The 57,671-nt window shown below is 36.4% G+C and carries 40 protein-coding genes and 3 tRNA genes (2 of these 43 cut by a window edge); 19 read left to right on the forward strand and 24 right to left on the reverse strand.

All coding sequences use genetic code 11. The features are described 5' to 3' along the window. Positions 1-725: the 3' portion of a hypothetical protein gene (locus AC6QZF_RS09355; RefSeq protein WP_499799621.1), read on the forward strand. It extends 55 nt beyond the left edge of the window; only the last 725 of its 780 coding nucleotides appear in the window; its start codon lies beyond the left edge, outside the window; its stop codon occupies positions 723-725. Positions 726-805: 80 nt separating this feature from the next. Continuing rightward, positions 806-879 (forward strand) — tRNA-Ile (locus AC6QZF_RS09360). Positions 880-1,130: 251 nt separating this feature from the next. On the opposite strand, the gene pckA is transcribed toward AC6QZF_RS09360, so the two are convergent. The 4 genes from pckA to AC6QZF_RS09380 form a co-directional block, all read right to left on the reverse strand. Then, the gene (gene pckA / locus AC6QZF_RS09365) at positions 1,131-2,786 is read right to left on the reverse strand and encodes a phosphoenolpyruvate carboxykinase (ATP) (protein ID WP_499799622.1); all 1,656 of its coding nucleotides are present in this window, start codon (positions 2,784-2,786) and stop codon (positions 1,131-1,133) included. Then, entirely contained in the window at positions 2,783-4,000 is a 1,218-nt protein-coding gene (locus tag AC6QZF_RS09370) for a pyridoxal phosphate-dependent aminotransferase (protein WP_499799623.1), read from the reverse strand. Before AC6QZF_RS09370 ends, pckA begins: the two co-directional genes overlap by 4 nt. 272 nt (positions 4,001-4,272) lie before the next feature. Beyond that, complete coding sequence (locus tag AC6QZF_RS09375) at positions 4,273-6,297, reverse strand: beta-helix domain-containing protein (protein ID WP_499799624.1); 2,025 nt, start codon at positions 6,295-6,297, stop codon at positions 4,273-4,275. A 31-nt stretch (positions 6,298-6,328) separates the two neighbouring features. Further along, positions 6,329-9,214 (reverse strand): TonB-dependent receptor, encoded by a 2,886-nt coding sequence (locus AC6QZF_RS09380; protein ID WP_499799625.1) that lies wholly within the window; start codon positions 9,212-9,214, stop codon positions 6,329-6,331. A gap of 248 nt (positions 9,215-9,462) precedes the next feature. Between AC6QZF_RS09380 and mrdA the strand changes: the two genes are divergently transcribed. The 4 genes from mrdA to dapF are packed head-to-tail and all read left to right on the forward strand — an operon-like array spanning position 9,463 to position 14,995. Beyond that, the gene (gene mrdA / locus AC6QZF_RS09385; RefSeq protein WP_499799626.1) at positions 9,463-11,355 is read left to right on the forward strand and encodes a penicillin-binding protein 2; all 1,893 of its coding nucleotides are present in this window, start codon (positions 9,463-9,465) and stop codon (positions 11,353-11,355) included. A gap of 19 nt (positions 11,356-11,374) precedes the next feature. Continuing rightward, positions 11,375-13,327, forward strand: a complete 1,953-nt coding sequence (locus AC6QZF_RS09390; protein ID WP_499799627.1) for a T9SS type A sorting domain-containing protein — start codon at positions 11,375-11,377, stop codon at positions 13,325-13,327. 1 nt (position 13,328) lies between these two features. Next, a complete protein-coding gene (locus AC6QZF_RS09395; protein ID WP_499799628.1) occupies positions 13,329-14,132 on the forward strand; it encodes an inositol monophosphatase family protein in 804 nt (267 codons plus the stop codon). Continuing rightward, positions 14,129-14,995, forward strand: a complete 867-nt coding sequence (gene dapF / locus AC6QZF_RS09400) for a diaminopimelate epimerase (protein WP_499799629.1) — start codon at positions 14,129-14,131, stop codon at positions 14,993-14,995. The genes AC6QZF_RS09395 and dapF overlap by 4 nt, the downstream gene beginning before the upstream one ends. Here dapF and AC6QZF_RS09405 read toward each other — a convergent pair. Genes AC6QZF_RS09405 through AC6QZF_RS09415 form a run of 3 tightly spaced genes read right to left on the reverse strand, consistent with a single transcriptional unit; the run spans position 14,967 to position 17,302 of the window. Continuing rightward, the gene (locus tag AC6QZF_RS09405; protein ID WP_499799630.1) at positions 14,967-15,995 is read right to left on the reverse strand and encodes a threonine aldolase family protein; all 1,029 of its coding nucleotides are present in this window, start codon (positions 15,993-15,995) and stop codon (positions 14,967-14,969) included. The genes dapF and AC6QZF_RS09405 overlap by 29 nt on opposite strands. Position 15,996: 1 nt before the next feature. After that, on the reverse strand, positions 15,997-16,536 hold the full coding sequence (locus tag AC6QZF_RS09410; RefSeq protein WP_499799631.1) for a hypothetical protein: 540 nt from the start codon (positions 16,534-16,536) through the stop codon (positions 15,997-15,999). Between the two features lie 10 nt (positions 16,537-16,546). Continuing rightward, the gene (locus AC6QZF_RS09415) at positions 16,547-17,302 is read right to left on the reverse strand and encodes a diacylglycerol/polyprenol kinase family protein (protein WP_499799632.1); all 756 of its coding nucleotides are present in this window, start codon (positions 17,300-17,302) and stop codon (positions 16,547-16,549) included. Between the two features lie 39 nt (positions 17,303-17,341). On the opposite strand from AC6QZF_RS09415, the gene ispE reads away from it, so the two are divergent. Further along, positions 17,342-18,166 carry a 4-(cytidine 5'-diphospho)-2-C-methyl-D-erythritol kinase gene (ispE, locus tag AC6QZF_RS09420; RefSeq protein WP_499799633.1) on the forward strand — a complete coding sequence of 275 codons (825 nt, stop codon included), beginning with the start codon at positions 17,342-17,344 and terminating at the stop codon, positions 18,164-18,166. A gap of 6 nt (positions 18,167-18,172) precedes the next feature. Further along, positions 18,173-19,639: a glycogen synthase gene (locus tag AC6QZF_RS09425; protein ID WP_499799634.1), complete on the forward strand. Its 1,467-nt coding sequence runs from the start codon at positions 18,173-18,175 to the stop codon at positions 19,637-19,639. Between the two features lie 46 nt (positions 19,640-19,685). Here the strand turns inward: AC6QZF_RS09425 and AC6QZF_RS09430 are convergent, their stop codons facing one another. From AC6QZF_RS09430 to AC6QZF_RS09440, 3 genes are read right to left on the reverse strand one after another with little or no spacing between them, the layout of a single operon-like run. After that, positions 19,686-20,111: a hypothetical protein gene (locus AC6QZF_RS09430; protein WP_499799635.1), complete on the reverse strand. Its 426-nt coding sequence runs from the start codon at positions 20,109-20,111 to the stop codon at positions 19,686-19,688. A gap of 14 nt (positions 20,112-20,125) precedes the next feature. Then, on the reverse strand, positions 20,126-20,587 hold the full coding sequence (locus tag AC6QZF_RS09435; RefSeq protein WP_499799636.1) for a hypothetical protein: 462 nt from the start codon (positions 20,585-20,587) through the stop codon (positions 20,126-20,128). 18 nt (positions 20,588-20,605) lie between these two features. Next, the gene (locus AC6QZF_RS09440; RefSeq protein ID WP_499799637.1) at positions 20,606-21,511 is read right to left on the reverse strand and encodes a fibronectin type III domain-containing protein; all 906 of its coding nucleotides are present in this window, start codon (positions 21,509-21,511) and stop codon (positions 20,606-20,608) included. A 105-nt stretch (positions 21,512-21,616) separates the two neighbouring features. Between AC6QZF_RS09440 and AC6QZF_RS09445 the strand changes: the two genes are divergently transcribed. After that, complete coding sequence (locus tag AC6QZF_RS09445; RefSeq protein ID WP_499799638.1) at positions 21,617-23,026, forward strand: pyridoxal phosphate-dependent decarboxylase family protein; 1,410 nt, start codon at positions 21,617-21,619, stop codon at positions 23,024-23,026. Here AC6QZF_RS09445 and AC6QZF_RS09450 read toward each other — a convergent pair. After that, positions 23,018-23,239, reverse strand: coding sequence for an FmdB family zinc ribbon protein (locus tag AC6QZF_RS09450; protein WP_499799639.1), 222 nt, complete (start codon positions 23,237-23,239; stop codon positions 23,018-23,020). The genes AC6QZF_RS09445 and AC6QZF_RS09450 overlap by 9 nt on opposite strands. Before the next feature lie 123 nt (positions 23,240-23,362). Between AC6QZF_RS09450 and AC6QZF_RS09455 the strand changes: the two genes are divergently transcribed. Both AC6QZF_RS09455 and AC6QZF_RS09460 read left to right on the forward strand, forming a co-directional pair. Then, positions 23,363-25,660, forward strand: a complete 2,298-nt coding sequence (locus AC6QZF_RS09455; protein WP_499799640.1) for a hypothetical protein — start codon at positions 23,363-23,365, stop codon at positions 25,658-25,660. A gap of 87 nt (positions 25,661-25,747) precedes the next feature. Further along, entirely contained in the window at positions 25,748-27,871 is a 2,124-nt protein-coding gene (locus AC6QZF_RS09460; protein WP_499799641.1) for a cation:proton antiporter, read from the forward strand. Positions 27,872-27,880: 9 nt separating this feature from the next. Here AC6QZF_RS09460 and AC6QZF_RS09465 read toward each other — a convergent pair whose 3' ends face one another. After that, positions 27,881-32,506 carry a GNAT family N-acetyltransferase gene (locus tag AC6QZF_RS09465; protein ID WP_499799642.1) on the reverse strand — a complete coding sequence of 1,542 codons (4,626 nt, stop codon included), beginning with the start codon at positions 32,504-32,506 and terminating at the stop codon, positions 27,881-27,883. 131 nt (positions 32,507-32,637) lie between these two features. Beyond that, positions 32,638-35,877 carry a T9SS type A sorting domain-containing protein gene (locus tag AC6QZF_RS09470; protein WP_499799643.1) on the reverse strand — a complete coding sequence of 1,080 codons (3,240 nt, stop codon included), beginning with the start codon at positions 35,875-35,877 and terminating at the stop codon, positions 32,638-32,640. Between the two features lie 134 nt (positions 35,878-36,011). Between AC6QZF_RS09470 and AC6QZF_RS09475 the strand changes: the two genes are divergently transcribed. Both AC6QZF_RS09475 and AC6QZF_RS09480 read left to right on the forward strand, forming a co-directional pair. Then, a complete protein-coding gene (locus tag AC6QZF_RS09475) occupies positions 36,012-36,740 on the forward strand; it encodes a hypothetical protein (RefSeq protein ID WP_499799644.1) in 729 nt (242 codons plus the stop codon). 69 nt (positions 36,741-36,809) lie between these two features. Beyond that, positions 36,810-37,322 carry a DUF3575 domain-containing protein gene (locus tag AC6QZF_RS09480; protein ID WP_499799645.1) on the forward strand — a complete coding sequence of 171 codons (513 nt, stop codon included), beginning with the start codon at positions 36,810-36,812 and terminating at the stop codon, positions 37,320-37,322. Between the two features lie 158 nt (positions 37,323-37,480). Here the strand turns inward: AC6QZF_RS09480 and icd are convergent, their stop codons facing one another. Continuing rightward, positions 37,481-38,749: an NADP-dependent isocitrate dehydrogenase gene (gene icd / locus AC6QZF_RS09485; RefSeq protein ID WP_499799686.1), complete on the reverse strand. Its 1,269-nt coding sequence runs from the start codon at positions 38,747-38,749 to the stop codon at positions 37,481-37,483. Between the two features lie 199 nt (positions 38,750-38,948). Between icd and AC6QZF_RS09490 the strand changes: the two genes are divergently transcribed. Beyond that, positions 38,949-40,664 carry a 1,4-alpha-glucan branching protein domain-containing protein gene (locus AC6QZF_RS09490; protein ID WP_499799646.1) on the forward strand — a complete coding sequence of 572 codons (1,716 nt, stop codon included), beginning with the start codon at positions 38,949-38,951 and terminating at the stop codon, positions 40,662-40,664. A gap of 71 nt (positions 40,665-40,735) precedes the next feature. Here the strand turns inward: AC6QZF_RS09490 and AC6QZF_RS09495 are convergent. From AC6QZF_RS09495 to AC6QZF_RS09525, 7 genes are all read right to left on the reverse strand, one after another. Further along, positions 40,736-40,809, reverse strand: a tRNA-Pro gene (locus AC6QZF_RS09495). Positions 40,810-40,823: 14 nt separating this feature from the next. Continuing rightward, positions 40,824-40,898, reverse strand: a tRNA-Val gene (locus AC6QZF_RS09500). A 55-nt stretch (positions 40,899-40,953) separates the two neighbouring features. Next, positions 40,954-43,434 carry a sensor domain-containing diguanylate cyclase gene (locus AC6QZF_RS09505; protein WP_499799647.1) on the reverse strand — a complete coding sequence of 827 codons (2,481 nt, stop codon included), beginning with the start codon at positions 43,432-43,434 and terminating at the stop codon, positions 40,954-40,956. An 80-nt stretch (positions 43,435-43,514) separates the two neighbouring features. Then, positions 43,515-44,327 (reverse strand): nucleoside triphosphate pyrophosphohydrolase, encoded by an 813-nt coding sequence (mazG, locus tag AC6QZF_RS09510; RefSeq protein WP_499799648.1) that lies wholly within the window; start codon positions 44,325-44,327, stop codon positions 43,515-43,517. 29 nt (positions 44,328-44,356) lie between these two features. Beyond that, positions 44,357-45,634 (reverse strand): phosphoribosylamine--glycine ligase, encoded by a 1,278-nt coding sequence (gene purD, locus AC6QZF_RS09515; protein WP_499799649.1) that lies wholly within the window; start codon positions 45,632-45,634, stop codon positions 44,357-44,359. Positions 45,635-45,829: 195 nt separating this feature from the next. Beyond that, the gene (locus AC6QZF_RS09520; protein WP_499799650.1) at positions 45,830-47,323 is read right to left on the reverse strand and encodes an OmpP1/FadL family transporter; all 1,494 of its coding nucleotides are present in this window, start codon (positions 47,321-47,323) and stop codon (positions 45,830-45,832) included. Beyond that, positions 47,262-48,296, reverse strand: coding sequence for a hypothetical protein (locus tag AC6QZF_RS09525; protein ID WP_499799651.1), 1,035 nt, complete (start codon positions 48,294-48,296; stop codon positions 47,262-47,264). Before AC6QZF_RS09525 ends, AC6QZF_RS09520 begins: the two co-directional genes overlap by 62 nt. Positions 48,297-48,439: 143 nt before the next feature. Here AC6QZF_RS09525 and AC6QZF_RS09530 point away from each other — a divergent pair, with 143 nt between their 5' ends. Genes AC6QZF_RS09530 through AC6QZF_RS09540 form a run of 3 tightly spaced genes read left to right on the forward strand, consistent with a single transcriptional unit; the run spans position 48,440 to position 51,116 of the window. Continuing rightward, the gene (locus tag AC6QZF_RS09530; RefSeq protein ID WP_499799652.1) at positions 48,440-50,656 is read left to right on the forward strand and encodes an HD family phosphohydrolase; all 2,217 of its coding nucleotides are present in this window, start codon (positions 48,440-48,442) and stop codon (positions 50,654-50,656) included. Positions 50,657-50,689: 33 nt separating this feature from the next. Beyond that, positions 50,690-50,863, forward strand: a complete 174-nt coding sequence (locus tag AC6QZF_RS09535) for a hypothetical protein (protein ID WP_499799653.1) — start codon at positions 50,690-50,692, stop codon at positions 50,861-50,863. 13 nt (positions 50,864-50,876) lie between these two features. Further along, positions 50,877-51,116 (forward strand): NifU family protein, encoded by a 240-nt coding sequence (locus AC6QZF_RS09540; RefSeq protein WP_491815403.1) that lies wholly within the window; start codon positions 50,877-50,879, stop codon positions 51,114-51,116. A gap of 228 nt (positions 51,117-51,344) precedes the next feature. Here AC6QZF_RS09540 and mce read toward each other — a convergent pair whose 3' ends face one another. Together mce and AC6QZF_RS09550 are read right to left on the reverse strand one after the other, a co-directional pair. Beyond that, entirely contained in the window at positions 51,345-51,746 is a 402-nt protein-coding gene (mce, locus tag AC6QZF_RS09545; RefSeq protein WP_499799654.1) for a methylmalonyl-CoA epimerase, read from the reverse strand. Positions 51,747-51,821: 75 nt separating this feature from the next. After that, positions 51,822-52,430, reverse strand: coding sequence for a M15 family metallopeptidase (locus AC6QZF_RS09550; protein WP_499799655.1), 609 nt, complete (start codon positions 52,428-52,430; stop codon positions 51,822-51,824). A 59-nt stretch (positions 52,431-52,489) separates the two neighbouring features. Between AC6QZF_RS09550 and uvrB the strand changes: the two genes are divergently transcribed. Continuing rightward, a complete protein-coding gene (uvrB, locus tag AC6QZF_RS09555) occupies positions 52,490-54,532 on the forward strand; it encodes an excinuclease ABC subunit UvrB (protein WP_499799656.1) in 2,043 nt (680 codons plus the stop codon). A gap of 216 nt (positions 54,533-54,748) precedes the next feature. Continuing rightward, positions 54,749-57,559: an excinuclease ABC subunit UvrA gene (uvrA, locus tag AC6QZF_RS09560; protein ID WP_499799657.1), complete on the forward strand. Its 2,811-nt coding sequence runs from the start codon at positions 54,749-54,751 to the stop codon at positions 57,557-57,559. Here the strand turns inward: uvrA and AC6QZF_RS09565 are convergent. Then, positions 57,556-57,671: the end of a cupin domain-containing protein gene (locus tag AC6QZF_RS09565; protein ID WP_499799658.1), read on the reverse strand. The gene runs 325 nt beyond the window's last position; only the last 116 of its 441 coding nucleotides appear in the window; its start codon lies beyond the right edge, outside the window; its stop codon occupies positions 57,556-57,558. The two genes, uvrA and AC6QZF_RS09565, sit on opposite strands and share 4 nt — an antisense overlap.

Consider the following 57,671-nt stretch of genomic DNA (forward strand, 5'->3'; position numbering starts at 1 on the left):
TAGCACAAGATGACGAGCTGGATAATTTCTCATTTGAAACGGAACCATTGAAAAGCGAGAGCAATCCATATTTTTCAGTTGGGGCAGGTTATCAGCTTACTTTTTTGATGCTAAATTATGACGAACTCAATAAATATGTTGCTGATAAGCTTGGGTTAGACAAGTTTGAAGGTATTTTTACATTAGGTGGGGTTCATGGATTTACAGGACTTGTTGTAATTCCAAATACTCGTCTTGGCTTTTTCGGTATAAGCGGGAGTAAAATTTCAGAGAAAGAAAATTCTACAACAAATTTGAAACGAACTGCAGAATTAAAAGTTGCAATAAATGGATTTTCGATTGATTATGGAATAGTCCCAATAAAAAGTCTGGCAGTGCTTCCAGGGCTGAATTTTGGTTGGGGGAATTATATACTTGAAACAACAGAGACGCCAGCTTCAATTGATTGGACAGACGTTGATAATATAATTGTCGGGTCTGCTAAAATGAACAGGATTGAGAACAAATTTATGATGGTTCAGCCACAATTAAGCGTAGAATATGCTGTAACTAATTTTGCTATGATACGTGCCAACGTGCATTATAACTTGACTTTCGACAATCCACTTGTAGATAAAAAATGGACTTTCAATAAGGATGCGGAGCTGAAAAATACACCTAATAAGATGAATAGTAATGGGTTGGGATTGCAGATAGGTATATATTTAGGTTTGTTTAATTATTAATTTGTATTTTATCAATTTTTTCTTATTTTTGTAGTCTATAAAATATCTGATTATTTAGATATTAGTAGATAAGAATAAAGGGGCCTGTAGCTCAATTGGTTAGAGCGCCGGACTCATAATCCGTCGGTTGGGGGTTCAAGTCCCTCCAGGCCCACAAAAAGCTGCCACAAAAGGGCAGTTTTTTTGTTTATGCGTAAACAAAAATTAGTTTTAATAATTTTACTCGACTAAGTGTACTGGTAATAAAATGAATTGGTTGATATTTTGAATCTTACATTGTTCTAATTATTGTATAAATAATTGATTAATAATGTTTTAAAAATTAAGGTTAAAAAAATAAAAAGAATTATAAAAAAAGGCTGCCACAAAACTCAAGGACAGCCTTTTTTAATATATAACAGTGGATTAATAATTACGAACTAAACGCTGAGGACCTGCTTTTTTGACTTCATCTGGACAACCACTTTCGAACAATTTGAAGTTTTCGATGTAGCGAGCAGCGAGAGCATCGTATTTGCTCCAATATTCGTCTTTATTACCCCAAGCGTTAGATGGTTCGAGTACATCATCGGGGACACCCGGACAAGTAAGAGGAACTTGGAAGCCAAAAACTTTGTCAGTTCTGTATTCAACATTATCGAGCAGACCGTCCAAAGCAGCATTCAGCATATTGCGGGTATGGCGAATACTTATGCGCTTACCGACTCCAAATTTACCACCAACCCAACCGGTATTGACGAGCCAACAGCGAGTGCCGTGTTTTTCCATCTTGCTACGCAACAAATTAGCATAGTAAAAAGGATGATGAACCATAAAAGGCGCACCAAAGCAGGCACTGAAAGTAATTTCAGGTTCAATACCGAGGCCGATTTCTGTTCCAGCTATTTTTGAAGTATATCCGCTGATGAAATGATACATAGCTTGATTCATATCGAGACGTGCAATAGGAGGGAGCACGCCAGTTGCATCGCAAGTAAGGAAGATAACATCTTTTGGATGAGTGCGCGACATTTTTTCAGGAAGCGAGTTAGGGATAAAATCAAGCGGATACGAAGCACGTGTATTTTCGGTCAGCATATCATCGTCTAAATCAATTTTACGAGAAGCTGGATCGTAGATAACATTTTCCAGAATAGTACCAAAACGACGAGTACAGGAATAGATTTCAGGTTCGTGTTCAGCAGAAAGACGAATAACTTTGGCATAGCAACCACCTTCGAAGTTGAAAACACCTTCATCGCTCCAACCGTGTTCGTCGTCGCCAATTAATTTACGGCGTGGATCAGCAGAAAGAGTAGTCTTGCCAGTTCCGGAAAGTCCAAAGAAGAGAGCAACACTACCATCGTTGCCAACGTTAGCAGAGCAGTGCATTGCCATAACGTTTTCGAGTGGTTTCAGGAAATTCATAACAGTAAAGATAGTTTTCTTAATTTCGCCGCCATACATACTGCCGGCAACAATAGCCATACGTTTAGCAAAATTTATTACCATAGCGGTTTCAGTTCGAGTACCGTCAATTTTTGGGTCGGCTTTGAATGATGGAGCAGCGAGCAAAGTAAATTCAGGAACGTGATTTTTCAAAGTGTCGCGATTTTCAATTGGAATAAACATATTGCGAGCAAAAAGACTCTGCCAAGCATATTCAGTAACAATTCTAATAGGCATACGGTAATTTGGGTCGGCACCGACGTAACAATCTTGTACGAAAAGTTCTTCGCCCTGCCAATATGCAAGCAATCGAGTGAGCAAGGAATTGAAGTTCTCCTGGGTAACGGGACGGTTGTAAACACCCCACCAAATTTTATCCCGAGTAAGTTCTTCGTCGACAATAAATTTATCATTTGCAGCGCGAGCAGTCCATTTACCGGTATTTACAACGAGGGCGCCGCCAGTGGTAAGATGTCCTTCACCACGAAAGACAGCTTCTTCGATAAGAGCTGGAGTAGGCAAATTCCAATAAACCCTATCTAAATGTTGCAATCCGTGATTAGCGAGTTTGTAATCGCTTGCATATTCACGCGCATGCTTTGAGGCTGGGGTAGGAAATTCTAAATATTTCATAGCCAATCCCTCACTAATTTACGTTCACCGATATAAAGTTCGTTAGGTGAGTTCGGGTCCAAAGCCCATTTAATGCGTTCGATACCTTCAGTAATATCTTTAATAGAACCGCAAGTGGAGAGGCGCAAGAATCCTTCCATACCGAATTCAATACCTGGAACTGTAAGAACGCGAACCTTTTCGAGTAGGAACTCGCTTAGTTTGTGAGAATCTTTTTCGTAATGGCTAAAATCAACAAAGCAGTAGAATGTTCCATCTGGTTTGTAAGCGCGAACACCTTCGAAAGCATTAAGTCGCTCCATCATTACATTACGATTGTTTTCGAGAGTGCGACGTAGGTTCTCAACACCAGATTGAGTACCGTTCAAAGCACCGACCGCAGCTTTTTGAAGCACAACGCTTGGACCTGATGTCTGATGTCCCTGAATGTTAGTCATAACACGGATTAAATTTTTATTAGCAACAGCCCAACCGATACGGAAACCAGTCATTGAATATTGTTTACTAATACCATTGATAAGGATTAATTTGGAGTTTTCACCCAAATCATTGGCATATTCATAGCAATTGATAGGCTTGCGACCGTCGAATATAAGGCGATGATAAATATCATCCATAATTAAATAAAGGTTACGCTTTTCGCAAAATTCTACTATATCGCGAATAAAATCTTCCGAATACATTGCACCAGTTGGGTTATTCGGGCTGTTAATAATTACACATTTAGTGTAGGAAGTAACCACACGTTCGATATCCTGAATTCTTGGGTAAAAAGTTCCATCTTCTGGATAGACAGGTACAGGCACTGCACCGATTAGTTTGCACATTTCAGGATAAGAAACCCAGTAAGGGGCAGGGAAGATACATTCTTCCTGAGGATTAAGTATTGCCTGAAGAGCTACCATAATGGCTTGTTTAGCACCGCCGGAGATAATTACGTTTTCTGGCTCAACTTTTCTGTCGTAGAAATCCTGGGTATATCTAATGACAGCTTGTTTAAGTTCGGGAATCCCATCGGCAGGAGTGTAGCGAACTTCGGCACTATTGAGCAAAGAAACTGCTTGAAGAATGGCATCGAGAGGTGCTTTTGTTTTGGGTTCGCCACCGCCAAGATGAATAACAGGTTCGCCTTTTGCTCGAAGTACAGCGGCAATTTCATTAAGTCGAAGGGTGGCTGATTCTGAAATAGATTTTCCTATTAAACTAATACTCATAAAAAAATACTCCAATACTAAAAATTAAAAAATATAATAAAATTAAGTTTCTAAATTAAAATAAAGAAAATTAAGCAGAATCTGAGGAGCCAAATTTTAGTGGCAGTGAATATTTCAAGTAAAAATTACTCATATAAAATAACAGTAATGTAAGTAACACTCATTAAAAAGCAAATATTATAATTTTAATCGAAAAAAAAAAATAAAATTAAGAGTTATTAAACAAAAAAGCCCGATTTTTCAACCGGGCTTCTGAAAAAAGGTGTGAAACGTTATTTCACAACCGGAATATTTATAGTATAAACATTTTTAGCAGTAATAATTTGAAGGTAGTAAATACCAGTGGAAAGTTGAGAAGAATTAAGCATAAATTGGTGAGTACCGGCGTTTTGGAATTGATTTTCGAAAAAAATTGATTTAACAGAACCGGTAGCATCAACCAAGCGTATTGTAGCATTGCCGCTTTCTGGTAAAATATAAGTTACAACAGTGTATTCATTAGCTGGAAGAGGTGCAGCTTCGGCTTTGAATTGTGGCAACAGATTAGTGGAATAATCGTCGTTAACACTTGTATAGACTTTGTTTACAGGATTATATTCAGCCCAAGGCAAGTCCCAACGTTCAGTATGGAATGCGCCGCGATAGGGAACTTTATCAAAGTATGGATCGTTGAGAGTAACAGCTGCATTCGAAGCTGTCCAATTAGCTTTATTTAGATAGTCTGCATCACTTGCTGGGAGAGGGTTAAATACCCCAGTAGTTCCCGGAAAAGCACCGGGCACTTTTGCATAAACAGCAACTGGGCCAGCTTGATTAATAAATCTATTGCCAAATTCTTCTTTAGCAAGCCAATTAGCGTCAACATTACCTTGTTGAGTTGTTCCACTGCCAAAATAAAAGAATTTATTGTTTTTAATTCCGTAGAAATCATTGTAGCGAACCATAATGGAGTCGTTAGAAGCAGCAAGCACTGTATTATTATTAGTAAGTTCGAGACCAGCATTATAGCCCATAATTACAGAATTAACAAGGTTCATACGGCTATTACGGCGTATTTGAACAGCAGTAAGGTGCTTTGAATGGTATTTATTAGCACCTGTCCCGACAGTCCAGCTAGTATCAGCAAGGGGACCTACAACAGTAACATTTGAAAATATTGGATTTGTATATGGGGTATTATAGGAAGATTTTGAGTCGTTATCACTTTCGAATGATTCGGAATTAGATTGATCCGCTATATCTGGATAGCGAACAATGAGAACGTGTTGAACTTTGCCACGAAAACCATTATCAGTGTCCATATCGTCGTCAATAGTATTATATGAAATTAAATATTTAGCGTTAACAGTACCGCCGAACCATTCGTAAGCATCATCGCCAGCATATGAAACCATAACGTGACTGATAATCGTACGACGCCCTACACCACCCATAGTGAGCGAATTAAGCTCATTATCTGGAGATTCTGCAATACCTGCAAACTCGATACGAACATACTGAACAACACCGCTGGAATCATCATCGTCTGCAACACCACCAATAGGACCATATTTAACATCCAATCCGCCTTCGATAGCAGCTTCGCCGAGGTTGGTGGAAGCCTTACCAGCAATAATCAGCCCACCCCAATCACCACGATCTCGATTACCAGGAGCAAAGCCAGAGGTCATCACGATAGGTTTTTCAGGTGTTCCTTTAGCATAGATTTTACCACCGCGTTTTATAACGATTGCTGAAATATCATTTGGGTCGCCCAAAATGACAGTTCCTGGGTTTATTCTTAAAGTAGCGCCATCTTCAACGTATAATACTTTTTTCAACTGATAAATTTTGGATGCGCTCAAAGTAATTGTATTTGTTAAGTTACCTCCAATAAGTGAGTCAGCTGTTGCTGGAGGAGGAGTATATATATTTATTGGACCTTGAATTCCATAAAGGTCTTCATTATTAACTTCGTTCATTTTAATCCAGACCTGAGATCTTCTTGGTAAAGTAATAACAGTTCTACCGGAAGCAGCATTAGCGTTGCTACTTGAAACATCTTTATAGGACCTAGCATTTTTAGCAAGAGCAAGCAAAGACCACGGACCATCAGGACTTTCGGACCATTTAAATTCAAAAGTTTTACCCCAGGTACGATCGCCAGATTTTGTTAAAGTATCCCAAGAAATAGTAATAGTTTGACCGACACGATAAGTTGAATTTGCTTTTGGCTCTTTGATAGTCAAAGAGGGTTCAGCTGCATTCAACACATAAGCGAAAAGAAAAGCGATTGCAAGAAATAAAGCATTTTTCATTAGATTCCCCTTAGAAGTTAATAAAAATGTATTACATTTTATATCCGATGCCGAATGAGAAAGAGCGGCCTTTTTTAGTTTTGAGAACATCGTTACCCATTTGTTTCCAGGTTATTTGTTCGTTAAGAATATCTTTGGCAACTAATTTTATATCAAGCGTATTGAAAATAGTTTGCGAAATAGATAAGTCGATAACATTTCTTGGTATTTCATAAACATGAGGGTCGCTAACAGGGTAACGAGTAATATCAGCCACTTGAATAATTCTTTTACCAGCAACATTGTAGCTTGTATTGACAGAAGTTCCCCATTCAGGATGGAAATAGAACAAACCAATATTCAAAGAATATGGCGATTGGCCCCACATAGTACGGTAGTCTTCGGCGTTATTTTGTTTTACGGTAATATCAGAATTAATAAGAGCTAAATTGAAATTGAGTGAGAAATAACGAGTCCAATCGGAAATAAAGCCTAAATTTTTTCTAGCTTCAAATTCTGCACCATAGTTAGTTGCGTGACCGTTAGCATTTGCAAAAGTTCTCTTATAATTACTCGAAGTACCGATGACAGATTCTTCGATAGCATTTTTGAATGATTTATAGAAGAGCGAGACAGAAATCACTTCGCCAGGATTTGGGAACATTTCCCAGCGGAGGTCGAAATTTCTGATAAGCGAGCGTTTCAAATTTGGATTGCCAGCGACATCGCCTTGGAAGTAAAAGTCGTAGAAAATAAATGGAGCATATTCACGCAATGAAGGGCGAGTTAGAGTCTGACTTGCAGAAAAACGTAAATTCATTGTATTAGCAAGTTGATATATCAAATTAAAAGATGGAAGGATGTCTACATAACTTTCGTCAACAAAAGTTGAGTCGGTATTGTTCGAAGCTATTGGATATAAGCTCATAAGTTTTTGATTGCTACTTTCTATGCGTGCGCCTGTGATCACTCTAAATTTATTGCCAGCAAGTTCGAAAGGAATATCAACCATAAGATAACCAGCTACTAAATTCTCATTTGCTTTATATGAATCTGTTGGTTTTGTTTCTTCGCCAATACCAAGACGTGATGGCTGGAAGTTTTCTGGATTAGAGAAAATATCTTCTGGTTCAAGTAAGAAATCAGAATTATAGAAGTCTTCGTCACCCCAATTTGGAACTATATAATTAAAATCTTCATCGTAATAATATTTCATCATCAAAGTGCCTTTGTTAATCACGAGCGAGCGGACATTGAAATCACGTTTTTTCTTTTCGAAGAGCAATCCAGTTTTGAGTTTTAGTGAACTAATAGGCAATGAAAAATTCAAAGCACCGGAGTATGCATCTTCGTTGAGATAAGAGAAAAATCTACCAGCTTGGTAGCCATTACCATTGAGGTCGTAAATGTCAATATGCCAGGGATTATCTTCGTTAGCTTTAGAATAGCGAACGCGTTTAAAATCAGGTTCGTCGCGTTTTGAGTTGGAATAGCCAAATTTCCAGTCTAAAAATGAATTATTCAAGAATGGCAAGTTATGTTCGCCAGTTAATTGAGTAGCAAATAGAGTTTTCTGAACAAATTGGAAGCCATATTGGCGAGTAATAACCTGATCTTTTCTACCAAGCATAATAGTAGTTTCATTATCAGAAGAATTATTATAAGTATTTTTTATTGAAAACGTGTTGTTATCGTCGAGTTTGAAAGCAAAGTTGAACAATCCACCTAAATTTGTTGAAAAAGTGGAAACAGTGCCTTGATTGAAATTATAGACTTTGCCACTACTTTCCAGGGTAGCACGGAAAATTTCATCATAAGAATAGGAATTACCATAGAGTGCATTGGCTATAATACCGATTTCTGAATTACCTATGCGATAAATATCGGAGTAAGACATATTAATAGAACCGTTTAGCGGTGCTTTGATCGTGTCGCGTTTCCAAGTTTTACTGTTCAATGAACGACTGATCTCAACCCACTCGCTTTGAGCTTGTTTGAGAATATTTTCGTTGTCTGAACGCAAGCGAGTAAAGAGGTTTCTCATATCTTGAGGTGACTTAGGGAAATTATTGGGAAGCGATCTTGTTCCATCGTCGAAACCGAGCCAATCGGTTTTGCCACCGTTATAAGTAATGAATTTTCTATTAAAGGTAAGATTATCAGTCATTGAAGTTCCGAAGCTAACTTTAAAGCTACGTGAAGAAGGGAAATCGACTGTATTAAGCTGAACCAATCCGCCAGCGAAGTTGCCAGGCAAATCAGGCGTAAAGGATTTAGCAACATTCGCATTTTGGAGGAAATCAGCAGGGAACATATCGAAAGAAAATGCTTTTTTATCGGGTTCGGTAGTAGCCAGAGCAGTTCCGTTAAGAGTAGTATTATTATAACGTTCGCTTACACCACGAACATAGACAAATTTATCACCAACAAGAGTAACGCCTGACACACGTCGTAACGATTGTCCTGCGTCGTTATCGGGAGTTCTTTTTATTTCTTCAATACTAATTCCATCACTAACTTGAGATGCATTTTTACGTTGAGCAAGGATAGCAGATTCGTTGTTCAATTCGCGTCTAGCTTCGATAACAACTTCATCAGTTTTCTTAATAGTAGAAGAAAGAACAACATTCAATATATAATTTTGATTTTCTTTAAGTTCAATATTTTCGATTGTTTTTGTGTTATATCCGATATAGCTCACCTGAATTGAATAAACACCTGCTGGTAAGTTCAAAATTCGGTATTCACCTTTTGTATCAGTATAAGCACCAATTTTTTTACCTAAAATCAAAACAGAAGCTCTCCGCAAGACTTCTCCACTTTCCTCGTCTATAATTTTTCCTGAAATAGAAGCTTTTGATTGAGCTAAAAGAGCAGATGAAATACAAACATTCATCAGTAAGAAAAACAATAATATTTTTTTAATAAAATAATACATAACTTAATACTCCTCCGGTTGTAAATTTTTTTTCAATACCTTTTTTCAGATAGGCAAAATTGTCTTTTTAAAATGAAGTGATAATAAACTAACAGTTAATAATGAGTGAACTTATTGATAAGCTGGAATCACTTGAAACATAATCGGATTTATCAAAATGGTTAATTTTATGTTAATATTCCAAAAAGAACAATTTATAGTAAAATTTTAGTATTTTTGTAGTAGTATTAATAATAATGTAGTTAATGATGAAAAGTTCAATAAATATAACCGATAGTTTTGGCAGCAGTTCAATCAGAAAAACTTTTAAATTAGCGATAATTTTAGTTGCCGGAATATTTATTTTCAGGTTGGCGCAACTGCAATTGCTGCAAGGGAGTAAATATCTGGATGTAAGCCAAACACAAGCAATAAAGCAGATTAGAATAGCACCGTTCAGAGGAAATATGTTCGATAGGAATGGATTGTTGATAGTTCACAACGAACCTTCATTTTCAATCATTATCACACCGTATGAGTTCGATAGAGATATTATACCATATTTATCTAAACTAATTGGAATAAGTGAAGAAGAAATAATTAGCACACTTGAAAAAAATAAAAACTATTCACCGTTTGAACCGGTAAAAATAATGAAAGATGTGCCATTTGAGATAGTCAGCAAAATTGAGGAGAACAGCGATGAATTACCAGGAGTGGAAGTAATAATTGAGCCAAAACGACTTTATGAATTCGACGGTAATATGGCACACCTACTTGGATATACCCGCGAAGTAACCCGTGCACAATTAGAAAAGCACAGATATTTACGACCGGGTGATATTATTGGACAATCAGGCATTGAACAAACTTACGATGCATTTTTAAGAGGGAGACAAGGCATACAATTTGTTGCAGTCAATAAATTTGGACAGAGAGTTGCAAGTTTTGATAATGGGAAGCAAGATATTGCACCAAACAATGGATTTGATTTATACACTACATTAGATATAAAATTACAGGAACTCGCAGAGAAATTATTAGAAGGAAAGCGTGGAGCAGTGGTTGCATTAGACCCGCAGAACGGAGAAATATTAGCACTTGCAAGCAAGCCAGATTACGACCCAAGAGCATTCAGCGGAAGAGTTCCCGCTGATTTATATAAACAATTATCCGAAGACCCATGGAGCCCGCTTTTGCATAGAGCAATCCAGTCGCAATATCCACCTGGCTCGACCTGGAAAATGCTTGTAGCAATAGCAGCATTAAACGAAGGGATTATTGATGAAAATACAACCATATACTGCCCTGGAAGTTTTACTTTTGGGAATAGGTCTTTTAAATGCCACGGCGCTCACGGAGCGATCAATGTTCGAAGTGCAATAAAAAGCTCTTGCAATGTATATTTCTATCAGCTTGGTCTCAAAATTGGGATGGAAAATTTAGAAAAATATGGGAAAATGTTTGGCTTTGGGCAAAAGACATTTATTGATTTGCCAAATGAAAAGACGGGAAGACTACCGACTGTTGAGTGGTTAGAAAAAGTTTATGGGAAAGGAGGTGCCTCACGTGGCAGAATGGTGAATTACGGTATTGGTCAGGGGGAGATACTCGTTACACCTCTTCAAATGGCAGCGTATACAGCAGCAATAGCAAACGAGGGCACATATTATCAACCTCATCTTGTGCGTGCCATATCAAATAACATTTCAAATAAAGTTGAGCCAGTAGCTTTTTCTTCAAGGAAACTTCCTATTGACAAAGGAATCTTTAAAATTATCAAAGATGGGATGTTCGATGTAGTAAACGCACCTGGAGGGACTGCTTCGTATGCACGGATGACGTCGGTTGAAGTATGTGGCAAAACTGGCACAGCACAAAATCCACACGGGAAAGACCATGCCTGGTTTGTTTGCTTTGCACCGAAGGAAAATCCGCGAATTGTGCTTGCTGTGTTAGCTGAAAATTCAGGGTTTGGAGGAGCCGTTGCGGCACCAATAGCAAAGCAGCTGCTCGAAGCATTTTTCCATCCTGAAACATTTGACAGAAACAAAATTTACGTCCCGAAGGAGCCATCGCAGGAGGATACAACACCTGATGAAGAGAGTGAAGTTGAAAGTGAGTTTCGCCAGGCAGCTTTACGTGAAGAAATTAATTATTAACAGAATATTTGGTGTTCCTATGAGAAATCTTTATTTCTTTTCTTTGTTCATGTTGTTATTAACCTGTGGGAATGCACTTTCGCAAAAATATGCACAACCTGAAAGCGTTGTTTATGACCAGCACCGAGATTGCTATTATATTTCTAATGTTGGGGTTCAGGGTGTTTATGATGGTCAAATTATCAAACGCAATCCTAATGGAACGCTTGAATACCTAATTGCAGCAAATCAGTTGCAAGACCCAAAAGGAATGTATATAGTTGGGGATACACTCTTTGTTGCTGATAATTACAAGTTATATTACATTAATCTAACGTCTCGAGCTATTGTAGGTTCAACTATACTTGGGCTGACAAATCTATTTTTAAACGATATTGTAGCCGACGAACAAGGCTATATATACATTTCTGACACTTATCAAGCCAACATTTTTAGGGTAAAAGCAAGCAAACCTGATAAATTTGAGCAATTATCTTTTTTAGGAAGTATGTCCAATGCAAATGGGATGATATTCGACAAGGAAAATAACAGAATACTGATCGTTTCTTATCAACCAAATGCTTTGATTTATGCATTAAGTTTAGAAACGTTTCAAATTTCTGTAATTCGGAATTCGAGTTTGAGTTATTTAGATGGGATAGCGAGAGATAGAGAGGGGAATTACTATGTTTCTGCTTGGGGAAATAATAATATTGGTGGTATATATAAATACAACAAGCAACTAACAGAGCCTCCTACACTTGTTTATGGACCACTCAACGGACCCGCTGATATATTAATTGATACAACAAATAATATGCTTGTAATTCCCGAGATGGGAGCAAACAAAGTTCATTTCGTCAGTTTAAGCAATGAAATTCAGCCACCAAGCTTATTATTCCCACCGAATAATAGTAATGGTTTTGGTAGAAGTGTAGATTTAAGATTTTCAAAAGTATTCGAAGCGGTGCGCTATGAAGTGCAAGTAAGCAACGATGAAAGTTTTTCAAATATAGTATTATCAAAAGAAACATATGATACTTTATTATCAGTAGAGTTAGAGCAAGTTTCGACAAAATATTATTGGAGAATAAGGTCTTTTTCTCTTACTGAACAAAGTGAATGGAGCGAAGTTTGGACTTTCACGAGTGCTGCAAATTTTTACGAAAAGCCATTACTACTTCAGCCGTCGAATGGGAATTTAAAAACACCACGCCAGCCTACGTTTGTTTGGACGAAATCAAATCAGTCTTTGTATAAACTTCAAATTTGGACAAACGAGAAAGCACAAGGAAAACCAATTACTGAAATAAGCAATATTGCGGACACAACATATAAATTAAGTATAAATCTTGAACTGCAAAATACATATTATTGGAGAGTGATGGCATATTCAGGATATGTTAATAGCGGCTGGTCTGAGATGTCTATGTTTTATGTAAATGAAACAGCACCATCAGCACCATTATTATATAGTCCCGAAAATGAAGCGACAAATACTTCGCTTACACATAAATTCATTTGGCAGAAAACCGATGCAGAAAATTATCGCCTTCAAGTAAGCAAAACATCAAATTTCAACAATGTAGTAATTGATGTTACTGATCTTACAGATACAACTTTTACACCGACCGAACAATTGGAAGAAAATACACGCTATTGGTGGAGAGTGCGTGCATATACTGGCTCACAAGGTAGATGGTCACCGGTTTATTCATTCACGACGCTGAATTTAGCGTCGGTTAATGAAAGAGCCAATAATAGATTGCAGGTTTATCCAAATCCAGCAAATAGCTACATCAACACAAAGTCGGACGAGGAAATTTATCAGGTTATGATAATAAATAGCATTGGTCAATTGGTCGGTTATTACAACATAAATGGAGAAAAAACGTTTAGAATTGATATTGATAGAATTAATTCGGGAAATTATTACATATTGTTTAAATCGAAAAAAAATGATTATCTTGAAAAATTAATAATTAAAAAATAGTATGATTGAAAAAATAAGGTCTATTGCAATAGAAGCTGCTATCGAAGCAGGGAAAATACTCAAAGAAGGTTACGGCAAGAATATAAAAATAGGGTCTAAAAGCGGAGTAAATGATTTAGTAACTGAATATGATATAAAATCTGAAAAAAGGATAATAGAAATACTATCAGCGGAATTCCCAGAAAGTAATTTTCTTTGTGAGGAAAGCGGGAAATCGGATAAAACTGGCAATCCAATCAGGTGGATAATTGACCCATTGGACGGAACGGTCAATTACGCGCACAAAGTTCCAATTTTCAGCATAAGTATTGCAGCAGAAGTTGATGGGGAAATTGTTGCTGGCGTTGTCTATCAACCAATGGTGGAAGAACTGTTCGTTGCAGTGAAAGGACAAGGTGCATTTTTAAATGGAAAAAGGACTTTTGTAAGTGATTGTGAAGAAATAAATCGCTCTTATCTTGTTACAGGATTTCCATATAATGTAGGAGAAAATCCGGGGAATTGCATAGAAGTTTTTGTGGATATTGTTCAGCTTGGTATACCGGTAAGACGTCTTGGATCAGCGGCATTAGATTTAGCGTATGTAGCAGGAGGACGATTTGATGGGTTCTGGGAAATTGATTTAAATCCGTGGGATGTAGCTGCGGGAATATTATTGGTTGAAGAAGCTGGCGGAATGGTGTCGAATTTCGATAGAAGCCCATATAAATTAGGCGATAGAACAATATTGGCAACTAATGGATTAATTCACATAAAAGCAAGCGAACTCATAACTACTTGTTCACTCGAAAGGAGGAGAAGATGAATATTGCTGTAACTTATATGTCTGGCTCTGGAAATTTATTTACTGTGATAGATGGAAGAAATTATAATTTTTCCCCAAAAGAATTATCAAAACTGGCAAAGTTTCTATGTCATTCTAATCAATTTAACGGAGTGAGGACAGAAGGACTGATTGTAATTCAGGAGTCGAAAGATGAGAAAGTAGATTTTGATGTTGATTTCTTTAACCCCGATGGTTCGAGCGGAATGATGTGTGGTAATGGTGGCAGATGCGCTATTTTTTATACTAATAAGCACAAAATTACAAAAAACAAAGAACTAAAATTTAGATTTTCAGGGAAAATATATTCAGGAAGAATAACCGACAAAATTGAGATTGAATTCGAGCCACCCAAAGAAATACGTACTGTTAGTATTGATATTAATGGACGAAATTACAATGGAACCTTCGTAAATGTCGGGACCGAGCATTTTGTACTGGAAATAAAGGCGAACACACCAGATAGTTTTTATAAGCTGGATATATCAAATTTAGGTAAGTTAATCAGAAATCATAGTTATTTTGCACCGAAAGGGACAAATGCTAATTTTTATCTTGAATGGAATGGGAAAATCTTATTGAGAACGTATGAGCGAGGTGTCGAAGCAGAAACTGGGGCTTGCGGGACTGGTGCAATATCAACAATATTGGCATATCAGAAGAATAATACTACAAAAAGCATTACGGAAGTTATACCAACCTCTAAAATTCCTGTTTGGGTTGAAATAGTTCGCAGCGGAGAGCAAATAGAAAAAATAATATTATCAGGACCTGCTGAAATAATCGGTTCGCAGGAAGTAATATTACCTGACAATTTTATGGAGATTGAAGCACGTATTGGATAATTTCGGCAGCAGAGCGAACTTGATCGGAAGTTATTTCTAAATAAAAGACAGCACGAATAATTTGTCCATCGAAATGGCTTAGTAATAAGCCATTTTTTTTGCATTTTTTGATAAAATCAAGAGGATTGATGGAAGCGGTAAGCTCAAATCGAACAATATTAGTCTGGATGCGAGCCATATCCACGTTGATGTGTTCAATTTCCGAAATCAAGGAAGCGAACAAACGAGCATTTTCGTGGTCTATTTTCAGTCGTTGAAGATTATTTTCGAAAGCGTAAAGACCGGCTGCGGCAAGAATACCAACTTGCCGCATCCCACCACCCAGGATTTTCCTCCAATGACGAGCTTTTTCAATATATTCGTTAGATGATACCACAAGCGAACCAATTGGCGCACCGAGCCCTTTCGACAAACAAATTGAAATTGTATCGAAATATTTAGCGTATGAGGCGCCATCAATTCCCGTTTCAGCAATTGCATTCCAAATTCGGGCACCATCAAGATGGAGTTTGATCTTGTAAGAATCAGCTAAATCTCGCAATTTTTGTATGTATTCAATTGGAGCAATAGTTCCACCGTGACGGTTGTGTGTATTTTCAACACAAATGACAGATGTTTTTGGGAAATAATAAATGTTGGGTCTAATAGCTCGCTTTATATCATTCAAATCGGGAAATCCGAGTTTAGAACTTATTGTTTTAATCTGAACATTTGAAATAATTGCAGGTGCGGCGGTCTCGTAGTAAAAGATATGAGCATCGGCATCTGCAATAATTTCGTCGCCTGGTGAGGTGAGCACTTTAAGGCAAAGTTGATTGCTCATTGTTCCGGATGGTACAAACAATGCAGATTCTTTTCCAAAATAAGAAGCAATTTTTTCTTGAAGTAAGTTTGTGGTTGGGTCTTCGCCATAGACGTCGTCCCCAACTTCGGCAGAGGCAATAGCTTTGCGCATATCTTCGTCGGGACGGGTAAGAGTATCGCTTCGCAGATCAATCATTTTAGCTTTCTTTGAATTTTTTCATAATATCTTTTGCTTTAACGCCTTTTCTGGGGACAAGAAGAACAGTTTTTGGCGAGAGAGTATCGAGAGTTTGCTGCTTCATACTTGGGTAATAAACACCGGTATAAATATGACCTTCCGAGATATAAGCAAGATTTTCACTTAAAATTGGGCTATTGGAAAATCTTTTTTGTATCATTTCTTTCATTTGTTCAGGGATAGCAGTTGTATCACCAGGGTTATAAATATATGCGATCAGAACATCAGGGGACATATGTGAGTGAATTTCGTCTTTTGGGATTTTACTATCTTTATATTTATCAATAATTCTTTTTTGCATTAATTCTTTCGAAATTTGAACAATTTTAGTACTATCGAGTTTTGTAACAGCCACGAAAAGAAAAGTTGTGTTACCTCCTTCATTTTCGTCGTGTATTTCATCAATAATCTCATATTTGATAGATTTTTGGAAAAGTATGAAAGCAGCAATGATAATTATCACCACTGGGACAAGAAAGTATAATAATTTTTTTGGCATAAAGCACCATTTATAGAATATGAAGAAAATCTTGTAAGTAAGGAGTTGCAAAAGTGCTGAAAGCAAGCATAATAATACCAATACTCATTGGAACTACAAAATTATCGTCCATTTTAAGCTTTTTGGAGGAAACTTCGGCAAATCCACCCGCAATTGCACCAAGCGAACCTGCTATAAAATAAGACACAGGTGCATCAAATGAAAACCCAAGGACAAAGACCGCAGCGATAGCTGTTGTAATGAAGGCGATAGTTCCTTCCCAGGATTTATTGAAAAGCTTATGGCGACCGAATTTTCTACCGATAAGCGCTGCTGCAATATCTGATACAATTAAAATTGTAAAGGCAGTAACAGCAATAATTTTTGGAAAAATCAAGATTGTAATTACAGCAGAAATAAGCACCCACGAAGCACCGTTGAGCAATATCTTATTCTTTTTTCGTTCGTGCTTTCTTAAAATGCCTCCAAAAAGTTGCTTATAAATTTTACGCAAAAACTCATTTTTTTTAGTGGAAATATCAATTGTAACCATCAGTACAGCAAGAACAAACAAAATTACGATCGCTGTTTTTCTCTCGACAAATATATATCCAATTGGTATAGAAAGCGAACACAAATGAATTAACTTACGAACAACTTCCTGATGATAGGGTATTTGTTCCTTTTGTTTTTTCTTATTTTTCAATTCGACTCTATTCCCATTTTGGGAGTTTTCAACGAGTAGCTGATTATCCAAATTATTTTCAAGTTGTTTCGTTGTATTCATAATTGATATTTGCTTTTGTTAGATGTAAAATACAAAATTATGAAAACTTTAACAAAAAATGCTAACGCAAAAATAAACATTGGGCTACAAGTATTAAACAAACGAAGCGATAATTTTCATAATATTAACTCGATTTTTGTTCCGATAAGTCTTAGCGACGTAATCACAATAAGCGAAAACAATCAATTTGAGCTTCGAAGTAATGTTAAATTTAATATTACGGATGATGAAAATCTTGTTATAAAAGCTGCGAAAAAATTTAATGAATCGCTTGGAATAAGTAAAGCATATAGAATAAAATTGCAAAAAGAGATACCAATGCAAGCGGGACTTGGTGGTGGAAGTGCAGATGCAGCAGTTGTTTTGAAGATGCTCAACGAGATGAACGGCAACCCATTCAGTAATGAATACTTAGCAAAACTTGCTCTTGAACTCGGTTCAGATGTTCCTTTCTTCATTTACAATAAACCAGTAATAGCCCGAGGACGTGGTGAAATTCTTCAATTTATTAACTTTAGAAGAGATATTCATATATTAGTTGTTTTTCCGAATATTAATATTTCAACAAAAGAAGCATACGAAGCATTACATAGAACGAAAGAGCCATTGCAAGAAATTGACTTTTATTCTGCATTTCATACCGGCCAATATCATCTAATAAGAAATGATTTTGAGCAATATGCGATTGAAAAACATAAAGAAATTCGACAAATCAAGGATATTCTGTATGAAAATGGCTCATTTTTTGCTTTAATGAGTGGAAGTGGTTCTGCTGTATATGGGATGTTTAATAGTTTAGAAGAAATGGCAAAAACAGCAGAAAAATTAGATACCTATAAAACATATTTTTGCAAAACTATATAGAACAATATGAATATATTACTTGTATCGGCAGAAATTGAACCGTTTGCAAAAACAGGTGGATTAGCAGATGTATGTGCCACCTTACCTAGAGAATGGCAGCGACTTGGGCAGAACCCAATTATTGTAATGCCAAAATATGGATTTATTAATGTTGAAAAATGGGGATTTCGTCCTACATTTCTGACACTAATTGTTCCGATGGGTTATTGGACAGAATTCGCACACATTTGGGAAGGAACACTACCTAATAGTGATGTCCCTGTATATTTAATTGAGCACAATCAGTATTTCGATAGACCCGGCATATATGGCAATGCAAATGAATATATAGATAATAATAGAAGATTTATTTTCCTTGCAAGGGCAGCATTTGAAGTTGCAAAAGCATTAGATTTCACACCTGACATTATTCATGCACATGATTTTCACACAGCTTTTGCGATGCCATTTTTGAAAGCAATATATAGAAATGATTATAGATTTTCGAAAACAGCTGGAGTATTCACAATTCATAATCTGGCTTATCAAGGACGATATGAACCGCTCTCAACAATGGAATTCTCAACGTTCGGGATGAAGGAGTTTTATCCAGGTTCGTGGTTTGAATATTATGGAAGTGTTAATTTTATGAAAGTCGGAATAATGTTTGCCGACAAGATAACAACAGTTAGCCCGACTTATGCACGAGAAATACGTTATCCCTATTATGGTGAAGGGCTTCACGATGTTTTGAATTATAGAGGAGCAGATTTAATTGGTGTGTTGAATGGAGTTTATTATAATGATTGGGACCCAAATATTGACAAATTTATTTATAAAAATTACAATATAGATAGTTTGCATCTAAAAAATGATGTCAAGAAAAGTTTTTTATATGAAAATGGGTTAAATGATTATGACAATCTTGATAAACCTCTGATAGGAATGGTTAGCCGATTGACAGAGCAAAAAGGGATTGACTTAGTTCGTTACAAGATCGAGCAGTATTTAGCAGAGGGAGCTTTTAGGTTTGCTTTATTGGGTTCTGGAAATAAGAAAGACGAGGACTTTTTCGTATATCTCAAATGGAAATATCCGAAAGATGCATTAATACAAATAGGATATAGCGATTTGCTTTCACATCGAATAATAGCTGCATCAGACTTTTTCTTAATGCCATCGCGGTTTGAGCCTTGCGGGCTAACACAGATGTATTCAATGAAATATGGAACGATACCTATCGTTCGTCAAACGGGTGGGCTTGCGGATACTGTATTCGAGTATAATTACGCAACTGGCGAAGGCAACGGATTTAATTTTTACCAGTATAATGCGGATGATATGGCTTGGGCAATTCGGCGAGCATTGTCTATATACAACAATCAACCACACTGGGATATTATTCGGCAGAATATGATGAAAATGGATTTCTCTTCGAGCAAAACTGCAATGGAATACTTAAAAGTGTTTACGTGGGCACTCGAAAAAGTATAAAAAAGGAGGCAAGTTGATTACCTCCTTTTTTATGTATATCTAATGATTATTTAGCTTCTTCGGCTTTCTCTAATATAAAGAAATTAACTCCGGAAACTTGTTTAGCCATACCGTAGAGAGCAATTTTTTTGCCTACAAGTGGAACGATTTTTTCGACGGCATAGGTATTGTCGTTTTTATCAACGACTACATAGTAAGTTTCGGCAGATTTGAAGAGGAGAAACGCACCATCTTTTAGCATTTTTGTAGCAGCCTGGACATCAGTCAGAGGAGCATTGTTGCCTTGAGCAGCCAAATCAAGACTAATGAGTTCCCCGACTAAAGGAGTTTGAGTAAAGTCGTTAGGGTCCTGAGCTTGCTTGAGAGCTTCTTCCATAGTAGGAGTTTTTTCTAATTCTTCGGGTTTAGGTTGTTCTTTGCAAGCAGTAAAAACGACCATTAAAGCAGCAAGAATCAACAATAATTTTTTCATTTATTTACTCCTCCTTATTCCACAGGTTGCATTTGTTTAGCAAAAATTACAGCGAAGCCATTGATATAACGAATTTCACCGGCGATACCAAGATTTTGCACGCCAGCGAATTTAGCAAGGCTGCGACCGTCGAAAGCATTTTTAGTATTATATACTAAATAGATTTGGTCGGCTGCTTTAAGAGCAAGAGGCTGATTTTTTCTGACCATTTCATCAGCTTCGGCTTTTGTAACGACTGGGTCTGCACCCATAGCCAATTTTGTAAGGCTGATTACCTGTCCAGTAACATCAGCTTTAAACTGTTGAGTTTTTACAGCTTTTTGAGGTTGAGCAACGGGTTTAGTAGCTTCTTGAGTGAGAGTTTTTTTAGTTGCTTCGGCAGGCTCTTGTGGAAGAGTTTTTTTGACTGCTTCCTGAGCATTCACTACAACAAAAAGAAAAGCAAAAAGACTAAACAAACCAATAATTTTTTTCATAGTCAAACTCCATTAATATTAGTTAGAAGTTTTTGCGTAAGGGACACCAGCAACTTTTTGATAAGAGATTTTCATCTTAACGTACTTATCATTACCCGAACCCTGCAAGAAACCGCCACTACCACGTTCTACAAGAACTTTAGCATAATTATAATTGGTTTGTCCTTGACGTTGAATGCGAACAACAAAGACAAGACCAGTTTGACCATTGTCGAGTTGCAAAAGATTTAATCTTCTTTCAGCAAAATTTAAAGTATTGAGAGCAGCTTTTTCTAAAATATTATCAAGTGTATTAGTTTCCCAATAAGTATCAGCAATTTCAACTTTGTCGGTTGGAGTTCCAGTACCAATATTAATTTGGCTAGCAGAACCGAAGAATAGAGCACCAGTAGTTCGATTATCTAAACCAAGATGCCACTTGGTTTTTTCAGTAGCTTTTAAATTTTCAGGTTTGTTGTTTTGGCCATAAATAGTCAATCCAGAACCATATTGGGATTCGTAGACATACATTCTTATGTCGTCAGTTTCAAAACGGGATGCAGGGGACCAGGTTACGGAAGTTGAACCAGTACTAGTTTTGTTGTCAGAATTTACAGATTTTAAAGTGAAAGTATAAACAACACCTTCTTGCAAACCGGAGACTTTGTAATTATCAGTTTTGCCGATTTTAATAGGAGTCATGGGATTACCACCAGTAACAGTGAGTTCATAACCGGCGAACCAGCTTGAGTCGTAGCTTGCTGATTTGTCCCATTTAAGCAGAACTTCTGTAGCAGAAATAGATGTTGCCCGAAGATTAGTCGGAGCAGCAGGGATTGGCTTGTCGGCAGAGACAGGATCGTCTGTATCTTCTTCGCAAGCAGTAAAAATTAGAGCACTTAGCAAAAAAAAGGCAAACAAACTAAACAATTTTAATAATTTCATAAAAACCTCTGAATATTGTTGAAAAAATTAATTAAAGATTAATTACGTCATTTATTTGAATAATATAAACGATAGTACAATATTTTAAGTGTAATTATTATTATTATGGATAACGACACTTTCTTTAAGATGTTACAACAAATTTCTGAATGGATAATCAGATATTACGAAAATATCGAAAGTTATCCGGTAAAATCGCAAGTAGTGCCACGCGAAATTTATAAAAAAGTATCCGAACTTGACAATAAATCGCCCACGAATATTGAAAAAATATTATCAGATTTTGAAAAAATCATACTACCTGGAATAACACACTGGCAAAGTCCAAATTTTTTTGCATATTTTCCTGCTAACACCTCTCCCCCATCTATACTTGCGGAAATGCTAACATCAGCAATTGCTGCACAATGTATGGTATGGGAAACTTCACCAGCAGCCGCTGAATTAGAGGAATTTACACTAAAATTGTTACGTGAATATATTGGACTTCCGGAAAGCTTCAATGGAGTGATTCAAGATACAGCTTCGACGGCAACATTGGTTGCATTAATTGTTGCAAGAGAAAAAAAATCTTCTTTTTCAATTAATGAAAATGGGTTCGATGGGAAAATTTACAGAGTTTATTGCTCGGAGGAAGCACATTCATCTATTGAAAAAGCAGCAAAAATAGCTGGATATGGTAGAAAAAATGTTGTTAAAATACCCACTGATCAAAATTTTGCGATGAGAGTTAACTTGCTTGAAAAATCTATTTTAGAAGACATTGAAAAAGGATTTATACCTTGTGCGGTAGTATCTGCCTTTGGAACAACAAGTTCGACAGCGATAGACCCAATAGATGAAATTGCCGAAATAGCCTCAAAATATGGTCTATTTCATCATGTTGATGGAGCTTTGGCTGGTTCGGCATTGATTGTACCGGAAATGCGACAATTTGCTAAAGGCATAGAAAAAGCTAATTCGTTCGTATTTAACCCGCATAAATGGCTGCTCACAAACTTTGATTGTTCCGTGCATTTTGTGAAAGATAAGGAAATACTAATAAGAACTTTTTCGATAACACCTGAATATTTAAAAACGTCAGTTGATGATCAAGTAAATAATTACCGTGATTGGGGAATTCAGCTTGGGAGACGTTTTCGTGCCTTGAAATTGTGGTTCGTTATGAGATATTATGGATTGGAGGGATTGCAGAAATTTATTCGTGAGCATTTATCACTTGCGAAATACTTTGCAGAAAACATTGTAGCTGAAGGTGATTTTGAATTGCTTGCACCAGTGTATTTCAATACAGTTTGTTTTAGATATATAAGAAGTGATGGGAAGAGAAACGTAGACGAAATTAACGAAGAATTGCTGAAGACATTGAATAAAAGTGGGAGAATATATATAACTCACACTAAACTAAATGGAAAATACATAATTCGATTTGTAGTTGGGCAGACAAATACAAAAAAGCGGCACATAGATGCCGCTCTGGAACTAATTAAACAAACTGCAAGAAATTTAGTTTAGGCTGCAAGAGCCGCCACAACAACCACCAAAATCACAAGATGAGGTCATTTCTGAAGAACCGCCTTGTGAAATTAATCCAGTAGTGGACATTACTTTTCTGTAGGCAGTGGAACCGCAGCTGGGGCATACTATTGCACGTTCATCTTCGCGAACTTTGTGGAAAATTTCGTATTTTGCTCCACATTCTTCGCATTTGTAAGTGTAAATAGGCATTATACTACTTAATTATTGTTTTACATTACTCTTCGTTCATATAGACGACAGATTAACTTTTATATTATGAATTATTATTTTCTTTTTAAATTGCATTTTTGTGTAATTATTCAAAGAAATAAAATGAAAACAAAGCAAAACGAAAGGAATCAGACAAAAGAAATCAAATCAAGTTATTATTGGTATATAGCAATAGGGTTATTTGTAATAACGACAGCGATTTTCTTTTGGGATCATTTGTTTGGAAATTCGTTTTTGTGGGAAGACTTTGCGGAATATGTTTATCCGGTTCAGACATTTGCAGCAAGAGAGTCTGCAAATTGGAGGATACCGCTTTGGAATCCATTTTCATTTGCAGGAATGCCCTTTTTGGCTGATATACAAGTAGGATTTTTTTATCCATTGAATAGGATATTAACATTATTTGTTGGATCGGACGGCACTTTGCCCGTGAAAATGCTTGAATTATCGTTGATAATTCATTTTTTGATTGCACAGATTTCAATGTTTGCATTGATGAAGTATTTCAAAGTAAGTTTTTGGGCAGCAATAGTATCAGCAATCTCATATTCATTTTCATTTTTGCTTGTTTGCCATGCAATACACCCGATGATTGTGATCCACTTATCTTGGTTTCCATTAATATTTATGTACTATCATAAGGCAAATTCACTAAGTTCCATAAAATCGGGAGTGATTTCGGGACTATTATTGGGAATGATAATGCTATCTGGTCACCCACAAATGACGTTATACATTTCATTGTTTTTGGGAGTATATTTTATTTGGAGCTTAATTATCGATATAACCCAAAAAACAATAAACGCAAAGAATATTTTAAAGTATGTTACTGCTTCATTATTGCCATTTTTAATAGCTACCGGACTATTTCAAATACAATATTTGCCATCAAGCGAGTTAGCAGATCTATCGCGAAGGCAGGAAATGACATTTGAAGCAGCTTCGGAAGGTTCGCTTGAACCACCACAAGTAATTTCGTCGGTTGTGCCAAAATTTTTCGGTTATACAGATGCAACAGGAGAGTCGAAGGTCGCATTTCAATTAAAAAAGAAGAATAATAAAGGTAATTATGAACCATTTCAATACTATTATTACTGGGAAACAGCATATTATTTTGGAGTTGTCGCATTAATGCTTGGAATGCTTGGAATAATAGGATTGATGAAAACTAATAGGTTGGTAGCTTTTTTGGCTGTATTTTCTATATTTGCATTAATATTTGCAATGGGAAGCAATGGATTTTTATACTATTTCTTCTATAAACTTCCTTTCTTTGCAAAATTAAGAATTCCGGCAAGGATGGCATTTGCAATCGCTTTTGGCTTTTCGGTAATTGCAGGATTTGCAATTGATAAGCTCAGAGATTTCAGTCTAAAACAAATTTTGATGGCTACGGTATTTCCGTTGCTTGTGGCATTTCTAACAGCAATAGGTGCATTGCAGTCCTTTTTCAGTATAGATGAAAATTCCATTTCAATAATTCAAAACTACGGAGCAACTGCATTATTCTTTGTAGTATCTACGTTAATTATTATTTATTTGGGAAGTAAAAATAAATTATCTATATCATTTGCAGCAGTATTACTGGCATTACTCGCATTTATTGATTTATATATAGCTGGGGCTGATTTTAATCGCTCGAAAAACGATTACTCGAAGCAATATCAATTACCTGAACAGACGTTGGGCGCATTCAGATCGAAATACCCTAATGAAATTTTTAGAGTTAATTCGAGAATATATAATCCGCCGTTTATGGCAATGAAACGTAACCAAGGTATGGTTTCTGGGATTGAGCTTCTCGAAGGTTACAACCCATTAGTTCTCGAACGAAATGTTCCGCCACTAAGTCGTGATGAAATACACAAATTATTGAATGTCAAATACGAGATAGCGATTGATTCGGTCAGAATGTCTCCATATTTTGCTGAGCGAAAAGATCGTTTGCCAAGAGCTTGGCTTGTTGGCTCGGCTATTGTAATGAAAGAAGACAGTGTATCTGAATTTATGAAAGGTAAATCTGTTGATTACTCTCAGATTGCTGTAATTGAAAAACGACCAGAAATTAATTTACCAAGCGAAATTGACACAAATTTTACAGGAGCAGCAAAAATCACACACTATTCTCCCAATTTGATCAAAGTTGAAACAAGTGCAAATAAAGCGTCATTGCTTTGTTTAAGCGAAATATATTATCCATTGTGGATTGCCAAAGTTGACGAGAAAGAAGCCGAAATCATTCGTGCAAATTATTGTTTGCGAAGCATAGCTCTTCCATCAGGCACACACACAGTGGAACTTGTAGCATATTCAAATAAATTTGTTAGTGGGATATGGATTTCACTGATAACGCTTGCTCTATCAATAGTTTTAATTATTATCTATAGAAAGAAAGAGTAATCTCCCAAAATAAAGATTTGAAATATTTAATTTTTTTTCATTATTTTAATTTAGTGAATTTGTTTCACTAAATGTATATAATTGATAATGGAAATATTTCAACACGCTTTTCCGGTAAAAAATCCGATAGCAGAGTTCGCCATACTTATGCTAATTGTGTTGATATTTCCAATTCTATTCAAGAAGCTAAAAATTCCGAGCATAATAGGGTTAATTATAGCAGGGACAATAATTGGACCGCATAGCTTAAATATACTGGACAGGGACGAAAGTATAATAATGCTGGGTTCAATTGGGTTGCTTTACATTATGTTTTTAGCGGGGCTTGAACTTGATTTAAAGCAAGTCAAAACAAACAAAAGATATAGCATACTCTTTGGGATAGCAACGTTTGTTATTCCTCTATTGCTTGGCTATTTGCTATCTTATTTTGTGCTTGGATATAGTGAAATAGCGTCACTGATAATTGCTTTGATGTTCTCGACGCATACATTGGTTGCATATCCGATAGCATTGCGTCTTGGGCTTACCCAAACACGTAGCACAACAACAGTTGTTGGCGGGACAATAATTACCGACACGGCTGTGCTTATGGTATTTGGCTTGATAATGAATTATTATAATGGTTCATTAACATTTTGGTTCTGGGTAAAATTCATTGTTTTATTGGCATTTGTATCACTTTTTATCTTATTTGTAATTCCCAAGATAGCACTTTGGTTTTTTAAGAACATAGAGGAAGAGAATTACTCGCAGTTTATATTTGTTATAGCGATGTTTTTAATGTCAAGTGTATTAATGGAAGCAGCGGGGATTGAAGCAATAGTTGGAGCGTTTTTGGCAGGCTTAGCATTTAGTAAGCTCATACCGCATAATTCAGCTTTGATGCAGAAAATACATCTGGTTGGCAGCGGCTTGTTCATACCATTATTTTTAATTAATGTAGGAATGATAGTTGATATAAAGGTATTGGCAACAGGTTATTTTGCATTGTTTGTTGCCACAACATTAACTATGATGGCATTGTTAAGTAAGTATTTAGCAGCGCATTCAACTCGGCTATTATTCAAATTCAGTAAAAATGAGTCAGATTTCATCTTTGGATTAAGTGCTTCGCATGCCGCGGCAACAATTGCTGTAATAATGATTGCATACAAAGCAGGAATTTTAGACGAGAATGTGTTGAATGGGACAATATTATTGATATTAGTAACTTGCCTTTTTGCATCATTTGTTACTGAACGTGCTGGTAGAAAACTCGCTATAGAAGAACAAAAGAAGAGAGATGTGATCAAAACTGAACTGATGAGAATATTAGTTCCTTGCTCTAATCCAAATAGTATTGATAAATTGCTTGATTTAGCAATAGCGTGCCGTGGCGAAAATGAGGATGAGCAGCCAATTTTCCCATTATCTGTAATTATCGAGGACGATACAACGGAGAAAAGAATAGTACAAAGCACAAAAGCAATACAAACATTCGTCAAATTGGTTTATCCTGGCAAAAAATCTATAATGCCAACAACAAGGTTAGATACGAACGTATCAAATGGCATTATTCGAGCTATGAAAGAAATGATGATAAACTTAACAATACTTGGATGGACGGGAAAATCGAAGGCGTCGGAATTTTTCTTTGGTAGGAAAACGGATAATGTAATTGAAGCGACAAATCAAACGATAATGGTTGCGAAATTGCATCAATTAATCAATTTAACAAATAAAATATATGTATTGGTAAGTGAAAATGCACAATATGAAATAGGTTTCAAAAAGTGGTTGGAGGTCCTAAATAACATTAGCAAATATGCGGCAGCACAGATAAATTTCATATCTTTGCCATCAACCAAGTCAAGTATTATAAAGCAATGCAAAGCAAGCGGAATTCTTAGCGATGCAATATTTGAAGTTGTAAATTCAATAGAAGAATTCACAAGTTATTCGAATAAATTTACAGAAAACGATATAGTTATATTTGTCAAGGCACGTTCAAAGAGCATATCCTTTTCTTTAGATTTTATTCGAATAATAGATGAAATTACAGAAGTAGTGCCCCAAAGCAATTATATTATGCTTTACCCTGAAACTAATCCAATAGTTGAAATTGAAGAAATACCAAACATTGATGTATTAGATTCTTCATTTATTGAAGAAAACATTACATTAATACAAAAATTGAAAACAAAAATTTTTAGAAATAAATCAAATTAATATAAAAGTTTATCTCATATATTTGTCTTTGTTTAATATTCTAACAAGAAGTCCCCAACGTTTATCTACTTTAAATCCATATTTTGAGAAGAAAGCTTCGACATAGAAAGTAGTTTTAATAATATCAATTCCTTGACTATACATTCGATTGATAAAATCTTCCATCATAGCTCGACCAAGCCCACGCCCGCGATATTGCGTAGCCAGCACTATGCCATCGAGTGTGCAAGAATTATCTTCTTTAATTTGATAGATAATACCGCCGATAATTCTATCGTTGCTATCGAAAAGCACAAGGAATTGGTCTTGCTCAGAAATAACTTTAGTCAATTTTTCCTTATAGAACAAACGGTATAGAATACCAATTTCAGCAGGCTCGATAGGCTGACGAAAGATATAGACATCACCATAATTATCCTTGAAGGAAGTTTTAACAATTAGTGATAAATCCCTCTTTTCTTCAAATTTTGCAATGTCGTATTGTAAGGATTTAGTGTAGCCCGGGAATACCATTTTTGAGAAAATCTCTCTATCAATAGGGTCTTCGAGAGTGCTTTGTAATTCGGACAATTCGATAAGTTGAGTAGCGGGTACATTTTTCTCTTTGTTCATTTGAGCAAGGAGTTTGTCGAAAGCATTACGAACGTAAAAGCCTTTGTAGGCGAAATAAGTATGCCGATAAAGTTGATAGCGAGCAATTTCGGGGTATCTATCGAGACGGTATAAGTGGTAGAGTTCAATAATAGATTGTTCTTTTGCTTCGGGAATAGCATTAGGATTGGAATTTTGCCATTCGTAATATTTATCGATAGCGTAGATAAGCGGTAGCGGCATATAATAATTGTCTTTTATGAAAGCAATATATTTATTAATCTCTTGCCTTAAAGATTTACCAAGGAAGAAAATATCGTTTTGACAAAGTTCATCATATAGATTATTAAGAACAGTTACGGCTTCATCTTCGCCCAGAGCTTCCATAATTGCATTGAAAATCCAGTTAATATCTAAAAATTCTCTAATCCAAGAATAATGATGAATTGCTTTAAAATAGAAATTATCAAGCATAGGTTTGACTAAAGAGATATAGTTATCGAAATACTTCCAACCCGCAAGAGAAAGGATAGTAGCACCATCGCGAAAATCAATTTCGGGGACAACAACATTAGATGGATTGACATTTCCAGGAATAATTTTTTGTCCGCTATATCGCCAGGCACGAACAAATGCAGAAAGCCCTTCTGTATATAGACGTTTGAGAATATTAAGTTTAGGGAAGGGCTGACCGTACGTTTTAAGGGTAGAAATCTGACGCAATTTTTCCCAGACAGTTAAATCCCCTAAAAATTCCATACTGCGAGCTTGAAGTTCGGGGCGAGCACAACCAAGCGACGGCAGGACGCTTGGACCATCAGGATAGCCCGAAACTGCAACAAGCCAGAGTATTGTTTCGAGATTTCGTTCGTCGGAGATATTGTCGTTAATGATAGTCTGAATATCGTAATGCTTACCTTGTTTTGTATTTACGCTTACTCGATAAATCTGATTTTGAGTGATACTGCTGATTTTCGAGACCCAGATACCGTCATCGCTAATTTCTGAAATATCAAAATCGTTTTCTTCAAATGCAAGAGTAATTGATTGTTTCAAAAATGTGGTATCCAAAAGAACATGTTTAATATTCTCTACTTCTTGTTCGGAAAGGCTATCTTCGAAAATAATCTTATTTTCCCAATCAATTGGGAATTTAGAGAATTTTTGTTCTTCCAGACTATTTTCGTATTCGCAGGATAATATCCAGAAATATTTTGCTGCAATGGAAGACAGTTGTGGGTCGACTTTGTGAAGAACCCAGTTGGCTAATTCAAAGCGAACAGTTGCGTAATATTCAGGGTTGTATTTGACAAAGTCAACTAATAATTTAAAGATACTTTCGAATTGCTTATGAAGTGTTTCAGATTGTGGCCAGGAAAGATTTTCGCGATAGAAAAGCAATCTTTTTCGAAGTGCATTTAGCCGTCGGCGTTCAAACTTGCTTGAAGCAATAATTTCAATAGATTTGTTGTTGAGAAAAGTAAGACCAGATTCGAGGAAAGCAGGAAATATTTTTTCTGTTTCGGCAATTTCGTCGTTCTGCAGTATTGTTCGATAGGCCAGACAGCGTATTTCTTCGTTCGGATGATAAGCAAGAGCCTGAATACGAAAACGAACAATCTCTAATGACAATTCGTCGAAGCTATTAAATAATTTAGATAATTTTGTTAGTTCTTCTAAAGCTTTTACATCTTCGGAATAGAAAATTGTGCAAATCAACCTATTCATTTCAATAAGTTGATTATTTCTTATCCCCCGAATATTTGCAAAAAGGTCTTCGGAGTATGCATTCCGATTATTGAAATCGCATAAAATTTTTGTGCTGATTGATTTATTACGGTGGTCAAAATTTGCTTTAACAGGAGCAAAGACAAACAAATTAGGATTGCCGACCCAGTATTTCGGTTGAAGAGCAAGAGAACCCAAGTCAATAGTATTGCCTTCGATTTCATAGATTAAGTCGCCAATTTGAATTTTATTGTCGGAAATAGGCTCAATAAATAGATAAAGAGAAGTTTCCTTGTTGATTAATCCGTTGTTATAAACGACAATATCTTCCTCTAAAATAGAAAGGTCGCGGTAGAACCATTTTGGGATAATGATTTTTAGATTATCGAAATGCAATTCATTTACGTCTTTTGAATAAAGTTTCTCAATTATGTCAGAAAAGTTTTTCTCAATAGATTTTCTATTGAAAGAGCCTTTTGGTGTAAGTTCACCAAAATCAATTGAAAAATCTCTTTGCAAAATTTCAAAATTGACAACTCTTTCGTAAGTAGCTAAATTACGGTTAGCTTCGGAGATAATTTTTTGGAAATAATTACGTGAGTCATTCTTAATGTTCTCATCTTTAAATAAAGCATCACCATAGTCTGGAACAATAAGAAGAGTATTATATGCTTTGCCATCACCAACAAGAAAAGTGCGTTTGATACCGGGGACACCATCGAACTTGTTTTCAACGTTTTTGGGAGAAATAGTTTGCCCTTTATTGTTTTTGTAAATGTCCTTCACTCTATCGACAATTGAATAATAGCCATTGCTATCAACTGAAAAAACATCTCCTGTTGGCAACCAATAGTCGTCGTCCAAATTGGTTGGAAATGGGATAACTGAACCAATTGGGTGAGTATCGAGATAGCGAGCAACATAATGCCCGCTAATAAGCATTTCATTATTTTCAGCGAATTTAGTATAAATGCCTGGGAGTGGCTTTCCAACTGTACCTTTTACATATCGTCCGGGTGGTGTCATAGTAATACCGCCAGTTGCTTCAGTCATCCCAAATCCACTACATAACTCGATATCGTGTTTTTGAAAGAAAGTAAATATTTTGGGGTCTAAATATCCTGCAGCGGAAAGTCCCCAATGAAGATTTTTTCCCACAATTGAAATGATTTTTTCTCTAATTTCTTTTCTGGAAGTTAAATTTTCGGTTTCTTCCGTAATTTTATCGTAGATTTGCATCCAGCGGATTGGGACACTAATAAATCCAGTAGGGTTCACTTTGGAAAACAAAGAAAGCAAATTATCTGCCGAAGTATTACCGACAAAGACGTAAGTGCCGCCCCAATAAATCATACCAGTCATTTCTAAGTATCTACCGAAGGTATGAAATAGAGGCAAATAGCACAGTAAAACTTCGTTGTGCCCAACTGCGGGCAATGCTGCAGCACGACAGAATCTTTTACTGACAATGTTATAATTAGAAAATGAAACTCCTTTGGGGCGTCCTGTACTGCCAGAAGTAAACATTACAGTAATAACTTGATCGATAGAGTAGCGCTTTCGTTTATTGAGAATGAGATCAATTTCTTTATTGCTAATAGTTTTGATATAACGAGGGAGGTAGATATGGTTAGTAAGTTCTTTAATACTTTCATTTATATGCAAAACAATCGGTTTTATCAATAAATTTTTAGAAATTTCTTCAATTTGGCGAATTCTATCGAGAGTATCGGTAACAACAACATTGAAATTCATCATTTTGGAAATAGAGGTTAGTTCGTCGTTTGTAAAATGGACGTTCAGAGGAGAGACAGGAATGTCCCAAGCGAGAGCCGCAATATCGACCATAGCACTTTCGGGGGAATTTTCGCAGAAAATGGCTAATCGAGGTGAGCCCTGAACACTTTTGAAAATAGCAGTGGCAATTTCTTTTGATTGTTGCCAGACTTGTTCGTAGCTAAAACGTTTTGGGGTAAATTTCCCCATATCGATAAAAAGAGCTTTTTGAGAAAGTTCTTCTGCTCGATAATGCAATAGGTCATTGAAAGAGAAATCACTTGCTTGGATAATTTTACAAGCGCATTCAGCCCAGTTATATCGTTGTTCTTCGTTTTCGAGAAGAGATATATAATTATGTTTTCCAGTAAATAGTAGCCACTTATGAAGGAATTGCTTATCGGCGAAGGAGATTTCATTACTTTTGACTAATAGTTCGCTTAATTCAAGCAATTTTACAGCATTTTCTGAATTCAGCTTAATGATATTTTGCTCAAATTGATTTAAAAATGAATGAATTTCGTCCAAAACGTTTTTCATAGGGACCTCGCAAAAAAGGATTTATATAATATTAAAATAGTTAGAATTGAAGAAATAAAAAAGAATAAAGTTAATAGAAAAAGAGCAGCCAATAATTGGCTGCCCCGTAGGTATTATATCAGAAATCAATTTTATTGCTTGATAATTCTTTCCATAACAGTTGATTTAGGAGTAGTAATTTTAATAAAATAAGTGCCAGCAGGTTGAGAGCTTATATCAATTGTTTGCAGGATACCATTGTTAGATGAATTGGAGTTAATTCTCATAATTTCTTGACCAGCAAGATTTGAAATAGTAATTATCGCAGAAACATCATTATTCAAATTTGCTTTGAGAGTAAAAATACCCCGAGAAGGATTAGGAGACAGAATAATTTGAGGTTCAGATGCCCATTCGTTTTCGACACTTGTAATCAGGTTATATTCGTCGCTCATTGTGTAGCAATCGCCGCTTTCAGCAACTTCAACAGCATATTTACCAGGAACTAAAGGACGGTATTTACGTTCGGTTGCACCTTCAATGAGTTTACCGTTTAGATACCAGCGATATTTATTAGCAGGCGAAGCAACTAAAAATTCGTATTCCTCAGTAATGGTAGGTTTAGGTGGAATTGGATGGAAAGAGACTTCGATAAATTCGGATACAACTTTGCAACCATCACCAGTTTCAGCAGTGCAATAATAAGTACCAGCTTCGCTTACCGTAATTTTTCGTCCTTCAACACCATTATTCCATCTATAATTACTAAATCCAATACGAGCTGTAAATGTAACACTATCACCAATACACAAAGCAGGTGATTTCGATTTATTTATAGTCAGTTCAGGAGTTGGGAAAACTGTCACTGAAATAATATCTGATTTAGCATTACATTCACCACCATAAGAATGGACGAATGAGTAGTTCCCATCAGTTTTTACAACGATTGATTTAGTAGTTTCGCCAGTATTCCAAACAACGAAACCATCCTGCACATCTGCAACCAGAATTACGCTGTCACCCTGACAAAATGAAGTATTGCCAAGAACAGTGATATTTGGCTTCGGTAAGTTGCAATCCAAAAGCTGAGTTTTCCAGAGACCACGTCCCCAGGTGCCTGCATAAATTTCTTTAGTAGAATTATTAATTTTCAAATCATTAATAATAACGTTTGGAAGATTGGCACCGAAGAGTTCCCAAACATTTGAGCCATAATCAGAATAGAAAACACCTACATCAGTGCCAACGTAAATTCGGTCGGGTGAATTTGGTTGATAAGCGATGCAATTTGCAGGAACATTTGGCAAATTACCCGATAAATTAGTATGCTTGTTACCATCAAAAACCCAAACTTTATTACCGCGTTGGAAGCCGGATTTAGTATAATAAACTACATTTGGGTTGAGAGGGCTAACTTCCATATCGGAGATTGCTAAATCGGAAGTAAAGTATTGAGACCAGGAAATACCATTATCAGTTGTTCGCCAGACAGTAGTATAAGTAGCAGCATAAACATAATTTGAATTAGTCGGGGCTACTGCAATAGTTTGCAAAGTCGTATTTGTTCCAAAATTAGAAATTTTGACAAATGAACCAGCAGAACCATAAGCAAGGGAACGCCAAACATTGTAATAACCAACGTAGACTACATTAGGCTTCTGTGGGTCGAGAGCCAGTGGAGCAGTCCAAGCTCCAGATTCACCATTAGTTTGATATTGATTTATCATATTAGTAAATGATGCACCACCATCAGTGGAACGGCGAAAATCACCATTATAAAGAGAACCATAAATACGACGTGGATCAGTTGGATCGATGGCACAATCCATTCCATCACCAGCGAGTACGTGTATCCAATTATTTTCTTTGAAAAGGCTTGAACCATTATCTTGAGAACCACCAATAAATAAACTGGGGTCGGCTTCACAAATACCAATACGGTAGAATTGGGTAATGGACATACCGTCGCTAATGAAATTCCATGAATTACCACCATTGGTAGTATAATCGATTCCACCATCGTGTCCAGCGTATAACCTACCATCAGGAGCAAAAATAAGATCATGAATATCAGCGTGAACTTGCGGGGCACCATCTCCATACCAATGAGCAACAATTTGCCAGGTTGCCCCCATACTTTGAGATTTCCAGATATTAACGCCACCGACATAGATTATACTTGGATTTGTCGGAGAAATAGCAAGAGCTAAATCGTATTGTCCTTGTCCTTTATTCATATCTTTCCCATTGCTATTCCAGCCAAGAAGATTTAATCCATCGCCTTTTTGATAGAGGGTCGTCCAATTTTCGCCGGTATCTTCGGATGCAATAAGTGAGAGGAATTGCATTGTATTTCTTTCGGCACTCAGAGCATAAACCATATTCGGGTCGGCAGGAGTAACTTCAATAGCAGTGCGAATAGCATTTGGGATATTCCAGACTTTGCGCCAGGTTTCGCCCATATCGGTGGATTTATAAATATCAGTTCCCAAAGATGAATAAGTAAAAGTAGAAGCATAAAGTACGTTAGGATTGTCGGGTTTTTGCTCTAAATCAATGAAAAATCCACTTTGCTTGTTGAACCAGGTTCTGCCACCATCGGTAGTTTTTAAGATTCCGGAATTACTTGTTGCAATAACTACATTTTCATTAGTTGGAGAAACGAACATCTTGCCAAAAAGTTTGCGTTCTTCGAGTGCGTAAGCGGCATTGGTAAATTCCCAGGTCTGTCCATCATTAGTAGATTTAATAATACCGACACCATAATAGTTTTGAGCAGCAGAGGAACCATCCATATCACCGGTAGCAACATAGATGACGTTCGGATTACTGCGAGCAATTTGGATGTCAGAAACACCCAAAGACATCACCTCGGTTTTTGGGTAATTAAACCAAGTCTTGCCTTTATCGGTTGAGCGCCAAACTCCACCAGTTGCAGAACCTGCCCAAATATCGTTTGGGCGAGAAGAATGGAATCTCACAACGTTAACTCTTCCCAAACCTTGGTCTCTAACGCTGGAATTCAAGCTACCAGGACGGGTAACTGGACCGATAAGCTGCCAGGTGCGGCTTTGGGTGGAATTAAGTTTCTTGAAACCTTCTTGATAACGTTGCCATTCTTTGAAAAGTTCAATTGCCTGGGGAAATTCACCTGTTGGGTAAACACGAGGAGCCCAAAAATTCTCCCAGCGTTTGAATTGTTTCCATCCTTTGCGTTGGTCCTCGGGCATATTATTGTAGAAGTTGTTTTTAGCACTCTGAATTTTATAAAAATTCTCTTGCTTAGTGGGATTTTCGTATAAGCTATTGTAGATTTGGGCAGAGGAAATGTATGGCGCTAAAAGAACAAAAAGCGCTGAAATAAAGACGAGTTTTGAAATTGAATTTTTCATTTTGGACCACTCTATATTATGAATAATTAATACCATAATTAGTTTACAAAATTAACAAAAAATTAGTAATTTATGTCATTATAAATGAGACAATTAATATCATAAATTAGTTACAAATATAGAAATTATTATCTATGAAAATTATCATTAAAATAATACTATGCTTATTAATTCCGTTTTCAGCCTATTCAAAAAGCGATACCGAATTTCCAACTTTAAAAGAACAAATTCAATATTATCAAAATCGTTATAAAGTTGAATGTGTAGAAGATAAAATTACAGACAACTACGGGAACGGCTTTGATAGTCTCTATGGGACAAGAAATATGAGGACAATCTTATATGGAATAGCCTACCGTGGAGGAGCAAATAATTTCTATCATAAATTAAACAAAAGAGAAAATCAAAATCCATTGCTAAGCGATGGATTGGAAAATCTATGCAAGGAAGGATTTACTGATGTTGTATATCTTTATTCAAAGAATTATTTATCAGCCCCCAGAGAAATGATTGTTGGAAATAATAAATTAGAATATTTACAGATTAGCGGGAATAATGCACAAGAAATCAATCGAATTATTGAAATGGTATATGAAGTAATTATTCGAAAGCGCAAGGGACCTATATATTTTCACTGCTGGAATGGGTGGCATCAGTCGGGCTATGTTGCAGCAGTAATATTAAAGCAATTTTGCGGATATTCAGACGAGAAGGCATTAAATTATTGGGTACGCAATACCGATGGAGCTTCGAGAGGATATGAGCAAATCAAAAAGCGGATAATTGAGTTCAAGCCACTTGCTGAATTTGAAATTTCTAAAGAATTGCAACAGGATATTTGTCCTTGTTTAAGGGTGCAATAAATTAAATAAAGTTGTTTTTTTTAAAATTATTTGCTTAATTTAGTTAAAACAATTTTTTATGGAGTTTCTATGAAAAAAGTTATCCTTTCTTTACTATTTGTTGTATTTTCGGTATCTTCGATTTTCGCACAGTACGAAAAAGCAATATCTGCTGATCCGATTGACTTGCTTGTAAGCAAGGTGTTCAATGTTACGTATGAACAAAAGCTATCGTCAAACAATTCATTTACAGTATTTGGTTCATATTATAATTACAGCGATTATTGGAGCGCTTATGGTATTGGTGTTTCATACAGATGGTATTTAAGTGGCGTTATTCAAGACGATAGAACGCCTATTTCAGGTCTTTCAGTTGGACCAATGGCTCGAATTAGCTTCTGGGATTACACCGGTCCAAATCCATTGAACTTAGATTATGGGGGCTCTATGGTTGTAGTAGGTGGTGAAGTAGCATATAAATTTCCATTAGGCAACCAATTTTTCGTAGAGCCAATAGTTCGTCTTGGATTTATTGTTAGCGATATTGATTATTTAGGATACGATCCTCTTGGATTAGGTGTAAATCTTGGGTATGCATGGTAGTACTCAAGAAATTGCTATTTTTATTCGGAAAGCGAAAAGAAAAATAGGCGAACAAGTCTTTTAGTAAAAAAAGAGGTTATCATAGGTAACCTCTTTTTTTTTTATTTACTAATCAAGATGTTAACAACTATTTTAGAAAAAATATTTTAATTAAGAGTTCACATATTTTCTATAATAGCCGAACCGAATTCTGAGCATTTAAGAAGAGTGGCGCCTTCCATTAACCTGTGGAAATCATAAGTAACGCGTTTTTGAGCAATAGTTCGCTCAATTCCTTTGACAATAAGTGTTGCAGCTTCGTCCCAACCAAGATGTTCGAACATCATAACACCTGATAGTATAACGGAACCGGGATTGACTTTGTCTTGGTCGGCGTATCGAGGAGCAGTACCGTGAGTAGCTTCAAATACAGCGTGACCAGTTTCATAATTAATATTAGCACCAGGAGCAATGCCAATTCCCCCAACGATAGCAGCAAGAGCATCGGAAATATAATCGCCATTTAGATTCATAGTCGCTATCACAGAATATTCAGCGGGACGAGTTAGAATTTGCTGCAGAAAAGCATCGGCAATAAAATCTTTTACCAAAAGTTTGCCTTTGGATAGTTCTTCAGATTGAATTCTATCGGCTTCTTCAGCACCTTTTTCGGCTTTGATATTATCATATTGTCGCCAGGTGAATACTTTTGAGCCGAATTCTTGTTCGGCAACGTCGTAGCCCCATTCTTTAAACATACCTTCGGTGAATTTCATAATATTACCTTTATGAACAAGAGTAACCGATGGACGATTATTTTTCAGTGCGTATTCGATAGCCGCACGAACAAGCCTTTTAGTGCCTTCAATTGAGATTGGTTTAATGCCAATGGATGAAGTTTCAGGAAAGCGAATTTTACGGACTCCCATTTCTTCTTGAAGGAATTTTATAGCCTTTTTAACTTCGTCTGTGCCGGCAAGCCATTCAATACCAGCATAAATGTCTTCGGAATTTTCACGGAATATAACCATATCACAAAGATGAGGATTTTTCACAGGCGAAGGAACACCTTCGAACCATCGAACAGGTCTCAGGCAGACGTATAAATCCAATAATTGACGCAAAGCAACATTCAGCGAACGAATACCACCACCAACAGGAGTAGTAAGAGGACCTTTGATTGCAATAATATGTTCTTTAATCACATCAAGAGTTTCCTGCGGAAGCCATTCGCCAGTGATGTTGAAAGCTTTTTCACCAGCATAGACTTCACGCCAAACGATTTTTCGCTTGCCTGAATATGCTTTTTCTACTGCAGCATCGAACACTCTTTGAGAGGCACGCCAAATGTCTCTGCCCGTACCATCGCCTTCGATAAATGGAATGATAGGATAATCAGGAACGTTTAATTTCCCGTTTTCAACAGTAATTTTTTCACCATTCATAATGCACCAAGAAAAAGTAAATAATAGTTAATAAGGGAAGTAAATTAAACTACGATTAAGAAATATTTATAGTGTGATTAATTTTAAATAAACAATTAAAAACATTTCATCTATTATACAACACTAAACATATAATATTTTGAAAAATGGAAATAAAGTGATAATTTGAAGGACAGATACTTCAAAAGCTAAAAGGTTAACTATGCAATCAGGTAATTTTGTACTTATACTACATACACATTTGCCGTGGGTGTTGCATCACGGGAACTGGCCTCACGGAGTGGATTGGCTTACCGAAGCAGTAGCAGAATGCTATATACCATTATTGAATGTATTTAATGATTTATTAAACGAAAATATTTATCCAAAAGTAACAATTGATATATCCCCTGTTTTGTGCGAGCAGTTAGAGCATCCCAATTTTGAGAAAATTTTTGAGGACTACTGTCTTGAAAAGATAAAAGCTGCTCACAAAGACGCCGAAGATTTTAAGAAGTGGGGTTGGGATGCTCACAGTATTTACCTTGCAAACTGGTGGGTTCAATGGTATGAAGCACGGCTTGATGATTATAAGAACAAATATAATGGGTCCGTAATTGGGGCATTGAAAAAACTGCAAGACGAAGGTGCAATTGAGATAATGACTTGTGGTGCCACGCACGGATATTTGCCTTTGCTTGGATTCGACCGAAGTATAAATTTACAAATCGAGGCAGCAGTCAACAACTACAAAAAACATTTTGGGCGTGAACCAAGAGGAATATGGCTTCCTGAATGCGCCTATCGTCCATCTTATGAGTGGAAATCATATGTGCCAGTAGCTCCATTTCATCATCCGCATCTACGCCCTGGTATAGAGCAATTTCTGAGCCGCCATAATATCAAATATTTTGTTGTGGATCAAAAATTGATCGAAAATTCATATCCAATTGGAAAATTCCAGGCAAATTCAGAACATTTTGTTCCTATACATTCACCTGCGTTTATCCCCGAACCGTGGAATTTTGATAAATCTCCGCTACGATTGTATGAAGTAAGCTCAAGCGAGAAAGTTGAGTATGGAACTGCTGTTTGCTTTTCTCGTCATCGCGATATAGCAATGCAGGTTTGGAGTGGTGAAGTTGGGTACCCAGGAGAGCCCGACTATCTTGATTTTCACAAACGCCATCTTGGTTCGATGCTTCGTTACTGGCGAGTTACTGATGTAAAAGCTGATATGCAATACAAAGCTCAGTATCATCCTGATTGGATTTGGAAAAAACTTGACTTGCAGGCAAATCATTTCATTCATAATATGGAAAATACGACAAATTACTATTACAATAAAACAGGGAAATTTGGAACTTTATGCGTACCATTTGATACAGAACTTTTTGGGCATTGGTGGTTCGAGGGACCTGAATTTATTCGCTATGTTTTACGTGGGCTAAATCATTCTCCCTGGCTGAAGCCTGCAACAGCCAGCGAACAGTTGTTCAAAATACAGCCCAAAGAAGTAATAGGTTTGCCCGAAGGCTCGTGGGGAGTAAATAATAATCATGATGTATGGAGCAATCCTGAAAATGTATGGACGTGGCAGAATATTTACGACGACGAACTTCGGCTAAAAAACATCTTTGATAAATACCCAATTGCGAACTATTCTCAGTTACAAAATCGAATTGCACTTCAAGCATTGAGGGAATTAATGTTGCTTCATTCGTCTGATTGGCAATTTTTAATTTACACAAAATCTGCAAAGGATTATGCTGAAAGCCGATTTTTCTTCCATAATTCTGATTTCAATAGATTATGTGATATTCTTGAACGTGCTTCGGAATATGGGGGAATATCGGCGGAAGAAACGAACTATCTTGAAGAAGTAGAAAAGCGTAACAGTATTTTTCCCGAGTTGAAACTTGAATGGTGGAATTGGTAAGATTAACCAAGGAATAGGATAAAGCATTATAAAAAAGACCGAATATAAATTTGCTTCGGTCTTTTTTTCTGTCGGTGTGACTGGATTCGAACCAGCGACCCCTACGTCCCGAACGTAGTGCGCTACCGGACTGCGCTACACACCGGGGGAAAAAAAGAGTGGGCTCTACGGGATTCGAACCAGCGACCTCTTCCGTGTCAAGGAAGCGCTCTAGACCAACTGAGCTAAGAGCCCAACTCATTTACAAAATTAATATTTTTTAAAAAAATCTGCAAGTTTTTTGTTAATATTAATGATAAACCTGCACACAGTTGGTTTTGCTTGCTGCAATATTAAGCACTCGATTACAATTGTCGAGCAAAGAATCTAAATCGTCCGCAGGTGAAATTTGAGCAATACCAATGCTTAAAGTAACTGTGAAGCGACGACCATCAATTTCCAGCACTGAGATGGCAGCCTTATTTCTGATATTTTCGGCCCAGAATTTTGCTTTATCGACGCTTTGTCCTATTAATATAGCACCGATAATATTTGTATCGAGCCTGCCAATTACATCATATTCGTGTATTGATTTATTCAAGATTGAAACAATATGATGAAAAATCTGCTCAAATTTACCGTTGTCATCTTCATTACTATAAGCAGCATATTTATCAATTGCTATCAAGCAAAAGCTAACAGTAGATTTGAAATCGCGAACGCGAGTAACTTCTTCCTGTAATCTACGGAAGAATGCGTAATTATTCATAAGCCCAGTGTGTGGGTCAATAATTGCACTTGTGTGGAAAAGCTGAGTTAGTTTAAATCTATCAATCGAGTGAGCGGCTTCGCGAGCGAGCAGTTCTAATAAATCAATATCGTAATTATCCATTTCGCTCAATGGACCATCGAAAAAGATTGCTCCATATACTCCGGATTCGGACTTGATAGGAATAGAGACAAAAAATGAACTTTCAAAAGGATATTCTTTGACTGATACACGGGACATTTTTGTTTGGACAGGTGTTTCGACAAAAGTCTGATATTTTAAGATAGATTGACCGAGTAAAGTTCTGTACAAGTCGACTGGTTCATTTCTGAAACTGATAGGAAATTCATATTTAGTGAAATAATCATAAATATAATATCCTTCCCGTTTTTCGTCGTAGAGACAAATTCCAAAGGTATAATTCTCGTACAAACTTAATATTGCTTCGAAAAGGGCACGTGAAATTGTTTCTTCGGTTGCATCTGATTTTGAAGAAATTTCAGCAAATTTTTGAACAGCTCTTAATGTTTTATCTGAACGAATTAGATCGTATTTTTCTGTGTAACTTTTGATTAACCCGCTAATTAACTTGGAGAACTGGCCTAAAAAGGTAATAGTTGCAGCATCGTAGGCATCATTTTCGTTAGTATCGCAAGTTAGAATTCCAATCACTTGATTTTCGTAAAAAACAGGAATACCTACAAATGAAGAAGTGCCCGAGGGTTCGCTGTAGTAAGGTATCAGATCAAGTTCAGCAGATGGGTTGATTTCTGTTAGTATTTCGGGTTTTGCATTGAATGCAATTTGACTGATAATATCGTTGCCCATCGGGATTTTAGTTTCATCAATTATCTTTGAAGGAACATTTGTAACATAAGATTCGAGAATAAGGTGATTTTTTTCAAAATTAATAAAAGTAAAAGCAGTAGTTCGGGATTTAATAACAAGAGGAATTACATACAAAATCCGAGAAAGCAATGCATCAAACTCTTTTCTTGGTTCATCAATTTCAATGAGTTCATCGTCAAACAAGTTTTGAGGCAGTTCGATTTGTTTTTTCTTGAAGTCTGTTTTGGGTTGTTCTTCGGCGGTTTCGGCAATTGTTTTTTCGGTGGTGAGGTCAGGTTCATTTTCAACGGCTTTATTTTGTTGTGAAACAATTGGTTCCGAAATTTCCGAAGTAGTTGCAGATCGTTCTCTATGGGTTAAGGTTATTTCATCTAGTTGAACAAATTCTTGTGTTTCAATATTTTCAATTGTCTGAGATGCTTCCTGGTTACTAATTGATTTTTTACTTTCAGTATCATCTGAATGAAATTGCTCAACTTGCGGGACCTCTTCAACAACGATGTTTTCTTCTAATTGAAGATTGGCATCTTCTTCGACAAATTCAGATGATTTATCCTGAACAATAATTTCCGGTTCAGTAGTTTGAGGGGCAGCAGCAGAGGAAGTAATAGATATATCTTTGGTCTCTTTTACAGGTTCGTTTTGGGAGACATTATCATCAATTTTATCACTCAAACTTTCGGCTTTTGCTTCGAGTTGTTCGGGTTGCTCAATTTGGGAGACTTCAACATTTTCTTCATCTTTTGGACTAGGAATAAACTCATTTTTTGGTTGTTGTGGAATTTCAGATTTTGAGGCGCTTCGAGTAGTTTTGCTGACAATACGGAAACCTTCATCGGCACCCATAGTATGTTCGGTAGAAATTTTATCAATATCAATGGAGGGGTTGAAGTTCTCAATTGTCTGGCGTTTAGCGGAAGCATCTTTTATTACGGTCATTTTAATATTCTGAGTTTCGGGAATATTGAATTTGTTTGATTCGACAATTTCGGAAAGTCTCTGGGAAATCATAATAATCAATGCTAAAGCACCGAGCACGGCAGAGCTAATGCCAATGAGCTTAATAGCAAGCCCTTCGAGAAATATAGCAATGAGAATACCACAAATAATAATTAAAAGAGCTAATATATCACCTGGTTGTATAACATCTTGAATTCGTATTTTTTTAGCCATGAGTTTGAATGATTAAATTAACAAAAAGTAATATTTAAAAATAAATAATTTCTATTTCTAATAAAAGCAAAATGTTATATTTATTTTATTCCTTTTGATTTCGCTTCGTTCCAAAAAACATCCATTTCTTCGAGAGTCATTTCATCAAGTTTTTTCCCATTCAATCGAGCTTGTTCTTCAACGTAACGAAAACGGTTAATAAATTTGGAATTAGTTTGCTGTAAAGCTGATTCGGGGACAATTTTTTCGAAGCGGGCTGCATTGACAAGAGCAAAAAGCAGGTCGCCGAATTCTTCTGTGGCTTTTTCTTGGTTGCCAGCAGAAAGTTCGTGTTTTAATTCAGCAAATTCTTCATCGACTTTTTTCCAGACGTCTTTTTTATTATCCCAATCGAACCCGACACGTGAAGCTTTTTGTTGAATGCGTTCAGCACGAAGCAGAGCAGGAAGCGAAAGCGGGACACCATCGAGCGTATTTTTTCTGCCTTCTGTTTTTTTTATTTTTTCCCAATTTTCAAGCACTTCCTCTTCCCCATTCACCTGAACATTTCCAAAAACGTGAGGATGGCGAAGTACCATTTTTTCAGAAATTCGATTAATCACATCGACAAGATTGAATGCACCACGCTCTTCTGCCATAATTGCGTGCATAACAATATGAAGAAGCAGATCGCCGAGTTCCTTGGAAAATTCTTCATCGTTTTTCTTTTGGACAGCATCGAGAGCCTCGTAGGCTTCTTCAATAATCAAATGAGAAATCGATTCATTGGTTTGCTCTCTGTCCCACGGACAATGTTTTCGCAAAAGATTAACAATTTCGACGAAAGCAACGAAGACGTCTGCTAAATTATTAGGATTTTTTGGTTTCGGTATTTCGATATTTGAATTATTCATAGCATAATATTTTTGTGAGAAAAACAAATTCAATTATTATTTTTTAATCCTTTTGCGGCAATATCACGTCTATAATAGATATTTTGGAAATGAATATTATTGACAGCATTATAAGCATTTTTTTGTGATTCTTTTAATGTTGCACCAAAAGCAGTAACACCAAGGACACGCCCACCGTTGGTGTAAATTTTGCCGTTGATTTCCTTGGTCCCGGCGTGATAAACAATAACATTATCAGAGATTTCGTCCAATCCTGTTATTTCGAAGCCAGTTTCATACTTATCTGGGTAACCTTCCGAAGCAAGCACGACACAAGTTGCATAACCGCGGCTAATTTCTCTGATGGCAGAAATGTTCAATTCACCTTTGGCTGCCGAAAATAAAAGTTCAGCAAAATCGCCATCGAAAACACTTAATACGGCTTGGGTTTCGGGGTCACCGAAACGGCAGTTAAATTCAACGACTTTTGGGTTGCCTTCATCTATCATTAATCCGACGTATAGACATCCGATGTATGGATGACCTTCTGCGATCATTCCTTTTAATGTTGGTTCAATTATCAAGGACTTCACTTTCTCGAGAACTTCGAATGTAACGATTGGAGCAGGGCAGTAAGCTCCCATACCGCCTGTATTTTTTCCTTTGTCGCCATCAAGTATGCGTTTGTGGTCCTGAGCAGGCGCAAGAGTTACAAAATTATTCCCATCGGTTATCGCAAAAATAGATGCTTCCTCGCCTTGCATAAATTCTTCTACTACAATTTTCTCACCTGCCGAGCCGAAACTACCGCTGAACATTTCTTCGAGTGCCTTAAGAGCTTCTTCGAAAGAATTAGCTACAATCACACCTTTGCCGGCAGCAAGACCATCGGCTTTTATAACAATGGGAAGGTTACTTTCTCGAATATAGTCTAATGCTGCTTGTTTTTGTGATTTATCGAAAGCACGGAAACGAGCAGTTGGTATGGCGTATTTCTCCATAAATTGTTTGGCGAAAAGCTTGGAAGTTTCGAGCTGAGCTGCCGAACGGGAAGGAGCAAAAACGTTAATTCCATTTGAACGAAGAGCATCTGAAAGCCCATCGGCAATAGGTTGCTCGGGACCAATAACAACTAAATCTATTGAATTTTCGAGACAGAAATTTGAAATTTCTTGATATTTTTTTGTATCTAATGCAACTATTTGAGCAGTTCTGGATATGCCGGGATTGCCAGGCAAAGCAAAAAGTTGAACATTTTTGGATCTTACAAGCGTAGATGCTATTGCGTGTTCACGCCCGCCACTACCAATTAATAATATTTTCATCATAAAAATTAAAAAATACACAAAATAAAAAAGTAAATTACTCAAAAATAGATAAAGGAACAAATTCAACTAAAAACCCTTTCCTTCAAAGATTAAGATTTGTATAAATGTCTTGTGAATTTAAATTCGAATATTGTCTATTAAAATAAAAAAGGAGCTTTTTAATACTCCTTTTGAAATCAGAAATAAAAAAACTAATTAATATCTGTAAGAAACTCCGAGCAAAATATTCAGAGGTTTTTGTTTCAAGATGTAATTTGATAGAGTAATTGGATTTTCATCATTTCCATAGGCAGTGCGTTGCTCGGAAAAGTCAGTCCAGCGGAGTACTCCATCAATGCGAACTCCTTTGGATAGATAGAGGCTACCACCGAGAGAAAAAGTAGATTTAGCTGCGTTTGGAATATCTAATTGGTAAGGAGAAGTAGTTTTTGCGTAGCTTGCTCTTGCTTCGAGAGGCAGTGCAGGGAATTTATATTCAGCACCGAACCCCCAGGTAGTTTGACCGACAAGGTGTCTTATAATCATACGATTTAGAATATCAAACTGTTCGGCAACTTCTGCTGATACATCAGAAAACTTCATTTGAGTAACGTCCTGATATTCAACTCCTGTTGAAAAAGTAAGACCAAGCAGATGAAAAGAGACTCCCGCACTATACACAAAAGGTGTTCTAATATTATAGGAATTGTTACCCTGCTGGGTTGTATCGAATCTGTCGACAATACCTTGGGGGTTTTTGTCGAAAATCACATCGTGCGAAACCGAGAATTTTTCATCAACTTGATACCAGGTAGGTAGTTTTATGGAGAAAGAAATTCTCATAAAGTCTTCGATTTTACCTATTAGACCTAACTGAGCAGTAATTCCAGAAACATTTTGTTTTATTTTTTCTTTAACTATGAGTTTATCGAAATCGTCAATTTGCCATTTGTTGTAAATATTAAGTTCATCCCATTCAATGAATTCTCTTGAATACTCGAAGGAACCCCATTTACCGGTAATAGAGAAGCCAAGAGAGACGTTCTCGCCAACGTCAATCCCCAAACCCCCGGTTATGTTGTGGGTGCCACCCATTTCGTCAACGAAAGAGGTTTGGCGAAGAGAATCTTTGATATTGGTATTTCCGCTAATATCAGCAAGAAGCAAATCATAAGTCCAGCGTTTTTTTGCCTGGGACTGCTGAAGAATATAACTTGATTGAGTATTAAATATATCGTAGTCGTAACTTTTTTTGAAATCGTTATCTCTGAAATATCCAATAGCAACCGTAGTAATACCATTAGTGCCACTAATTGGAGAAGCTAATGCTAAATGGCTCAAATATTCATTATTAATATTAAAATTACTCTTTTTGCTTAAAATATTAACTTCATTACCAATATGGGAAAAGCCAAAACCAACGGAAAATTCATTTTTAGGGATAAGTGCTAATCCAGCAGGGTTAGCAACCAGCGCATTTATATCATCGGCAATTCCGATGTAAGAAACGTTTAGCCCTACTGCACGAGAAGTGATAAAATGCTGTGTGTTTGCGTAACGCAAAGCATCTTCAATAAACTGAGCTTTTGCAAAAGATACTGACAAGAAAATAAATATAAATATAGTTTTTTTCATAGTAACACCTAATTTATCTTGTTCGTCTGTTAGCAGGTTCTTGTTGATTTTTTTGTTGTGCTGGTTTCGAATCATTGTTAGAACTGCGTGATGGAGCATCGCTCTGGCGAGGCGAATCGTTACTTGCGGGAGCAATTCTATCGCGCGATGGAGTATTATTGGTTCTATCAGGAGTTGGTTCAGATATAGTTCTGCGAGTAGGTGGTGCGGGCTGCTCGCCTTTTTGAGAACTTTCATATTTAGTGTCGGAGGAGGGACTATCGCTTTGTTTTATTTCTCTATCGGAAATATTATCCTTTGTTCGCTCATTTCGTGGAGTATTGAAAGCATCAGAGTTCGGACGCGACGATGAACGGACATTTTTATCGCTGGGTTCATTCTGAAAAATTGTCTTTGAACCTGTTTGAGTAGAAGGGACTACATCTGTTCCACTGCGACGATTTACGGGCTGATTGCTTTCGTTAGTTGCACCGATATTTGAGTAGCTTCCTCGGCTTGGACCGAAATCTCTATATGTGTCTTTTCGTGGTTTCTGCGTTATATGTTTATATTCAGGATACCAACCAGGATGATAGCAATAAGGGTAGTAATATGGATATGGTGTATAGACAGGATAAGGGTAATAAATTACGGCATAGTTATATGGGCGATATCTTGAAAAATAAGACCAGTCGTAGTAATAATCATAACCATAGGAAAAATAAATATTGCCGTAAAGAGGAGCATAAATTAAGGAATATCGAGGAGGTGCCCACCAGGGATAATATCCGTTATATGTGAGCGGATGGTAAAAATAGTAGTTATTCTCTACTACAGTTGTTTTTTCGTTTATAGGATTCTGGTTAACGTAATATGAATAATCATTGGTTTTAGTTGACTTATCAACACTACTGTTATTCCCATTGCTAACGGTAGTAGGATTATCTACTATTGTAGGTTTGTTGTTGTAACCATAATAATTATCTGTTTTGTTCATAGTTGAACAAGAAGAAAGAAGTATAGTTATAATAAACAACGAACCAAGCGATATGTAAAGTTTCGTTTTCATTTTCTTGTTCCTTAGTTATAACTCTTTATTATATCTACGATATAGTACCAATTTTGTTTCATTAAGTTTTAATAATTTAAAATATATATAGTTTTCTTAAATTGAATTGTTAAATTTGCATAAACAAAAAATAATTTTGTCAAATGAAACAGAACAATCAGGAAACTTTGTTTCAAAGAATTTCTTCACGCGATAACGTCAAGGACGAACTATCGAAAGCTCGTTTTTCGTTAAAACTTAAAATATTGATTATTTTATTGACTGTAGCATTATGCAGTATATGTTTCATCTATCAGATAGACCCTTCGTTTGATGTACAAAATAGGTATAATTTAGTTCCCGGCTACTTCTGGCGTGGGAGCACACTTGTTGCTGACTACCCTTTCCCAATATATAAATCATCAACAGTATATCAAAGTGAGGTTCGTCAGGCTCGTGAAAATACTAATTTTGTATTTATTCTTGACAAAAGTGCTGAGGCAATTTCAATAAAAAAAATCAATTCTATTTTGGATAGTTTAAAACTTCTGAATACGGACAGAGTTGATGAAAAAAATCTTGAACAATTAGTTTCCCTGAAAATCATTCAATCGCTTAAAAATTTGTCGAAGAACGAACGAAATGTTAAAATATCAAAAATGAAAGAACTAATTAATCAATTTTTAAAAGAGGTATATAATAGCGGAATTGTTAATATTAATGCAGACAAAATTAAATTAGATGCAATAAGTGTAAGGGTTTCTCCCAATCGAGAAACAATTTATCCGAAAAGTTCTTTGCTCGATAAGGGGTCGTTCCTAACTAAATTGAGGCAATTTGCAGAATTACGCTTTGAAAATGACGAAAATTTAGTTATTGGAATAGTTTATCGAAACGTTCACCCCAACTTATTATATTCTGAGGAATTAACAGAACGTCAACGCCAGATCAATGAAAAGTCCGTCCCTAAAACTATTGGAATAGTTCGTAAAAATGAGATAATAATTAACAAGGGTGAACGCCTAACAGAAGACAATATCCAAAAAATCAAATCCTACAACATTTCGAAAGTGATGAGGGACGAAAACGTTACAACTACGTATAATATTATTGGGAGCATTGGACACGCCGCGATTATTTATACAATTTTGCTTCTTTATTTATTTTTCATAAGAAAGAAAATCTTTACTGATAATTTGCATTTGCTGATATTGAGTGTTTTGCTGGTAGTGGTGTCTGCTACTGCGTGGATTACGGTGAATATATATAGCGAAGGTCCGATAGAGTATCTAATATTTCTGCCAACTTTGTCTATGGTGATAGCGATTTTGTTTGACTCGCGAACAGCGTTTTATGCAACGGTAACGATGGCTTTGATGATTTCCGGAATTCGAGGGAACGACTACTCTACTGGAACTGCAATGCTTTTTGCAGGGATACTTGCTGCTTATACAGTGCGAGATATTCAGAGCAGAACTCAGATTTTCCGTTCAATATTTTATATATTTATTGGTTTAGGTTTGGTTATTATCTTTTTCGGGTTCGAACGCTCTGATGAATGGAACAACATATTCTCAAAATTACTTTTTGCGGGGATTAATGCTGTTGTTGCACCAATCTTAACATTTGGTGGCATATACATTGTAGAAAGCTTAACTGATTTAGTAACTGACCTGAAAATCAAGGAATTTGATGATTTAAATCACCCGTTGTTATTGAAAATGAATGATGTAGCACCAGGGACATATCAGCATACAGTAGGCGTTGCATTCTTTGCCGAGAGGTGCGCTCAAGCAATCGGTGCGAATCAGCTACTTACGAAAGTTGGAGCATATTTTCACGATATTGGTAAGATATCTAAATCAGAGTACTTCACAGAAAATCAAATTGAAATTGGGAACAAGCTAGATTTTTTGCCACCCAAAAGAAGTGCAATTGCAATTAAAGAACACGTTACCGATGGTATTGAATTGGCAAAACAATACAAAATTCCTAAAAAAATCATTGATTTTATACCGATGCACCACGGAACAACCATTATAAAACACTTTTATGCAAAAGCATTGGAAGAAGCTGCCGAAAATAGCTCTAAAGTTAATGCCGATGATTTTCGCTATCCAGGACCAAAGCCAAATTCAAGGGAAACAGCAATACTTATGATTTGTGATGCTGCCGAAGCTATTTCAAGAGTTAAAGATTATGATAAAGATGATATTATGAAAAAAATAAATCAATCAATTGATGAAAAAATATTGGATGGACAATTTGATAATTCAAATTTGACTTTCGAGGATGTCAAAATTATCAAAGATACTATCAATAAAATTATAGTTGCTAAGTCTCATCATAGAGTTGTATATAAAGAAATACCCCAAAAATAATTTTGTTTAATTATTAATAATAAGGAGCTTATTATGGAAAAAGAAGAAATGCTCACCGCTAAAAAAGTTGCTGAAAAACTCGGCGTTACCGAAGCAAAAGTGAAAAAAGTAATTAAGGAACAAAATATTGAGCCGGATGCTAAGCGTGGTGCTTGCAATTATTATGCGCCGACAACAGTTGAAAAAATCAAATCTTTAATTGATTAACATAAGGTGATTTATGACTGATTTGGAATTGTTTGATGCAGTGGATAGCATCATCAATAAAGATATTCGCCCATTTATTGAAGCAGATGGAGGCAAAATAAACTTAAAAAAGGTGGAAGACGGAGTGGTTTTCGTTGAATTAGCGGGTGCTTGTGCAGGTTGTCCAGGTGCTGTTATGACACTGAAAGGTGGAGTTGAGCGAATTTTGCAGATGAAAATATCAGAAGTAAAAGAAGTTCGCTTAGCTATGTAATTTTAATAAGCGTTAAATACAGTTTCTTATGAATTTTGGGCGGTAGGGCTGTTTTATAATCTTCGGAAGGTTTCGAGCCTTCCGAAGGTTTAATTTTTAAAATTCCATTTACTCATAACCATCATTATAAAGTACTATTTCAAAAGCAAGACTGTTCAAGACTAACTTCTTGTCGTCTTTAATAAAAAAGCTACCCCAAAGGTAGCCTTTTTATCATGAAAAGAACGATTATTTATGTTGGCAAATTTCAGTCAGAACCCCATTAGTAGATTTGGGATGCAAGAAAGCGATAAGCATATCGTGAGCACCGGGGCGTGGTTCTTCGTTGATAAGTTGGATTCCAGTTTCTTTCAATCGAGCAAGGTCTGAACCGATATTATCAGTGTTGAAAGCGATATGATGTATTCCTTCGCCTTTTTTTTCAATAAATTTGGCAATAGGAGAATCCTCTCTTGTTGGTTGGGTAAGTTCGATTAACACATCGCCAACTTTGAATGAGGCAATTGAAACGCCTTGTTCTTCGACAACTTCACGATGAACATCACCAAATTGAAAGATTTTTTTGAAAAGCTCTATACTTGCTTCCAAATCTTTAACTGCAATACCGATATGATTAATTGACGTAAGCATTATATTTCCCATAAAAAAATGAACAAACACATTCAAAATTAAAGAAATTCGGGTAATAAACCAAATTCGAGAAAATTATTTAGATAAAATTTTATCAAAATGATGATAATCTTTAAACGATTTGAATTCTCCACCCCATCGCCAATCTAATTCTTTGAATTTTTGGACGATAGGACAATCAGAGGTAAAGGTGCCAGTTTTCTTTGGGTTATATTTAGCCCCTTTGGGAGAAATTCGTCCGTCGCTATAAATAACAGGATTATTGAAAGGATTAATATCGACTGCAAGCCCATAAGAATGAAGCGAAAGGCGATTTGTCCCAGCAATTGTTCGATAATTGAAAGAAGAAGAATTATTATTCGCCATTGAAGCAGAATCTGACCAATTATATTTCACAATTGGGATACATTTATCGACGAGGAAGCGTTCGTTTCGAATAAGTTCGAAAACATCTTCAATATCTTTTTGAACAGAATTATTTACTACGAGTTGTCCGCGATGAAGTTTTCCATCGAAAGAATAATAGACAACGTTAAGCAAAACAAGGCTATCGGTAATTTCTTTGGAAGCAGTTGTCCCTTCAATTGCATCTTCAAATGAAAGGTTGCTATCAATAATTAAATTTGTTAGAGACAATTGAAGCGACACAATGAACAGAAATATTATTTTTGAAACACAATTCATACTAAATATTCGTCTTTTATATGTTTATGATGAGTTAAATTAATTAATGATATTGATTTATGAAAGGGAAATTTATATTAAACGCACAATATAAGCCGGCAGGCGACCAACCAAAAGCAATTCGAGAGATTGTCGAGGGACTTAACCGTGGCGATAAGCATCAAACATTATTAGGAGTAACAGGTAGCGGGAAAACATTTACGATAAGTAACGTGATTGAACAGGTGCAGCGTCCAACTTTGGTTATTTCGCCAAACAAAACACTGGCAGCGCAGCTTTATAGTGAATTTAAAGCTTTTTTCCCGGAAAATGCGGTCGAGTATTTTATTTCATATTATGATTACTATCAGCCCGAAGCATATATTCCACGAACTGATACTTATATTGAGAAAGATTTTTCGATAAATGATGAAATTGACAGATTGAGACTTAAAGCGACAAGTGCATTAATAGAAGAGCGTCGCGATGTGATTATTGTTGCGAGTGTGAGTTGCATATATAGTATTGGTAAAAAAGAAGATTTTATGGAACTAATCCTGCCGTTAAATATAGGAATGAATATTTCGCGGAAGCAACTTATTTATAAACTGGCAGACTTGCATTATACGCGAAACGATGTTGATTTTCAACGTGGAAGTTTTCGTGTCCGTGGCGATTATATTGATGTTATCCCTGCATATGAGAACAAAATTGGCGTTAGAATTGAACTATTTGGTGATGGAATTGAAAGCATAAGTTACATTGATGCTTTTTCAGGGAAAACATTATCCAAACTCGATTATATGGTAATTTATCCGTCGAAATTGTTTGTAACATCAGAAAACAAGTTAATACAAGCAATGAGTAGAATAAAAGACGAGCTTCACGAACGGCTTAAAGAATTACGCGAAGAAGGAAAACTTGTCGAAGCACAGAGATTGGAGCAACGAACTTTGTTCGATTTAGAAATGATGCGAGAAGTTGGTTATTGCTCGGGGATAGAGAACTATTCAATGCATTTATCGGGACGCGATTTTGGGGAACGACCTCATTGCATTTTTGATTATTTCCCAGAAGATTATTTGTTGGTTATAGATGAAAGCCATATCACAATACCACAAATTCGAGGTATGTATAATGGCGACAGGGCAAGAAAGACAACTCTTGTCGAGCATGGATTTCGTCTGCCATCTGCACTTGAAAATAGACCTCTGAAATTCGATGAATTTGAAAGTTTAATTAATCAGGTGATTTTTGTAAGTGCCACTCCAGGAGATTACGAACTGGATAAATGCGGAGGGGTTGTTGTCGAACAAGTAATTCGTCCGACAGGCCTACTTGACCCAGAAATAGATGTTCGTCCGACAAAAAATCAAATAGATGACTTGACAGGAGAAATAAGGAAACGTGTTGCGAATGGTAACAGGGTGCTTGTAACAACGCTAACGAAAAGAATGGCAGAGGATTTGGCTGAATTTTTGCATAATATTGATATAAAAGTAGATTATATACATTCTGATATAGATGCTTTGAATCGAGTTGATATAATTCGTCGTCTTCGATTGGGAGAAACGGATGTATTAATAGGGGTAAATTTGTTACGTGAGGGGTTGGATTTGCCGGAAGTATCGCTTGTTGCAGTGTTGGACGCAGACAAAGAAGGTTTTTTGCGAAGCGAGCGTTCACTTTTGCAAGTTGCTGGACGAACAGCACGGAACGTCGACGGATTGGTAATACTATATGCTGATAAGATTACAAATTCAATGCAAAAGGTAATTGATGAAACAAATCGCCGTCGAAAATTGCAGGAAGAATATAATAGAAAGCATAATATTATTCCGAAGACTGTATATAAGAGCAAAGATGAGATACTGTCCTCAACTTCTGTTGCTGATATATCGCAATCACGCAACAAGCAGAAGCAGGAAGCAATGTTGAAATCGCAGCTGAAAGCAATTGACCCGATATTAGAAATGCTCAATCATAGCAACAAGCAAAAGATTATAGCGCAGCTTACAGAACAAATGAAAATAGCAGCAAGCGAGTTGAATTTCGAGCTTGCTGCCCGCCTCCGCGACGAAATAGAACTATTGAAGGAAGAAGAGGTAAAAAAAGGACAATAAATATAATAACTATTTTTGCCGCTTTATTAATAATAATTCAAATTATTCATTTCTATTAAGAAATAAATATGAAATACTCAAAACGTGATTATGTAAAAATGAAATAAACTTCAAAAGCAAATTAGTTTTTTATTTTTATTAATTTCCATACTCCAATTTTTTTTCTCATTTTTTAATCTTAATTTTGCTCTTTTATATAATATTATATATTCTATAATGAAAGAAAGCAAAACCAAAGATAGTGTAAAATACATTGAAATTAAACATGCACGCACTCATAATTTAAATAATATATCTGTCGCAATACCAAGAAACCAACTTACAGTAATAACTGGGGTAAGCGGTTCGGGCAAATCCTCGCTTGCTTTCGACACACTTTATGCAGAAGGGCAAAGACGATTTGTTGAATCGCTTTCAGCATACGCACGTCAGTTTTTAGAAAGAATAAGCAAACCAGATGTAGATAGTATCTCGGGACTTCCACCTGCAATTGCAATAGGACAGAACCCACCGGCACGCAATCCACGTTCGACTGTCGGGACAACAACCGAAATTTATGATTATATTCGTTTACTTTATGCACGAATTGGTGTTTCAATTTGTCACGGATGTGGCAAAGCGATTAGCAAAGATACGCCTCAGTCAATAGTTGAAAGCATCTTTGAAATGGAAGGAGGTTCGCGAATTTACATTCTGTTCGCACCAAGTTCTTTGTTAAAAGTTGAGGAAGAATTAGAAAAAGCCAAAAAATTGGGGTTTAATCGTGTTATAAACATTAATACTTCCGAATTAATTGATATTCACGAGCAATTGCCCGAATGGCAGCGTTTTGAAAATAATCTATACTTTGTTGTAGATAGGCTTGTACTTCGAAAAGATGAAGAGACGCGTTCGCGACTTGTTGATTCGGTAGAAACTGCGTTTAATACAGGACAAGGACGTTGTGCAGTATATAATGATACAACAAAAAAAATTCGAAAATTCAGTAATATTTATGAATGTGCTGATTGTGGCTATGTTTATGAAGAGCCGGAGCCAAGACTATTTTCGTTCAACAATCCGAAGGGGGCGTGTCCGCATTGTCAGGGCTTTGGTCGAACAATGGGAATAGATGAAGACTTAGTTATTCCAAATAAAAGTTTGTCAATTAGCAAAGACGCTATTTATCCATTGAAATCACCATCATTTATAAAATTTCGACAGGAGCTATTCGACGCGTGTCGGAGAAATAACATTGATTTAAGCAAGCCTTATAACGAATTGACTGAGCAGGAACTAAAAGTAATATGGGACGGCGACACAATTTATGAGGGAGTAAATGGCTTTTTCAAAATGCTTGAAGAGAACAATTATAAAGTACAGTACAGAATAATATTGAGCAAATATCGAGGATTTACCCGATGCAAGCATTGTGGTGGTTCACGGTTGCGTACTTCGGCGCGTCAGGTGTTCGTCGGTGGCAAAAATATCCCCGAAATCATTCAGATTCCTCTCGAAAAATTGCTTGATTTCTTCAAAAAATTGGAGCTTACTTCTTACCAGAAGCAAATTTCGGAACAAATACTTCAAGAAATTGTGAAAAGATTGCAGCTTTTAGTAGATATTGGGCTCGGCTATTTGACTTTATCGAGACTATCGCATACACTTTCCGGAGGCGAAAGCCAGCGCATTAATTTAGCAACAGCACTTGGTTCGGCACTTGTTGGAACACTATATGTGCTTGATGAACCAAGTCAAGGATTACATCCTCGCGATACAGATAGATTAGTGAATATACTATTTAAATTAAGAAATATAGGGAACACTATCGTTGTAGTAGAACACGACCCGGATATTATTCGACAAGCTGATTACATCATTGATATTGGACCTCGAGCGGGAAGTTTTGGTGGAGAAATTGTTTTCAGTGGAACTTACGATAAAATGTGGAAAAGCGGTAATTCTCTTACAGCATTATATTTATCGGGGAAAATGAAAATTCCGCTACCACAGCAAAGGCGTAAAATTACCAACGGAGGAATTACATTTTTCACTGTTAGGCACAATAATCTTGATATTGAGAAAATTACTTTTCCGCTAAATGCTCTGGTTGTTGTAACGGGAGTAAGCGGTTCGGGGAAATCGTCGCTTGTTTATAATGTTCTATATGCAGGACTAAAAAAACAAAGCGGTTCGCCATCAAGCGAGGTAGGGCAATTTTCCAAAATTACAGGAAGCGAAAAAATTAAATTCGTAGAGATGGTAGATCAATCAAATATAGGCATTTCAACACGTTCAACACCTGCAACTTACACAAAAGTTTTCGACACAATAAGGGAAGTATTTGCTCAGACGCAAGCTGCTCGGCAGTTGGGACTGCGCCCGGGATACTTCTCGTTCAATGTTCCGGGGGGACGTTGTGATGTATGCGAAGGAGAAGGTTATGTAACGGTAGATATGCAATTTCTTCCGGATGTTCGCCTTGTATGTGAAGCTTGTGGAGGTACTCGCTACAAAAAAGAAGCACGCAATATTTATTACAATGGGAAAAATATTGTTGATGTTCTGGATATGACAGTAGATGAAGCTGCTATATTTTTCTACGATCATCCTAAAATTATTAATAAATTGGGGATATTACAAAAAGTTGGTCTTGGTTACTTGAAATTAGGTCAATCAAGTTCAATGCTATCGGGCGGTGAAAGTCAGAGAATTAAACTCGCCACTCATCTTGATTCATCGGTAGAAGGTCACACATTGTTTATTTTCGATGAGCCGACAACGGGTTTGCATTTAGATGATATATCAAAATTACTTACAGCAATGCAGGAATTAGTTGATAAAGGGCACTCAGTTGTAGTGATTGAACACAATCTTTATATTATTTCAGCAGCGGATTGGATTATTGATTTAGGTCCGGAAGCAGGAGAATTAGGTGGAAAAATAGTAGCCGAGGGGCCTCCCGAACGTATTGCAAAAGCAAAAAATTCTCATACGGGCGAATATCTTCGTAAATTTTTTGAAAATGAATATGGGGTGTCCCTTTAAAATTGCTTGATCTCGAAATCATCGAACTCGAAACCGGGTGAGTTTGTGCAGCCGACAAGAGTAAATGAATTCTCTGCAATAGGTCGAGCAACCATCCAAGTTATTCGAGGAA

Source organism: Eximiradius sp. (assembly GCA_937127445.1).
Taxonomy (GTDB): domain Bacteria; phylum Bacteroidota; class Ignavibacteria; order Kapaibacteriales; family UBA2268; genus JAKIZO01.

Bases quoted from the DNA above. Each gene is read 5' to 3' on its own strand.
- pckA (WP_499799622.1), bottom strand. From the start codon at position 2,786: ATGAAATATTTAGAATTTCCTACCCCAGCCTCAAAGCATGCGCGTGAA.
- AC6QZF_RS09370 (WP_499799623.1), bottom strand. From the start codon at position 4,000: ATGAGTATTAGTTTAATAGGAAAATCTATTTCAGAATCAGCCACCCTT.
- AC6QZF_RS09375 (WP_499799624.1), bottom strand. From the start codon at position 6,297: ATGAAAAATGCTTTATTTCTTGCAATCGCTTTTCTTTTCGCTTATGTG.
- AC6QZF_RS09380 (WP_499799625.1), bottom strand. From the start codon at position 9,214: ATGTATTATTTTATTAAAAAAATATTATTGTTTTTCTTACTGATGAAT.
- mrdA (WP_499799626.1), top strand. From the start codon at position 9,463: ATGAAAAGTTCAATAAATATAACCGATAGTTTTGGCAGCAGTTCAATC.
- AC6QZF_RS09390 (WP_499799627.1), top strand. From the start codon at position 11,375: ATGAGAAATCTTTATTTCTTTTCTTTGTTCATGTTGTTATTAACCTGT.
- AC6QZF_RS09395 (WP_499799628.1), top strand. From the start codon at position 13,329: ATGATTGAAAAAATAAGGTCTATTGCAATAGAAGCTGCTATCGAAGCA.
- dapF (WP_499799629.1), top strand. From the start codon at position 14,129: ATGAATATTGCTGTAACTTATATGTCTGGCTCTGGAAATTTATTTACT.
- AC6QZF_RS09405 (WP_499799630.1), bottom strand. From the start codon at position 15,995: ATGATTGATCTGCGAAGCGATACTCTTACCCGTCCCGACGAAGATATG.
- AC6QZF_RS09410 (WP_499799631.1), bottom strand. From the start codon at position 16,536: ATGCCAAAAAAATTATTATACTTTCTTGTCCCAGTGGTGATAATTATC.
- AC6QZF_RS09415 (WP_499799632.1), bottom strand. From the start codon at position 17,302: ATGAATACAACGAAACAACTTGAAAATAATTTGGATAATCAGCTACTC.
- ispE (WP_499799633.1), top strand. From the start codon at position 17,342: ATGAAAACTTTAACAAAAAATGCTAACGCAAAAATAAACATTGGGCTA.
- AC6QZF_RS09425 (WP_499799634.1), top strand. From the start codon at position 18,173: ATGAATATATTACTTGTATCGGCAGAAATTGAACCGTTTGCAAAAACA.
- AC6QZF_RS09430 (WP_499799635.1), bottom strand. From the start codon at position 20,111: ATGAAAAAATTATTGTTGATTCTTGCTGCTTTAATGGTCGTTTTTACT.
- AC6QZF_RS09435 (WP_499799636.1), bottom strand. From the start codon at position 20,587: ATGAAAAAAATTATTGGTTTGTTTAGTCTTTTTGCTTTTCTTTTTGTT.
- AC6QZF_RS09440 (WP_499799637.1), bottom strand. From the start codon at position 21,511: ATGAAATTATTAAAATTGTTTAGTTTGTTTGCCTTTTTTTTGCTAAGT.
- AC6QZF_RS09445 (WP_499799638.1), top strand. From the start codon at position 21,617: ATGGATAACGACACTTTCTTTAAGATGTTACAACAAATTTCTGAATGG.
- AC6QZF_RS09450 (WP_499799639.1), bottom strand. From the start codon at position 23,239: ATGCCTATTTACACTTACAAATGCGAAGAATGTGGAGCAAAATACGAA.
- AC6QZF_RS09455 (WP_499799640.1), top strand. From the start codon at position 23,363: ATGAAAACAAAGCAAAACGAAAGGAATCAGACAAAAGAAATCAAATCA.
- AC6QZF_RS09460 (WP_499799641.1), top strand. From the start codon at position 25,748: ATGGAAATATTTCAACACGCTTTTCCGGTAAAAAATCCGATAGCAGAG.
- AC6QZF_RS09465 (WP_499799642.1), bottom strand. From the start codon at position 32,506: ATGAAAAACGTTTTGGACGAAATTCATTCATTTTTAAATCAATTTGAG.
- AC6QZF_RS09470 (WP_499799643.1), bottom strand. From the start codon at position 35,877: ATGAAAAATTCAATTTCAAAACTCGTCTTTATTTCAGCGCTTTTTGTT.
- AC6QZF_RS09475 (WP_499799644.1), top strand. From the start codon at position 36,012: ATGAAAATTATCATTAAAATAATACTATGCTTATTAATTCCGTTTTCA.
- AC6QZF_RS09480 (WP_499799645.1), top strand. From the start codon at position 36,810: ATGAAAAAAGTTATCCTTTCTTTACTATTTGTTGTATTTTCGGTATCT.
- AC6QZF_RS09490 (WP_499799646.1), top strand. From the start codon at position 38,949: ATGCAATCAGGTAATTTTGTACTTATACTACATACACATTTGCCGTGG.
- AC6QZF_RS09505 (WP_499799647.1), bottom strand. From the start codon at position 43,434: ATGGCTAAAAAAATACGAATTCAAGATGTTATACAACCAGGTGATATA.
- mazG (WP_499799648.1), bottom strand. From the start codon at position 44,327: ATGAATAATTCAAATATCGAAATACCGAAACCAAAAAATCCTAATAAT.
- purD (WP_499799649.1), bottom strand. From the start codon at position 45,634: ATGATGAAAATATTATTAATTGGTAGTGGCGGGCGTGAACACGCAATA.
- AC6QZF_RS09520 (WP_499799650.1), bottom strand. From the start codon at position 47,323: ATGATTCGAAACCAGCACAACAAAAAAATCAACAAGAACCTGCTAACA.
- AC6QZF_RS09525 (WP_499799651.1), bottom strand. From the start codon at position 48,296: ATGAAAACGAAACTTTACATATCGCTTGGTTCGTTGTTTATTATAACT.
- AC6QZF_RS09530 (WP_499799652.1), top strand. From the start codon at position 48,440: ATGAAACAGAACAATCAGGAAACTTTGTTTCAAAGAATTTCTTCACGC.
- AC6QZF_RS09535 (WP_499799653.1), top strand. From the start codon at position 50,690: ATGGAAAAAGAAGAAATGCTCACCGCTAAAAAAGTTGCTGAAAAACTC.
- AC6QZF_RS09540 (WP_491815403.1), top strand. From the start codon at position 50,877: ATGACTGATTTGGAATTGTTTGATGCAGTGGATAGCATCATCAATAAA.
- mce (WP_499799654.1), bottom strand. From the start codon at position 51,746: ATGCTTACGTCAATTAATCATATCGGTATTGCAGTTAAAGATTTGGAA.
- AC6QZF_RS09550 (WP_499799655.1), bottom strand. From the start codon at position 52,430: ATGAATTGTGTTTCAAAAATAATATTTCTGTTCATTGTGTCGCTTCAA.
- uvrB (WP_499799656.1), top strand. From the start codon at position 52,490: ATGAAAGGGAAATTTATATTAAACGCACAATATAAGCCGGCAGGCGAC.
- uvrA (WP_499799657.1), top strand. From the start codon at position 54,749: ATGAAAGAAAGCAAAACCAAAGATAGTGTAAAATACATTGAAATTAAA.